Annotated in this window: 46 protein-coding genes, 1 tRNA gene and 1 pseudogene (1 of these 48 only partly in view); 12 read left to right on the forward strand and 36 right to left on the reverse strand. The window is 68.8% G+C overall.

The window, feature by feature from the left end:
• Positions 1–236: 236 nt before the first annotated feature.
• From V5F66_RS19295 to V5F66_RS19310, 4 genes are read right to left on the reverse strand one after another with little or no spacing between them, the layout of a single operon-like run.
• Positions 237–1,889 carry a long-chain-fatty-acid--CoA ligase gene (locus tag V5F66_RS19295; RefSeq protein ID WP_394094517.1) on the reverse strand — a complete coding sequence of 551 codons (1,653 nt, stop codon included), beginning with the start codon at positions 1,887–1,889 and terminating at the stop codon, positions 237–239.
• 56 nt (positions 1,890–1,945) lie between these two features.
• The gene (locus V5F66_RS19300) at positions 1,946–3,703 is read right to left on the reverse strand and encodes an acyl-CoA dehydrogenase C-terminal domain-containing protein (protein ID WP_394094518.1); all 1,758 of its coding nucleotides are present in this window, start codon (positions 3,701–3,703) and stop codon (positions 1,946–1,948) included.
• 33 nt (positions 3,704–3,736) lie between these two features.
• The gene (locus V5F66_RS19305; RefSeq protein ID WP_394094519.1) at positions 3,737–6,034 is read right to left on the reverse strand and encodes a 3-hydroxyacyl-CoA dehydrogenase/enoyl-CoA hydratase family protein; all 2,298 of its coding nucleotides are present in this window, start codon (positions 6,032–6,034) and stop codon (positions 3,737–3,739) included.
• A complete protein-coding gene (locus V5F66_RS19310; protein WP_394094520.1) occupies positions 6,034–7,170 on the reverse strand; it encodes a thiolase family protein in 1,137 nt (378 codons plus the stop codon). The genes V5F66_RS19305 and V5F66_RS19310 overlap by 1 nt, the downstream gene beginning before the upstream one ends.
• 320 nt (positions 7,171–7,490) lie before the next feature.
• Between V5F66_RS19310 and V5F66_RS19315 the strand changes: the two genes are divergently transcribed.
• Together V5F66_RS19315 and V5F66_RS19320 are read left to right on the forward strand one after the other, a co-directional pair.
• Positions 7,491–8,138, forward strand: a complete 648-nt coding sequence (locus V5F66_RS19315; RefSeq protein ID WP_394053495.1) for a TetR/AcrR family transcriptional regulator — start codon at positions 7,491–7,493, stop codon at positions 8,136–8,138.
• A gap of 353 nt (positions 8,139–8,491) precedes the next feature.
• Positions 8,492–8,998: a peptide deformylase gene (locus V5F66_RS19320; RefSeq protein ID WP_394053493.1), complete on the forward strand. Its 507-nt coding sequence runs from the start codon at positions 8,492–8,494 to the stop codon at positions 8,996–8,998.
• A gap of 36 nt (positions 8,999–9,034) precedes the next feature.
• On the opposite strand, the gene V5F66_RS19325 is transcribed toward V5F66_RS19320, so the two are convergent.
• Positions 9,035–9,472 carry a VOC family protein gene (locus tag V5F66_RS19325; RefSeq protein WP_394008991.1) on the reverse strand — a complete coding sequence of 146 codons (438 nt, stop codon included), beginning with the start codon at positions 9,470–9,472 and terminating at the stop codon, positions 9,035–9,037.
• 91 nt (positions 9,473–9,563) lie between these two features.
• Here V5F66_RS19325 and V5F66_RS19330 point away from each other — a divergent pair, with 91 nt between their 5' ends.
• Complete coding sequence (locus tag V5F66_RS19330; RefSeq protein ID WP_012112651.1) at positions 9,564–10,442, forward strand: LysR family transcriptional regulator; 879 nt, start codon at positions 9,564–9,566, stop codon at positions 10,440–10,442.
• 24 nt (positions 10,443–10,466) lie between these two features.
• Here V5F66_RS19330 and mgtA read toward each other — a convergent pair whose 3' ends face one another.
• Complete coding sequence (gene mgtA, locus V5F66_RS19335; protein ID WP_394094578.1) at positions 10,467–12,998, reverse strand: magnesium-translocating P-type ATPase; 2,532 nt, start codon at positions 12,996–12,998, stop codon at positions 10,467–10,469.
• A gap of 389 nt (positions 12,999–13,387) precedes the next feature.
• Between mgtA and V5F66_RS19340 the strand changes: the two genes are divergently transcribed.
• Both V5F66_RS19340 and V5F66_RS19345 read left to right on the forward strand, forming a co-directional pair.
• Positions 13,388–15,475 (forward strand): PAS domain S-box protein, encoded by a 2,088-nt coding sequence (locus V5F66_RS19340; RefSeq protein ID WP_394094521.1) that lies wholly within the window; start codon positions 13,388–13,390, stop codon positions 15,473–15,475.
• Between the two features lie 56 nt (positions 15,476–15,531).
• Positions 15,532–16,005, forward strand: a complete 474-nt coding sequence (locus V5F66_RS19345; RefSeq protein ID WP_394094522.1) for a globin family protein — start codon at positions 15,532–15,534, stop codon at positions 16,003–16,005.
• A 91-nt stretch (positions 16,006–16,096) separates the two neighbouring features.
• On the opposite strand, the gene V5F66_RS19350 is transcribed toward V5F66_RS19345, so the two are convergent.
• The 17 genes from V5F66_RS19350 to V5F66_RS19430 all read right to left on the reverse strand — a co-directional run bounded on the left by V5F66_RS19350 (position 16,097) and on the right by V5F66_RS19430 (position 34,980).
• Complete coding sequence (locus tag V5F66_RS19350) at positions 16,097–16,864, reverse strand: response regulator (RefSeq protein ID WP_394094523.1); 768 nt, start codon at positions 16,862–16,864, stop codon at positions 16,097–16,099.
• Positions 16,865–16,979: 115 nt separating this feature from the next.
• Complete coding sequence (locus V5F66_RS19355; protein WP_394094524.1) at positions 16,980–17,963, reverse strand: SH3 domain-containing protein; 984 nt, start codon at positions 17,961–17,963, stop codon at positions 16,980–16,982.
• Positions 17,960–18,373: a hypothetical protein gene (locus V5F66_RS19360; protein WP_394002040.1), complete on the reverse strand. Its 414-nt coding sequence runs from the start codon at positions 18,371–18,373 to the stop codon at positions 17,960–17,962. The genes V5F66_RS19355 and V5F66_RS19360 overlap by 4 nt, the downstream gene beginning before the upstream one ends.
• Positions 18,374–18,533: 160 nt before the next feature.
• On the reverse strand, positions 18,534–19,367 hold the full coding sequence (locus V5F66_RS19365) for an amino acid kinase family protein (RefSeq protein WP_012112658.1): 834 nt from the start codon (positions 19,365–19,367) through the stop codon (positions 18,534–18,536).
• A 12-nt stretch (positions 19,368–19,379) separates the two neighbouring features.
• A complete protein-coding gene (locus V5F66_RS19370; protein ID WP_012112659.1) occupies positions 19,380–20,192 on the reverse strand; it encodes an amino acid kinase family protein in 813 nt (270 codons plus the stop codon).
• A gap of 331 nt (positions 20,193–20,523) precedes the next feature.
• Positions 20,524–21,084, reverse strand: a complete 561-nt coding sequence (locus V5F66_RS19375) for a GNAT family N-acetyltransferase (protein ID WP_012112660.1) — start codon at positions 21,082–21,084, stop codon at positions 20,524–20,526.
• Positions 21,085–21,117: 33 nt separating this feature from the next.
• Complete coding sequence (locus V5F66_RS19380) at positions 21,118–23,475, reverse strand: Orn/Lys/Arg family decarboxylase (protein ID WP_394053481.1); 2,358 nt, start codon at positions 23,473–23,475, stop codon at positions 21,118–21,120.
• A 131-nt stretch (positions 23,476–23,606) separates the two neighbouring features.
• The gene (locus V5F66_RS19385) at positions 23,607–24,311 is read right to left on the reverse strand and encodes an ABC transporter ATP-binding protein (RefSeq protein ID WP_394053479.1); all 705 of its coding nucleotides are present in this window, start codon (positions 24,309–24,311) and stop codon (positions 23,607–23,609) included.
• Entirely contained in the window at positions 24,304–25,140 is an 837-nt protein-coding gene (locus V5F66_RS19390) for an ABC transporter ATP-binding protein (protein WP_394053477.1), read from the reverse strand. The genes V5F66_RS19385 and V5F66_RS19390 overlap by 8 nt, the downstream gene beginning before the upstream one ends.
• The gene (locus tag V5F66_RS19395) at positions 25,137–26,180 is read right to left on the reverse strand and encodes a branched-chain amino acid ABC transporter permease (RefSeq protein ID WP_394094525.1); all 1,044 of its coding nucleotides are present in this window, start codon (positions 26,178–26,180) and stop codon (positions 25,137–25,139) included. Before V5F66_RS19395 ends, V5F66_RS19390 begins: the two co-directional genes overlap by 4 nt.
• The gene (locus V5F66_RS19400) at positions 26,177–27,049 is read right to left on the reverse strand and encodes a branched-chain amino acid ABC transporter permease (RefSeq protein ID WP_394094526.1); all 873 of its coding nucleotides are present in this window, start codon (positions 27,047–27,049) and stop codon (positions 26,177–26,179) included. Before V5F66_RS19400 ends, V5F66_RS19395 begins: the two co-directional genes overlap by 4 nt.
• Positions 27,050–27,231: 182 nt before the next feature.
• Entirely contained in the window at positions 27,232–28,392 is a 1,161-nt protein-coding gene (locus V5F66_RS19405) for an ABC transporter substrate-binding protein (protein WP_012112666.1), read from the reverse strand.
• A gap of 31 nt (positions 28,393–28,423) precedes the next feature.
• Positions 28,424–29,641: a xanthine dehydrogenase family Fe-S subunit gene (locus tag V5F66_RS19410; RefSeq protein WP_394053473.1), complete on the reverse strand. Its 1,218-nt coding sequence runs from the start codon at positions 29,639–29,641 to the stop codon at positions 28,424–28,426.
• A complete protein-coding gene (locus tag V5F66_RS19415) occupies positions 29,638–30,501 on the reverse strand; it encodes an FAD binding domain-containing protein (protein ID WP_394053471.1) in 864 nt (287 codons plus the stop codon). The genes V5F66_RS19410 and V5F66_RS19415 overlap by 4 nt, the downstream gene beginning before the upstream one ends.
• On the reverse strand, positions 30,498–32,855 hold the full coding sequence (locus V5F66_RS19420; RefSeq protein ID WP_394094527.1) for a xanthine dehydrogenase family protein molybdopterin-binding subunit: 2,358 nt from the start codon (positions 32,853–32,855) through the stop codon (positions 30,498–30,500). Before V5F66_RS19420 ends, V5F66_RS19415 begins: the two co-directional genes overlap by 4 nt.
• Complete coding sequence (locus tag V5F66_RS19425; RefSeq protein WP_394094528.1) at positions 32,852–33,706, reverse strand: alpha/beta hydrolase; 855 nt, start codon at positions 33,704–33,706, stop codon at positions 32,852–32,854. The genes V5F66_RS19420 and V5F66_RS19425 overlap by 4 nt, the downstream gene beginning before the upstream one ends.
• The gene (locus V5F66_RS19430; protein ID WP_394094529.1) at positions 33,703–34,980 is read right to left on the reverse strand and encodes an amidohydrolase/deacetylase family metallohydrolase; all 1,278 of its coding nucleotides are present in this window, start codon (positions 34,978–34,980) and stop codon (positions 33,703–33,705) included. The genes V5F66_RS19425 and V5F66_RS19430 overlap by 4 nt, the downstream gene beginning before the upstream one ends.
• A 139-nt stretch (positions 34,981–35,119) precedes the next feature.
• On the opposite strand from V5F66_RS19430, the gene V5F66_RS19435 reads away from it, so the two are divergent.
• Positions 35,120–35,638, forward strand: coding sequence for a MarR family winged helix-turn-helix transcriptional regulator (locus tag V5F66_RS19435; protein ID WP_394094530.1), 519 nt, complete (start codon positions 35,120–35,122; stop codon positions 35,636–35,638).
• Between the two features lie 74 nt (positions 35,639–35,712).
• Here the strand turns inward: V5F66_RS19435 and V5F66_RS19440 are convergent, their stop codons facing one another.
• On the reverse strand, positions 35,713–36,465 hold the full coding sequence (locus V5F66_RS19440) for a sulfite exporter TauE/SafE family protein (protein WP_012112674.1): 753 nt from the start codon (positions 36,463–36,465) through the stop codon (positions 35,713–35,715).
• A 310-nt stretch (positions 36,466–36,775) separates the two neighbouring features.
• Between V5F66_RS19440 and V5F66_RS19445 the strand changes: the two genes are divergently transcribed.
• On the forward strand, positions 36,776–37,477 hold the full coding sequence (locus V5F66_RS19445) for a M15 family metallopeptidase (protein WP_394008955.1): 702 nt from the start codon (positions 36,776–36,778) through the stop codon (positions 37,475–37,477).
• A gap of 119 nt (positions 37,478–37,596) precedes the next feature.
• Here V5F66_RS19445 and V5F66_RS19450 read toward each other — a convergent pair whose 3' ends face one another.
• The 10 genes and pseudogenes from V5F66_RS19450 to fdnG all read right to left on the reverse strand — a co-directional run bounded on the left by V5F66_RS19450 (position 37,597) and on the right by fdnG (position 49,342).
• Complete coding sequence (locus V5F66_RS19450; protein ID WP_394053464.1) at positions 37,597–37,992, reverse strand: hypothetical protein; 396 nt, start codon at positions 37,990–37,992, stop codon at positions 37,597–37,599.
• A gap of 49 nt (positions 37,993–38,041) precedes the next feature.
• Entirely contained in the window at positions 38,042–38,548 is a 507-nt protein-coding gene (locus tag V5F66_RS19455) for a hypothetical protein (protein WP_394094531.1), read from the reverse strand.
• 29 nt (positions 38,549–38,577) lie between these two features.
• Positions 38,578–38,673 (reverse strand) — tRNA-Sec (locus tag V5F66_RS19460).
• Positions 38,674–38,766: 93 nt separating this feature from the next.
• Positions 38,767–40,671, reverse strand: a pseudogene (gene selB, locus V5F66_RS19465) (selenocysteine-specific translation elongation factor); the annotation flags it as partial.
• Position 40,672: 1 nt separating this feature from the next.
• Positions 40,673–41,401 carry a tetratricopeptide repeat protein gene (locus V5F66_RS19470; protein WP_394094579.1) on the reverse strand — a complete coding sequence of 243 codons (729 nt, stop codon included), beginning with the start codon at positions 41,399–41,401 and terminating at the stop codon, positions 40,673–40,675.
• A 583-nt stretch (positions 41,402–41,984) separates the two neighbouring features.
• Positions 41,985–43,427: an L-seryl-tRNA(Sec) selenium transferase gene (gene selA, locus V5F66_RS19475; protein ID WP_394053460.1), complete on the reverse strand. Its 1,443-nt coding sequence runs from the start codon at positions 43,425–43,427 to the stop codon at positions 41,985–41,987.
• A 9-nt stretch (positions 43,428–43,436) separates the two neighbouring features.
• On the reverse strand, positions 43,437–44,390 hold the full coding sequence (fdhE, locus tag V5F66_RS19480) for a formate dehydrogenase accessory protein FdhE (protein ID WP_394094532.1): 954 nt from the start codon (positions 44,388–44,390) through the stop codon (positions 43,437–43,439).
• A gap of 172 nt (positions 44,391–44,562) precedes the next feature.
• Positions 44,563–45,270, reverse strand: coding sequence for a formate dehydrogenase subunit gamma (locus tag V5F66_RS19485; protein WP_394002006.1), 708 nt, complete (start codon positions 45,268–45,270; stop codon positions 44,563–44,565).
• Positions 45,267–46,238 (reverse strand): formate dehydrogenase subunit beta, encoded by a 972-nt coding sequence (gene fdxH / locus V5F66_RS19490; RefSeq protein ID WP_012112682.1) that lies wholly within the window; start codon positions 46,236–46,238, stop codon positions 45,267–45,269. The genes V5F66_RS19485 and fdxH overlap by 4 nt, the downstream gene beginning before the upstream one ends.
• A 17-nt stretch (positions 46,239–46,255) precedes the next feature.
• A complete protein-coding gene (gene fdnG, locus V5F66_RS19495; RefSeq protein WP_394094533.1) occupies positions 46,256–49,342 on the reverse strand; it encodes a formate dehydrogenase-N subunit alpha in 3,087 nt (1,028 codons plus the stop codon).
• A gap of 394 nt (positions 49,343–49,736) precedes the next feature.
• On the opposite strand from fdnG, the gene V5F66_RS19500 reads away from it, so the two are divergent.
• The 4 genes from V5F66_RS19500 (at position 49,737) to V5F66_RS19515 (ending at position 53,273) form a co-directional block, all read left to right on the forward strand.
• Positions 49,737–50,390 (forward strand): TlpA family protein disulfide reductase, encoded by a 654-nt coding sequence (locus V5F66_RS19500; RefSeq protein WP_394094534.1) that lies wholly within the window; start codon positions 49,737–49,739, stop codon positions 50,388–50,390.
• A 1-nt stretch (position 50,391) separates the two neighbouring features.
• Positions 50,392–51,507 (forward strand): transglutaminase-like domain-containing protein, encoded by a 1,116-nt coding sequence (locus V5F66_RS19505; protein WP_394094535.1) that lies wholly within the window; start codon positions 50,392–50,394, stop codon positions 51,505–51,507.
• Positions 51,508–51,734: 227 nt separating this feature from the next.
• Complete coding sequence (gene selD, locus V5F66_RS19510) at positions 51,735–52,787, forward strand: selenide, water dikinase SelD (RefSeq protein ID WP_012112687.1); 1,053 nt, start codon at positions 51,735–51,737, stop codon at positions 52,785–52,787.
• Between the two features lie 84 nt (positions 52,788–52,871).
• Positions 52,872–53,273, forward strand: a complete 402-nt coding sequence (locus V5F66_RS19515) for a hypothetical protein (RefSeq protein WP_394008942.1) — start codon at positions 52,872–52,874, stop codon at positions 53,271–53,273.
• Here V5F66_RS19515 and V5F66_RS19520 read toward each other — a convergent pair.
• Positions 53,227–54,861 carry a bifunctional aminoglycoside phosphotransferase/ATP-binding protein gene (locus tag V5F66_RS19520; RefSeq protein ID WP_394094536.1) on the reverse strand — a complete coding sequence of 545 codons (1,635 nt, stop codon included), beginning with the start codon at positions 54,859–54,861 and terminating at the stop codon, positions 53,227–53,229. The two genes, V5F66_RS19515 and V5F66_RS19520, sit on opposite strands and share 47 nt — an antisense overlap.
• Positions 54,862–54,941: 80 nt before the next feature.
• A complete protein-coding gene (locus tag V5F66_RS19525; RefSeq protein WP_394094537.1) occupies positions 54,942–56,066 on the reverse strand; it encodes an NAD(P)-dependent alcohol dehydrogenase in 1,125 nt (374 codons plus the stop codon).
• 383 nt (positions 56,067–56,449) lie between these two features.
• Here V5F66_RS19525 and V5F66_RS19530 point away from each other — a divergent pair, with 383 nt between their 5' ends.
• On the forward strand, positions 56,450–56,598 hold the 5' end (the start) of the coding sequence (locus V5F66_RS19530; RefSeq protein WP_394001995.1) for a hypothetical protein. 184 nt of this gene lie beyond the right edge of the window; the window shows 149 of its 333 coding nt (coding positions 1–149); the start codon lies at positions 56,450–56,452; its stop codon lies beyond the right edge, outside the window.

A 56,598-nucleotide genomic window follows, 5' to 3' on the forward strand; every position in this document is an offset into this window, starting at 1 on the left:
ACCAACTACAGACCGAGTGAGGCGCATCGCCACACGCTACGACCGATGCCCCCACACCTTCTTCTCTGCCATCCGCATCGCCGCGACCGTCAGCTTCTGGCTCTGATCAGTGAGTCCTGAGCCTAGAAACGGGGAGCACGTCAGTCGAGCATGCCCCCCTTTGTGAAGATGAACGCGACGGGTGGCGTTCAGCGCCACCTCGGGCCGCAGATGGGGGCAGGAGCGTCGCGGCCCCTTCAGGAGCCGATACCGAGGTCGGGCGAGCGATGCTTGATCTCATCGAGGATGATCTCGCGGATCGCCTTCTTGGAGAGCTTCCCAGTGGCGGTGTGAGGCAGCTCGGGCACGATCAACACGTCATCCGGCATGCACCACTTGGAGATCTTGCCTTCGTAATGGGCGCGCATGTCGGCGCGGGAGAAGGTGGCGCCCGGCTTCAGCACCGCCACCAGCACCGGCCGCTCGCCCCAGCGTGCATCGGGGCGCGCGACGATGGCGGCTTCCTGGATGGCCGGATGAGCCTGGGCGATGTTTTCGAGGTCGATGGAGGAGATCCACTCGCCGCCGGACTTCACCACATCCTTGGTGCGGTCGACGATCTGGATGAAGCCCTCCTGGTCCATGGTCACCACGTCGCCGGTGTCGAACCAGCCGGGGTAGTCCGCATGGGCCGCACTCGTCGGCGTATTGAAATAGGCCTGCGCCACCCAGGGGCCGCGGACCAGCATGGAGCCGAAGCTCCTGCCGTCGTGCGCCACCTCGCTGCCGCCGGACCCGGCCACGCGGAATTCCATGCCGAACAACGGCCGGCCCTGCTTGCACTCGAGGGCGAGGCGCTCTTCCGGCGGCAACGTCCTGTGCTTGGGCTTGAGCGCAGCGGAGAGACCCACCGGACTGGTCTCCGTCATGCCCCATGCCTGGCGCACTTCCACGCCCATGTTGTGGAACCGGCTGATCATGATGGGTGGGATGGCCGACCCGCCGATCACCACCCGCTTCAGTGCCGAGAAGCTGCGGGCGTGGGTGTCCATCCAGTCGAGCAGGCCGAGCCACACGGTGGGCACCCCGGCGGTGAAGGAGACGCCCTCGCCCTCGAACAAAGCGTGCAGGCTGGCGCCGTCGAGGTGGGCGCCGGGCAGCACCAGCTTTGCCCCCACCATGGGCGCGGCGAATGGCAGGCCCCAGGCGTTCACATGGAACATGGGCACGATGGGGCAGACCACGTCGCTGGCGGAGAGCCCCAGCGCGTCGGGCATGGCGATCGCCATGGCGTGCAGCACGCATGAGCGATGGGAGTAGAGCACGCCCTTGGGGTCGCCCGTGGTGCCGGAGGTGTAGCACAGGCCGGAGGCGGTGTTCTCGCTGAAGGCCGGCCAGTCGAACGTATCCGGCTCGCCGGCGATGAGCGTCTCGTAACACTGCAGACCCGGAAGGACCTGGGAGGCGGGCATGTGCGCCTCGTCGGTCATGGCCACCAGAGCCCTGAGCCCTTTCAGCTGGTCCGCCAGTTCTTCCACGATGGGCAGGAAGGTCAGGTCGAAGAACAGCACGCTGTCTTCGGCATGGGCGATGATGTAGGCGATCTGCTCGCGGAACAGGCGCGGATTGATGGTGTGGCACACGAAGCCGGAGCCGGAGACGCCGTAGTAGAGCTCCAGGTGGCGGTAGCCGTTCCAGGCCAGGGTGCCGACGCGGTCACCGGTTTTCAGGCCAAGACGCGTCAGGGCGTTGGCGAGCTTGCGGCTGCGCTTCGACATCTCGCCGTAGGTGTAACGGTGAAGCCCGCCTTCCACCGTCGCCGAAACCACCTCACTGTCGCTGTGGTAGGCCTCCGCATGCCGCAGGATCGAGGACAACAGCAGCGGGACATCCATCATCGTTCCGAGCATCGCTTCCCTCCGTCGTTGATTTTCTATTGGCCGTTGGTCGTGTGGCGTGTGGTGGGTCAAAAGGCGTCGGCGTGGAGTGCCATCAGCGAGGGCGCGCCGTGGGCGAGGGCGGCGTCGAGGCCCAGCGTCTGCGGCAGCATGCGCTCGACGAAGAAGCGCGCGAGAACCGCCTTGCGCTGCGCCACCGGAGTGGCTTCCTCGTCCGTCGCGGCGGCAGCCATGCGGACCCACATCCAGCCGAGGGCGACGAGGGCGAACAGGCGCAGGTAGTCGGTGGCCGCCGCGCCGGCCTCGACGGCGCCGCCATTTGTGGCGAGGCGCGCCGTCGCGCCCTGAAGCCGGGCCAGGGCCTCGACCACCGGCGTCACCAGCGCGGCGCCGGCGGAGGGCAGGGCGGCGTCGAGGTCGGCCTTGATGAGGTCGAAGAAGCGCTGCGGCAGCTTTCCGCCTTCCAGCCCGAGCTTGCGGCCCACGAGGTCCAGCGCCTGCACACCGTTGGTGCCCTCGTAGATCTGGGCGATGCGCGCGTCGCGCACAAATTGCTCCATGCCCCATTCGCGGATGTAGCCGTGCCCGCCCAGCACCTGCTGGGACGCCACCGCCGTCTCGAAGCCGAAATCGGTGAAGGCGGCCTTGACCACCGGGGTCAGGAGCGCCACCAGCGCATCGGCCTCGCGGCGCACCGTGGCGTCGGGATGGCGGTCGGCGATGTCCATCTGGAGCGCCGTCCACACCGCGAGCGCCCGCGCGGCGTCGGCGAAAGCGCGTCCCGTGAGCAGCATCTTGCGCACGTCGGGATGGTTGATGATCGCGACCGGGCCCGGCGTGCCGTCGGCGCCGTGGCCCTGCAGGCGCTCACGGGCGTAGGCCACGGCCTTCTGGTTGGCCGCTTCGGCGATGCCGAGGCCCTGGATGCCGACGAACAGGCGTTCCGCGTTCATCATGGTGAACATGGCGTTGAGCCCGCGACCCGGCTCGCCCACCAGCCAGCCGGTGGCGCCATCATAGTTCATGACGCAGGTGGGCTGGGCGTGAATCCCCATCTTGTGTTCCAGCGCGCCGACATTCACGCCGTTGCGGGCGCCGAGGCTGCCGTCCGCATGGACGAGGAACTTGGGGGCAAGGAAGAGGCTGATGCCCTTCACGCCCTTCGGCGCATCGGGCAGGCGCGCGAGCACCAGATGGATGACGTTGCCGCCGAAGTCCTGGTCGCCCGAGGAAATGAAGATCTTGGTGCCGGTGATGGCATAGCTGCCGTCGCCATTTGGCACGGCGCGGGTATTGAGCAGGCCGAGGTCAGTGCCGGCGGATGCCTCGGTGAGGGCCATGGCGCCGGTCCACTCGCCGGAGATCATCTTCGGCAGGTAGGTAGCCTTCAGTTCCGCGCTGGCATGGTGGCCGATGGCCTCCACCGCGCCGCGGGTGAGGCCGGGGAACAGGCCGAAGGACAGATTGGCCGAGGACAGCATCTCGTCGAGGAGGAGCTGCAGCACCCGGGGCAGGCCCTGCCCGCCATATTCGGGATTCCCGGAGAGCGAGCACCAGCCGGCGTCGGCGAAGGCGCGATACGCATCCGCAACGCCCTTGGGCGTGGTCACGAGGCCGTTCTCAAGGGTGCAGCCCTCCTCGTCGCCGGGACGGTTGAGGGGCTCCAGCACGCCGGCCGCGAACTTGCCGGCCTCCTCCAGCACGCTCACCGCCAGTTCGGCATTCACCTCCTCGAAGCCGGGCAGGCCGGCCATGGTGGCATCGAAGTCGAAAACGCGCGTCAGCAGGAAGCCGATGTCGTCGACGGGCGCGGTATAGGTGGCCATGGGTTTTGCCTCGAAATGGGTTTGCGTCGAAGGTCAGTTGCGCAGGGGCTTTCCGGTCGCGAGCATGTGGCGGATGCGCTCCAGCGTGGCTGGCTCGCCGAGCAGGGCGATGAAGGCGGCGCGCTCCAGCGCCGTCACCGCGTCCTCGCCGACCGGCCGGGCGGGATCGGCATCGGGGCCGCCGGTAAGCACGTTCGCGAGGGCCTCGCCCACCACAAGGTCATGGGCGGTGAGGCGGCCAGCCATGGCCTCGGTGTCGAGCACGTTGCGCAGGGCCGAGGCGCCGGAGGGGCCGGACAGGGTGAGGCTCGGCGGCGCGGGCGGGGCGTAATCCTCCGCCAGCGCAAGGGCTTTCGCCTTGGCATCGGCGAGCAGGCGGTCGCGGTTCATGGTGATGCCATCGGTGGGGCGCAGAAAGCCGAGGCGGCGGGCCTCGAACGCGCTACTGGAGACCTTTGCCGGCGCGATCACGCCGAAGGCGGCGAGCGCCGGTGCCACCGGGCCCTTCGCGCTCGCATGGCCTTCGGCGAAACGTAGCAGCATCTCCTTGCAGCCGCCCCAGCCGGGCACCACGCCGATGCGGGGCTCCACGAGGCCGATGGTCAGTTCCGCATGGGCCTGGATGGCCCGGCAGTGCAGCAGCAGCTCGCAGCCGCCGCCGAAGGCGAGGCCCACGGCCGCGCCCACCACCGGGAAGGGGGCATATTTCACCGCCTTGAACAGCCGGTGGCCGCGATCGATGGATGCGCCGAAGGCGGCAGGCCCATTCGTCTCCACGGTTTCAAGGAACACGCGGATGTCCGCGCCGGCGCTGAACAGCGGCGCATCGGAGCCGATGACGAGGCCCTTGAAGCTCTGCTGGACGCGGGCCAGCGTCGCCTCCAGCGCGTCCAGCACAGCAGCGCCGAAGGTATTCATCTTGCTGCGGATCTCGAAGCAGGCGATGCCGTCGCCCAGATCCCACAGCCGGGCCGTGCCCCAGTCCTCGACAGGCTTGGAGGCAAGCTGGACCGCGGCCAGGGTGATGACCCCATCGGCCTGCGCGACCTTGCGGCGGGTACCGTCTGGCAGCAGGCAGGTGCGCGCGCCGTTCTCGATGGCGTAGAAGCCGCCCGCAGCCGCCGCTTTGGCGAGAAAGTGGGGCACCGGAACGCCGCGTTTCTCAAGGCGCGCAACAAGCCAGCCGGCCCCCAGCTGATCGATCAGCTCAAACGGCCCTTTCGCCCAGCCATAGCCGCCGCGCATGGCCGTATCCACCGCATCCGGTCCGTCGGCGATCTCGGGCGTGACGCGGGCGGCATAGGCCAGCGCCTTTTCCATCACCGCCGAGGCATAACGCCCGGCGGCGCCGTCATGCTGCATCAGCGCGCGGGCGTCGCCTTTGGCGGCGTCGAGGGCGTCGCTCTCCACCTTCTTCTGCGGGCGATATGCGCCGGTGACGAGATCCGTCACCTCCCGGCTCTTGCGATCGGCCGAGAGCTTGACGAAGCCGGCGCCGCTTTTGCGGCCGAGGCGCTTCTCGCCGACCATGCGGGCGACGAGCGCAGGCTCGGCGGGATAGTCCTGCATGGGGTCGGACGGCGGCAGCGCGTCGTGCAGGGAGCGCAGCACCATCGACATGAGGTCGATCCCCACCAGGTCCATGAGCCCGAAAATACCGGTCTTCGGGATACCGAAGGGCTTCGAGATGGCTGCGTCCGCCACTTCCACGTCAAGTCCCAGGGCGATGGCCTCGTTTACCGCGGCGGCCATCCAGTAATTGCCGACGCGGTTGGCTATGAAGCCGGGCGTGTCGCGGCAAACGACCACGCTCTTGCCGAGGACTCGGTCGCCGAAGTCGCGGATCGTTTCCAGCGCCTCGGGCCGGGTCCGGGGCCCCGCCACCAGCTCCAGCAGGGGCATGGTGCGTGGCGGGTTGAAGAAATGGGTGACGAGGAAGTCGGCGGCAAAGCCCTCTGGCAGGCCCTCCACCAGCGCCGACAGCGGGATGGTGGAGGTGTTCGAACTGACAATGGAGCCCGGCTTGCGCACCGCTTCGATGCGGCCATAGAGGCCCTGCTTCACGTCGAGCCGCTCGGCCACCGCCTCGATGATCAGGTCGGCGTCGGACAGCATCGGCATGTCGCCGCTCACCGAGCCGGTGACGACCCGCTCGGCGAAGGCGGCATCCATGAAGCCGCCAGCCTTCAGCTGCTTTGTCACCGCCGCGGCGGCGGTCGCCGCCTCCACGTCCAGCAGCACCACGTCGAGCCCGGCATTGGCGAGGTGGGCGGTGATGCCCGAGCCCATGACGCCGGCGCCGATGACGCCGGCCTTGCGGATCTGGCCCATCACGCCGCCTCCAGCACGAGGGCGATGCCCTGCCCGCCACCGATGCACTGGGTGGCAAGGCCATAGCGTCCGCCGTCGCGCTTCAGGAGCTGCGCCGCCTTGCCCACCAGGCGCGCGCCGGTGGCGCCCAGCGGATGGCCCAGCGCGATGGCGCCACCGTCGCGATTGAGACGGGCGGGATCGATGTCGAGGTCGGCGCAGCAGGCCAGCACCTGGACCGCGAACGCCTCGTTCATCTCGATCACGTCGAGGGCGGCCGCCGTGATGCCGGCGCGGGCGAGGGCCTTGCGGGTGGCCTCCACCGGGCCGATACCCATGATCTCGGGCGCGCAGCCGGACACCGCATAGCCCGCCACCCGCGCCAGCGGCGCGAGATTGTGCCGGCGGGCGAAATCCTCGGAGACGATCAGGGTCGCCGAGGCGCCGTCGGTCAGCGGAGAGGAATTGCCAGCCGTGACCGAGCCCCCCGCCTTGAACACCGCCTTGAGGGTCCCGAGCTTGTCGACGGTGGTGCCGCCGCGCACGCAGCCGTCCTTGTCCACCGTCCCGGCCGGCGTCGCCACCGGTGCGATCTCGGCGGCGAGGCGCCCATCGGCCTGCGCTGTGGCGGCCTTGTCCTGGCTCGCGGCGGCATAGGTGTCCTGGGCCTCGCGGGAGATGGCGTAACGGTCAGCGAGATTTTCGGCGGTGAGGCCCATGTTCAGGAATGCGGCGCGCAGGGCATCGTCCCAGCGCGGATTGGGCATGGGATTGAAGCCCATCATGGGCACCTTGGTCATGCTCTCGATGCCGCCGGCGATGAAGGCCTCGCCGGCTCCCATGGCGATGGCGCCTGTGGCCATCTGCACCGCCTGCATGGAGGAGCCGCACCAGCGGTTTACCGTGGAGCCACCGACGCTCAGCGGCAGGCCGGCGATGAGGCTGGCGCAGCGGGCGATATTGAGGCCCTGCTCCCCCTCCGCGAAGGCGCAGCCGAGGATAACGTCCTCGAGGGTCGCGGGATCGAGGCCCGAGCGGCCGACGACGGTGGAGATGACACCGGCGGCAAGGTCGTCCGGGCGGATGCCCGCGAGGGCGCCTTTGTAGGCCGGGGCGAAGGGGCTGCGCGCGTAATCGACGATGAAAGCGTGGGCCATTCTCGTTCCTTGGCCGGCCCGACGCCGGCACGGGTTCGCTGGAGGCAGTGCAGGACAAGAGGTCGTGTCGGCAGGGGAGGGGGGTGATCCGGTTCGACCGCAGCCGCACCTGATCACACCCCCAAGGCTTGCCCTGATGCTTGCTATGTACCAAACGATTGGTACAACATGCAACCCAGCAGCGGCTACCACACGTCGCGTTGACGTGCTTTCCTCAAAGCGGAGGTCGCACTAAGACAGGACAAAGCGAAATCAGGGGCGCGGACCGGATGCCCCCGGTCGCGACAGGCCGCCAGAATCGGGACCGCAGGACCAGGTGAATGCCACGCAAGACCGCCGCCAGGAAGACCGCCGCCAAAGGCGAGGAGAGGCGGCAGAACAGGTTCGCCAGCGAACTGTTCCAGGGTGAACTCAGTCCCCGCCACCGGGACGTGCTGGAGGCGGCGGCAAGCCTGTTCGCGGAGCGCGGCTACGCGGCCACCTCGGTGCGCGAGATCGGCGAACGGGTCGGATTGCTCGGGGGCTCGCTCTACCACTACATCAAGTCGAAGGAAGCGCTGTTCGTGCGCATCCACGACATCGCGCTCGAAGTGGCGGGTGACCGCATTCGAGCCGCCGTCGAGGTGCAGACCGACCCCTGGGACCGGCTGGAGGCGGCATGCGTGACCATGCTGGAGATCCAGCTCGATCCCCATTCCATCACGATGCCACTCATGAACGACCTTCAGGCGGTCCCCGCCGAGGTGCGCGAGCAGCTTATCGCCCGGCGTGACAGCTTCGAGAAGATCTTCTCGGATCTTGTCGCTGATCTGCCCTTGAGTCCGCTGATCGATCGCAGCGTATACCGGCTTCTTCTGCTAACGCTGCTCAATAATACCAGCTCATGGTATCGTGAGGGACGCCTGTCGCCCAAAGAGATCGCTAGGCAGATCGTTTTTATATTCCATCAACGCGCCGAATATAGATAGGCGAGGACAGGAATCCTGCTGGGTGCTTAATGCCATTCGTAAAATTCACAGACGGTTTGGGTCCCGGCCGACGATGATCGTAGCTTCGATTGTCACAGCCGCGGTATAAACAGGGACATCGCTGTTCTCAGTTTCATCTTCCCGGGTGCGCAGCTCCGAAACTGCAGCCTGAGGCGTCCGTCGAAGACTTGAACGGAAGGACCGGATCTGCCATTCCACCGACCTCTTGCTGGCGGAGGGCGCGGAGGTTCTGCGAAGACGGTCTTCGCCGCCGTCGGCTGGTGGTCGAGGCACTCGGACCGTCAGGGCTTCCACCGACGTGCCGGAGAAGCGGCAGAGCGAGGCGGCGGATCGTGACGGCAAGGCAGATCATCACCTTCCCGGATGCGCGCCTGCGCAGCGTAGCCGCGCCTGTGACGGTCTTCGATGATGCGCTGGCAAATTTGGTCGCCGACCTGCTCGATACCCTGCGTGCGGCGCCGGGGATCGGGATCACGGCACCGCATATCGGCATCGGCCAGCGGGTGGTGGTGCTGGAGCTTTCGGCGGAGGACGGCGTGCGCGCCTATATCAATCCGCAGATCGTATGGGCCTCGGCCGAGGTGATCCGGCATCCGGAAGGCAGCGTGTCCATGCCCGGCGTGACGGAGGAGGTGGAGCGCCCGGCGCGCGTCCGCGTGCGCTACCAGGACCTGAGCGGCGCCGAACACCTCGAGGAGGCCGATGGCCTGCGGGCGGTCTGCCACCAGCACGAGATCGACCAGCTCGACGGCGTGTTCTGGATTCAGAGGCTCTCGCGACTGAAGCGGGAGCGCGTGATCAAGCGCTATGAGAAGGCCCGGGGCGCGACGCGGGGCTGAACCCGCGCCGATCCTTCCGGGCTTCAAGCCTCACATTCACTTGGCGAACAGCTGGCCCAGGTCCTCGAACGCCTTGATCTCGATGGCGTTGCCGCTCGGGTCGCGGAAGAACATGGTGGCCTGCTCGCCGGGCTGGCCCTTGAAGCGGACGTAGGGCTCGATGTCGAAGTGGGTGCCCGCAGCCGTCAGCCGGTCGGCGAGGGCCTGCCAGTCGGCCATCTTCAGCACCACGCCGAAGTGCGGCACGGGCACGTGATGGCCGTCCACCGCGTTGCCGCCGCGGTCCGCCTCGGCCATGCCCGGCACCACATGGGCGACGATCTGGTGGCCGTAGAAATCGAAATCGATCCATTCGTCGGAGCTGCGCCCCTCGGGGCAGCCGAGCTTTTCGCCATAGAAGGCGCGGGCGGCGGCAAGATCGTGGACCGGGAAGGCGAGGTGGAAGGGGCGAAGCGAGGGGGAGGGAAGCGACATGGGGCGATCTCCTGTGCGGCCCCTTGTTACGACAGGGCGATAGGCGATAAAAGCTGCGGGTATCTGACTTCAGTCATCAGGAAAACTGCGGATGGACACTGAGTTCGTCAGGACCGCAATCACCGTCATCGAGGAGCGGTCCATCGCCGCTGCGGCGCGCCGGCTCGGCCTGACTGCCGGGGCCGTGGCGCTCCGGATCAAGACGCTGGAGAGCGAGCTTGGCACGGTGCTGATCGGCCGGGCGGGGCGCAGCATCGCGCCGACTGCTTCGGCGGCGCGGCTGCTGCCTGGGCTGCGAGCCATGGTCGACCAGGCCACCGACCTCCAGAGGCGGGCCACCGCCAGCGGCGGCATCTCCGGCGAACTGCGGCTGGGCACCATCGCCACTGCCAGCACCGGGATTCTGCCGCCGTTGCTGTGCACCCTCACGCAGCGTCATCCCGACCTGGACGTGATGATCGAGCCGGGAACCTCTCTCGACCTGTGCGAGCGGGTGCTGGATGGTTCGCTTGACGCCGCCATCGTGGTCGAACCCCCTGCGCCTTTGCGCAAGGGCGAGCGCTTCAGCCCCTGGGCCGTCGAACCGCTGGTGCTGATCGCACCCCCCGCCTGCGCTGGACGCGACCCCATTGCGCTGCTCTCCAGCGAGGCCTTCATCCGCTACGACCGGCGCAATTGGGGCGGCCGGATCGTCGACCGCTTTCTGCGCACCACCGGGATCGTGGTGCGCGAGAGGATTGAGCTCGATGCCCTGGACGGGATCGTGGCCATGGTCTCCGCCGGCCTCGGCGTGGCTATCATCCCCGACTGGACCGGGCCGCGCCTTGAAGGGGCGAAGGTGGTGAGCCTGCCGCTGCCGCCGCCCCAGCCGTCACGCACCATCGGCCTCTACAGCCGCACCCTGTCGATCCGGCAGGACCTAATCGCCCTGGTCGAGGACAGCCACCGCGCCGGCGCCGGCAGGGTGTGACCGGTTGGGTACAATGGTCGCGTGTCACGGTGCGCCGGGCGAGACCCCGATGCGCTTTCGCCCGCTCAAGGCCAGGGGCTTCAGCAGCTCGGCGCAGACAAGATAGGTGACGACCACGCCGGCGATGCCGAGGATCATGGCGGGCGGCGGCGCCTCGAAGCCGAACCAGGCGCCCATGGGCGTGAAGGGCAGCGCAATCGCCGCCAGCAGCGCCACCAGAGAGGAGATGGCCAGCGCCGGGCTGGGCAGGTCCTGCCACGGCCGGCCATTGGTGCGGATGATGAAGATGACGAGGATCTGCGTCGCCATGGATTCCAGGAACCACGCGGTGCGGAATGCATCGGGCGTGGCGTGGAACACGAACAGCAGGGCGCCGAAGGTCAGGAAATCGAACAGCGAGGAGAGCGGCCCCATCACCCCGGCGAAGCGCAGCAGGCCGTGCATGTCCCAGACCTGCGGCCGCTGTGTCGCCTCCGGGCGCACGTCGTCGAACGGGATGCCGATCTCCGAGAGATCGTAGAGCAGGTTGTTGAGCAGGATCTGCGTCGGCAGCATGGGCAGGAACGGCAAGGCCATGGAGGCCACCGCCATGGACAACATGTTGCCGAAGTTGGAACTCGCACCCATGCGCACGTACTTGAGGATGTTGGCGAAGGTCCGCCGGCCTTCCTGGACGCCATCGGCCACCACTTCGAGGTCCGAGGCGAGCAGGATCATGTCGGCCGCAGCCTGGGCGACGCCCGTCGCCCCCGCCACCGACAGGCCGATGTCCGCCCCCTTCAGGGCCGGGGCGTCGTTGATGCCGTCGCCGAGAAAGCCGACCACCTCGCCGCGGGCCTGTAGGGCCTTGACGATGCGCGACTTCTGGTCGGGGGCGAGGCGCCCGTAGGCGTCCACGGTCTGCACCTGCACGGCAAGTGCGTCGTCGCTCAGTGCGGCGATGTCGGTGCCGGACAGGACCGTCTGCGTGTTCAGCCCGACGAGGCCGGCGAGGCGCTTCACCACGATGGGATCGTCGCCGGACAGGATCTTCAGCCGCACGCCGGCGGCGCCGAGCCGGGCGATGGCGGTGGCCGCCGTGGCCTTGGGCGGATCGGCGAAGGCGCACAGGCCCTCGAACACCAGCTCCCTCTCGTCGTCGGCCTCGATCTCATGGGTGGCACCGGACCATGCCCGCGACGCGATGGCGATGGTCCGCAGCCCCTCCCGGGCCATGGCATGGACGGCTTCGAGGGCAAGCGCGCGCTCGGTCTCGCCCATGGGGGAGCGGACATCGCCGGCCCGCTGCGTCGTGCACAGGGCAAGCACCGCCTCCGGCGCGCCCTTCACGATCAGCAGCGGACCCTCGGGTCCGGCGGCGAGGACCGACCCCAGCCGGCGGGAGAAATCGAAGGCCTGCCGGCCCGACAGCGCCCAGCCTTTTGCGGCATCGACGGAACTTGCCACCAGCGCCGCATCGAGCGCGCCGCGATCGCCACCGAGGTCCGCGGCGACGGCGCCGAGCCGGGCGGCGCGCGGGTCGGCGGCTCCCGCCGCATCGAGGCTGCGGGCCAGCGTGATCTCGGCGGAGGTCAGGGTGCCGGTCTTGTCGGTGCACAGCACCGTCATGGCACCCAGATCGTGGATCGAGGCCAGCCGCTTGACGATGACCTTGCGGGAGGCCATCCGCATGGCACCGCGGGCCAGGGTCACGGTGGTGATCATGGGCAGGAGTTCGGGCGTCAGGCCGACGGCCAGGGCCACGGCGAACATCAGCGAATCGAGCGCGGGGCGTCCGAACGCCACCCGGGTGGCCAGCACGACGAGCACGAGGCCGAGCGTCAGGCGGGCGATCACGAGGCCGAACTGGTGCAGGTCGCGCTCGAACGGCGAGGGCAGCTGCGCCTGCGCCAGGGCCGAGGCGGCGGCACCGAACACGGTGTTGCGACCGGTGCTGACGACGAGCGCGAGCGCCTCTCCGGTCTGCGCCACGGCACCGCGGAACAGGGCGTTGGTGGCCTCGCCCGGGCTTTCACCCGCGCTCGGGCCGGCGCGTTTCTCCACCGGATAGGGCTCGCCGGTGAGGGCGGCCTCGCCGGCGGTGAAGGCACGGCTTTCGAGGATCAGCGCATCGGCGGGGATGATGTCGCCCGCCCGCACCCGCAGGAGGTCGCCGGGGACCACCTGGTCCACCTCGATCTCGCGGAAGACGCCGTCGCGCTTGACCTCGGCCTTGAGCGCCACTGAGCGGCGCAGGATCTCCGCCGTCCGGGCGGCATGGCCTTCCTGTACCGTGTCGAGCCCGATGGAGACCACCAGGATCACCACGATGATCGACCCGCCCACCGCATCGCCGGTCAGCACCGAGACGATGCCGGCGGCAAGCAGGATGAGGGAGAGGGGCTCCAGCAAGCGGCGGAAGATGGCGCGGGCGAGGCTGTCGGCCTTCGCCTCCACGTCGCTGTTCGGCCCGTATTGCGCAAGCCGGCCGGCGGCATCATCGGTGCTTAGGCCGTCGTGCCCGCAGCCCAGCAAGGCGCAGGTCGCTTCGGGGGGCTGGGTCCAGAAGGTGCGCAGGCTGACGGGTCGCTTCTGCCGGGAGGTCTCGGAGACGATGTTCAAGGTGCTCCCCCGATCCCGCGACCATGCGCGGGTCCCGGCATGGTGCCTCATATTCGCATGTCCGGCCGATGTCGGAGCGCGAATCCTTGCGCCGCCGTCCCGGCTTGTGACCCGTCCGCATGGAGATAGCCGAGCTTGGCGCACGGGAGAATGACAAGGCCGTCCGGTGCGATCAATTGCGGGCGACCCCGGAGGGCGCAGCCCGCGCGGGGTGATCGGGTTGAAACCGGGCTGAAACAATGCTGGCTTACTCAACCTTGTCGAAGCGAGCGTGGCACGGCTCCCGGCCCCGTCGCGCAAGTCCAAGCCGGTGGTGCCGCAAGACGGCGGTGCAGGAGGACGCGATGACATCGGCTCTCGACACGCAGGAGATCGTGCCGGACGGCAGCGGCGATGCGAGCCTCGTCCGGCTGTCCGACCTCGGCCTGTTCACGGCGCTGTTCCAGTCCATCCCCGGCCGCGCGGTGCTGCTGGACAGCTCCGGCGTCTGCCGCTTCGCCAACCAGGAGTTCATGGACTTTCTCGGGCGCAGCCGGGACGAGGTGATCGACCGGCCCGTGCAGGACTTCCTCGAGCCCAGCGTGTTCGAGTCCTACGCTCCGCTGATGGAGAGGGTGTTCGGCGGCGAGCAGGTGAGGCGTGTGGCCTGGGTGGATTACGGCCGCCTCGGCAAGCGATACCTGGAGGAGGTGATCTCGCCCTACCGGGTGGACCTCACCGGCCCGGTGGTCGGCTGCTTCGGCGTCGGCCGCGACCTCACCGACATGAAGCACCAGGAGATGGAGATCGTCCGGCGCACGCAGGCGCAGATGGAGGCCGAGGCCTATCACGCCGCCATCGTCGGCACCGCCCTCGACGGCATCGTGGTGGTGGACGAAGAGGGCTCCGTGGTGGATTTCAACCCGGCTGCCGAACAGATCTTCGGCTACCGGAAGGAGGAGGCCCTCGGCCGCTCCATCGCCGAGCTGCTGGTGCCGCCGGAATTGCGCGCCGCCCACGCGGCAGGTATGCGATCCTACCTCGCAACCGGCATCACCCGGCTGATCGGCCGGCGGCTGGAGCTGCCGGCGCTGCTGGCTGACGGCACGCGCATCCCCATCGAGCTGGCCATCACCGACGTGACCCGTGGCGAGCGCCGGCTGTTTGCCGCGCACATGCGCGACCTGCGCGCCGCCAAGCGGGCGGAGGAGGAGATCAAGCGGCAGCGCAACGCGCTCCACCAGAAGGAGAAGCTTGCGGCGCTGGGCTCCCTGCTCGCGGGCGTCGCCCATGAGCTGAACAACCCGCTGTCGGTGGTCACCGGCCAGACCATGCTGCTGCGCGAGCAGGTGCTGAAGGAGGCCAATGTGCGGTCCGGGGGGCTGCCCACCCTGGAAAAGGTGATCCAGCGCTGCGACCGCATCGAGACGGCAACGCACCGTTGCGCGCGGATTGTCCGCAGCTTTCTCGACATGGCGCGCCAGCGCGAGGCGGAGCGCCGGGCCACCAATCTCGCGGACGTGGCGCGTGAGGCCGTGGAACTGCTGGGCTACAACATGCGGGCCTCGGGGGTGAAGGTGTCCCTCGACATCGCGCCCGGTCTGCCACGCCTGATGCTGGACGCCGGGCAGATCCACCAGGTGCTGCTCAACCTGCTGGTCAATGCCCAGCAGGCGCTGGAAGAGAAGGCCGGCGAGCGGCGCGTCGCCGTCTCGGTGGCGGTCGACGCGGACCGCAATGCGGTGCTGATCCGGGTTGCAGACAATGGCCCGGGCATCGCGGAGAACATCCGCTCGCGCATCTTCGATCCGTTCTTCACCACCAAGCCCCAGGGGGTCGGCACCGGGATCGGGCTTGCCGTCTCGCGCGGGCTGATCGAGGCCCATGGCGGCACGCTGGAGCTGGGCACGGGCCCCGATGGTGGCGCCCTGTTCACCATCCAGCTGCCGCTGGAGGAGGTCGCCGCCGAAGCGCCGCCAGCCGGCCCGCAGGAGTATGCGCATGATGCAGCCGGCGCGCATCTCGGATCGGTGCTGATCATCGACGACGAGCCGGACATTGCCGCCCTGCTCGCGGAGATCGCCGAAGGCAGCGGCTATGTGGCCGTGGTGGCGCACAGCGGCCGGGAGGCGCAGGCGCTGCTGGCGCGGACCGTGCCGGGCGGCCGCCCGGCCGATTTCGTCGGCATCTTGTGCGACATCCGCATGCCCGATGGCGATGGCCCCAGCCTCTACAACTGGTTGCTCTCCCACCGGCCCGACCTGTCGACGCGGATCGGGTTCATTTCCGGCGACACGCTGGGGCCCTCGGCCGGGCGCTTCCTGGCCCGCTCGGGCTGCCCGCTCATCGAGAAGCCGTTCACCCCCGCCGATGTGCGCGCCTTCCTCGGGGCTCTCGTCCGCGACGCGGCCCCGTTGCCTGAAACAACTGAAACACGGCGGACCGAGAGCTGACCGCCTGCAGCAACACATGCCGGTCAAAGTACGCCCCGTTCACCGCAAGGACGGCCATGCACGACGACCAGATCGGGCTTCTCGAAACCAGCTTCGCCGAGGTTTCCACGGACCGGGACGCGGCGGCCGCGCTGTTCTACGAGCGGTTGTTTGTGCTTGATCCGGCGCTGAAGCGGCTGTTCGGGGATACGGACATGGCGGGGCAGGGGCAGAAGCTCTTCGCCGCGCTGGATCTTGTCGTCGCCTCGCTGCGGCACCTGGACAAGGTGGTTCCGGTGCTGGAGCAGCTCGCCGTGCGTCATGTCCACTATGGCGTGCGCGACGCCCATTACGCGACGGTGGGCGCGGCCCTGATCGAGACCCTGTCGCTCTATTTCGGTCCCCGCTTCTCCATGGAGCTGCGCCGGGCCTGGTCCGATGCCTACGAGGTCGTCGCCGGCGTGATGATCGCTGCCGCCCATGGCGTCACCGCCGAGGCCGACGTGGCCGGCAATCTCCTTTCGCGCCCCGCCTTCGCGGGCGCGCTCTGAGACGCGGACGGCGGCATCCCCGCGCTGCCGTTCCGTGTGCGATCCTCCGGCCGGAGCCTCCCGTTCACGGAGACCCCGGCCGGAGGTGTCGTCATGTGCCCCGGGGACCGGGCACGAACAGGTAGCCGACGCCCCGCACCGTCTTGATGGCCTGGGGCTTGGCCGGATCGGCTTCGATCTTCTTGCGCAGGCGCGTCACCCGCACGTCGATGCTGCGGTCGAACGGCTCGTTGTCCCGGTCGTGGGCAAGGTCGAGCAGCCGGTCGCGGGTGAGGACGCGGTTGGGGTTCTGCAGGAACACACGCAGCAGGTCGAACTCCATGGCGGTGAGCATATCCCGCGTGCCGTCGCGCCTGACGAGGCAGTGGGCCTCCATGTCCAGGAAGACGACGCCGCACGGCACCAGGTCCGCACCGGCGGGCGCGGCGCCGTTCGCCGGAGGTGGCTCGTGCGTGGGCGGCGGGACCGCGGTGTAGCGGCGCAGCACGGCGCGGATGCGCGCCTTCAGCTCGCGCAGGTCGAAGGGCTTCACCACATAATCGTCGGCGCCGACCTCAAGGCCCGCCACGCGGTCCACGATGTCGTCGGCCGCGGTCAGCATGATGATGGGCGTCGCGGCGGCGGAGCGGATGCGGCGGGCGAGGGTGAGGCCATCCTCTCCCGGCATGTGCACGTCCATGAGGATGAGGTCGGCCGGCTCGGCGGCCAGCAGAGTGTCGAGATCGCGCCCGCTCGCGGCCGAGCGCACGCGAAATCCCTGGCCGCCGAGATATTCGGCCACGGTCTCGCGCAGCGCTTCCTCGTCGTCCACCACGATGATGCGCCAGCCCGTCTCCCCGCCCTTCGATTGCCCCACCATGCTCGCGCGCCGGAAGCGCTCCCCTCACCAGATACCCGCAGGGCGCGCACTCTAGGGCGGACGCTGCCTGAACGGAATGGCCAAGGCGCAGGTTGGGCAGCGGCCCCTTGCCCCGTCAGCTGCAGTTGGTGACCTGGTTGGAGCAGATGCCGCGCCACCAGCCGCGGCGGCCGTCCCGGCTCTCGGTCAGCGCCCAGTTCGCCGAGCAGGCGAACAGGCGCACCAATGTGCCGTCGATGGAGAGCGCGCCGTCCGGCCCGGCCACGTCGGCGCCCGGCGGCTCGCCCGGTGCATCCACATGGGGGGCGGACAACAGACGCCGCACCGGCATCTGCGAATTGGCATAGGCCCCGCCGGCTTCGCTGGCGCGGATCCAGCCGGTGCCGGCATAGGTCCTTGGATAGCGCCTGGGCGGCGGGTCGCCATAAGGCGTGCCGGGCGATGTCGCCTTGGCGATGCGGAACCAGCCGTGGCTGTAGCCGGTGATGTCGAATTCCACCCGCCACCCCTCTTCCGAGCCCTGTCCGGACTCGGGGGTGACGCGGACCGGCGCGAGATGGCCCACCACCTTCGCCTGCGCCGATGGCGCGGCGCGCACCGCGAGGCTGTGGCGGGTGTCGTTGAGCGCCCATCCCTTGATGCGGCACGGTTCCACCTGCGGTTCCGTCTTGCGCCTGGGTGCCAATGCCGCGCGCAGCTCGGCCTGGTAGGGCTCGCTGTCGTCGTCGGCGCTTGCCTCGTCGGGCCGGCGGGGGCGCACGGTGGTCATGGCCACGGCGAGGGTGCCGTTGTCCGACTTGAGATCCACCTCCATCACCTGGAGGGGCGTGAACACGCTGCCGGGGGCGGCGGGCGAATCCGCTCCGGCGGGAAACACGGCAATGGTGGCCTTCCGCGCCTCCTCGTCGAGGCGGATGATGCGCCCCGCCACCAGCATGGCCGGCAGCTTCGCCTTCGCCTCCGCGAGCCAGGTGGCCTCCTGTACCGTGGCCTCCTGCGCCCGCGCCGCGAGCGGTGCCGAAAGCCAGAGGGCGAGGCCGGAGGCGAGGGTGATGCGGAGCAGGGCCGTCCGGCCTTGCGCCTTCCGGATGCCGCTCATTTGGGGGCGACCACCCGCAGCGGGGTGGCATAGGGCTCAACGCGCAGGCTGTCGTTGCCGATGATGCTGATGCGGCGCAGCGGCGCCTGCTCCAGCTCGCCGTCCGGCGCCTTGCGCACGGCATATTGCCAGACCGTGAGCTCGCCGCCGCCCTTGAGCGCGCGCCCGACCGCAGTGACATCGCTGCCGCCGAGGGCTGCGGCATCCTGCGGTCCCACCCCCACCACGATCTCATCGCGCACGGTGATGATCTTGAACAGGCTGACGGCTTGCTCCGCCGCGGCACTTGCGATCCCGCAGGCAAGGGTGCCGGCCACCACGAGGGTGCCGACGAGGCGGCGCGCGGTGCGCGACCAGCTCCGTGTCGTGCCGGTGCGCGTCTTGCCGGTGATAAGTGTGGAAATGGCCATCGGGTGCTCCCAGCTCCGTAAGGGCCGCGTCGGTAGCACCTTTGTGTTTCAGGCGTTTTTCGCGAGCCGGGGCGATTCAGGGCAGGATGCCAGCGGAACCATGGCTCGCAGGCCCCCCTCCCGGAGGAGGGGGGTGAGGGGTCGAAGCCGGTGCGTCGGCTCAGTTGCGGCGGGCGGCGGTGTGGACGATGGTGCCCACACGCTCGCCGCGCAGGGCGGACGTGAGGCGGCCCGGCACCAGGCCGTTCACAACCTGCACCCGTTCGATGTGGCGGGCGGTGGCCATCACGTCGAGCAGCGCGCGGTCGAAGGGCAGCGTGCCCTCGCTGGCGGCAAGGTCGGCGGCGCTGACCTCGGGCAGGAACTTCGCCGAGGCGCCGTCAGGACCGTTCGGATCGGTGGAATAGACGCCGTCCACGTCCTCCACGATGGTGAGGCCCGCCGCGCCCAGCGCATCGGCGAGCAGGAACGCGCCGGTGTCGGCCCGGTGGGTCGGGATGCGCGAGTCCGGGAACTCGTGGTGGTGATAGGGCGGGAAGCCGCTGCCCACCACCGCGCGGGCGGCGGAGAGATGGATCGAGAGCTGGCTCGCGATGGTCGGGTGCTCCACGTAGGAGACGCCTTCGGGCGCCAGCAGCGAGGCGAGGATGTGGCCGTTCTGGCCGGCTTCGCTGGCGGCGAGCGGGGAGAGCGAGCCCACCGGCAGGCCGAGGTCGAGGCCGACGCCATAGAGATGGCGGGCGCGGATGCCGGCGCCGGTGAGGATCAGCAGCCGATGCTCGGGCAGCAGCTTGCGGATCTCGTCCACGATGGGAAGGATCGCCTTCGGGCCGCGATCCATGATGGCGCGGCCGCCGATCTTCACCACCTGCAGCCAGGGCAGCAGGCGGATGGGCTTGACGCCGGCGACGGGGCGGGTGAGCTGGCCGTCGAGGAGGGTCTGGCGCGCGAGCGGCGAGGCGACGTGCTTGATGCCGTTGGAAGTATCAGACATGGCAGTTCTTCTTCAGCTCGCGGTGATGATGGTGCCGACATGCTCGCCGGCGAGCGCGCGGGTCAGGTTGCCGGGGATGAGGCCGTTCACGACCTGCACCTCGCGCACGTGGCGCGCCTTCTTGAGCAGGTCGAGCATGGGGAACTCAAGGATCGAGTCGGCGAGCCCCCGGGCCTTCATCTCGTCCACCGAGATCTTCGGGATGAAGGTGGCGTCCTTGTCGGTCTTCGGGTTGGCGCTGTAGAGGCCGTTCTCGTCCTTCACGAAGATCATCTGCTTGCAGCCGAACTGCTCGGCCAGAAGGAAGCAGCCGGCGTCGGTGCGGTAGGGTGGGATGACGCCCTCGGGGGCGGGGCGCGTCCACAGCGAATAGGGCGGCATGCCGCCGAACACCACGGCGTTGACTTCCGCAAGGTAGAGCGGCACGGCCGAGAGCCCGGCGCCGTCCACCTTGGAGATGCCGTGCTTGGCCAGCAGCTGGCCCAGCATCTCGGCGTTCTGGTCGGCCACCGAGGCGCCGAGCTGGGCGAGCACGCCCGCCGGCAGGTTCAGCTCCGCCGCGATGGAATACAGGTGGCGGGCGCGGGTGCCGGCGCCGGTGCCGATGAGCAGCTTGTGGTTCTTGCGGGCGGCGACGATCTCGTCGATGAGCGGGTAGACGGCGGCGCGGCCGCGGTCGATGACGCTCTGCCCGCCGATCTTGAGCACGGTCGCGTCCGGCAGGATGCGGAAGTCCGCCGAGGTCTCCGCCGCCGCCAGAAGCTGCGCGTCGGTCAGCGATCGCTGCGAGAGGAGCGCTTCGAGCTCCGCCGTCGTATTGGCCATGGAGGTGCCTTTCGTCGTTCTATGTATTGCTTTTGTTTCTAGGGGGTTCGATACGCCCCGCAGCTCGACCCGGCAATATGCGATAATTGCGTACCTTTTTGCCGGTCGGGAAAAAACGACACAGAACGCACAATTAGGGACTTCGGAGCGGGTCCCGACGTCCAGGCCACACGCTTCGAGACCTTCCGGCGCAAAATTGGAGCAATTCGCTTGATAAGCTTGACTGCGTTCGATTGGCGCTGCGCGCGCTTGTCCTTGCGGTAATGCGGCGCACGCTCCGGGTGGCTGCAAAAGCCGGGCGAAAGAGGCGGCCCCCGCTGAGTTTCCCGGTTCAGCGGGTGGAGAGGGGCAGCGGCGGCGGCGGGGTGGTGGAGCCGGGGCCCAGCGAGCGTTGCACCATCACGCTGTCCGACCAGCGGCCGTAGCGATAGGCCACCCCCGGCAGATGGCCCACGCGCACGAATCCGAACTTTTCGTGCAGGGTCAGCGAGGCGGTGTTGTCGGCGTCGATATAGCCGATCATCTGGCGGAATCCGGCCGCCGCGCAGGCATCGATCAGCCCGCGCATGAGGTGGCGGCCGATGCCCTCACCGAGATGCGCGTGGTGCACGTAGATCGAGTGCTTGACGCTGTAGCGATAGGCCGGCCGCTTGCGGAACAGCACCACATAGGCATAGCCCACCACCACCTCGCCGCGGGTTGCGACGAGGTGGGGGAAGCGCCGGCTCTTCAGGTTCTTGCGGCGCTCGCGCAGGTCGTCGGGCTGCGGCGTGTCGCCATCGTCCACGCCTTCCTCGACGCCGCGACGGATATGGTGGCGATAGATCGCCAGCATGGCATCCACGTCCGCTTCCCGCGAGGGGCGGACGACGACAGCTTGCTCCTGCTCCATGGATGGATCCGACACTCCCAAGCTGACCAAAGCCTATTCCGCGACGACGTAAGTATGGAGCCGCACGCGGCCGGATGCATCCGTCTCGCGATACAGGCCCTGGATCTCCACGTCGAAGCCGGGGAACGTGTTGAAGCTGGCTTCGAACATCTTGAGATAGTCGATCATGGGCTTGGCCCGCTCGGTCAGCCGCTCGCCCGGCACGATGGTGGCGATGCCCGGCGGATAGACCACGAAGGGCGTGGTCGCGATGCGGCCGTCGATGGCGTCGATGGGCAGGTAGTCCACGTCGTTGCGCACCAGGCAGCGGGCCGCGTCGTGGGGCGAAAGGGCGATGTCCGGCAGGTGCGCGGCGCGGAACTGCATGGCCTGGAGCGTGCTCACATTGGCGGCGCGGAAGAAGCGGTGCATCTCCCCGCACAGGTCGCGCAGCCGCACGCCCCCATAGCGGGCGGGACGACGGCGGAAAAATTCCGGGATCGCCTCTTCCAGCAGCGCATTCTCGTCATGCAGCTTCTTGAAGGCGACGAGGCCGGAGATGAGCGTGCCCGCCTTCGATGCCTCCACCCCAGGGGTGAGCAGGAACAGCAGGGAATTCAGGTCGTTCTTCTCGGCGACGATGCGGTTCTCGCGCAGATATTGCGCCACCACGGGCGCCGGGATGCCGTGCTCGGCATAGGCGCCGGTGGTGCGGTCGAAGCCGGGGGTCAGAAGGGTCAGCTTGTTGGGGTCGGTCATGGCGAAGCCCGCCGCCATGCCCTCGAAGCCGTGCCAGGCCGCGCCGGGGGTCAGGTGCCAGAAGGCGGGGTTGGTGGCGAGGAGATCGGTGGCGACGCTTTCCCACGGCACCTCATGCACCGCGCCGGGGCTCGACACGTCGGGGATGGCCACCCGGTCCGGCACGAACGGCTCGAAGAACCAGCGGCGCTCGGGGCGAAGCTCCTTCTCCTCGAACTCGCGGCGCACGGCTCGGATCTTCTTCCTGAGCTCGATGCCGAGGCGGATGGTGTCGTCCCACAGCACTTCACCGGACCGGCCCTTCATCATCTGCGCGCCCACGTCGAGGGAGGCGAACAAGGGATAGAAGGGCGAGGTGGAGGCGTGCTGCATGAAGCTCTCGTTGAAGCGCCGGTGCTCCACCCGCCGCTTTTGGCCGGTGATGTGCCGGTCCTTCATGTGGATCTGGGAGGCCTGCGAGAAGCTCGCCAGCTGCTTGTGGGTCGACTGGGTGGCGATGATGCCCGGCGCATCGGGGCCGAGATCGGCAAGGCCCATGGCGAAGCGCCCGGCATAGAGCGGGTGGAACTTCATGAAGCCCGCCCACGCCTCGTCGAACAGGATGTAGTCGGCGAGGTGGCCGATGGCCTTGAGGATCATCTCGGCATTGTGGATGGTGCCGTCATAGGTGCACTGCTCCACCACCGCCACCCGGAACGGGCGCGGTTTCTGCCACGCGTCCGGATCCTTCACCAGGGGATGGGTGCGGATGCGCTCGCGCAGGGCGGTCTCGTCCAGCGCGGCGAAGTCCATGGGGCCGATGAGGCCATGGGCGTTGCGCACGGTGGGCACATAGACCGGGATGCCGCCGGATATCATCAGCGCGCCGTGGTGGGCGGCCTTGTGGTTGTTGCGGTCGAACAGCACCAGGTCGCCGTCGGTGACGAGGGCCGAAAGCGCAACTTTGTTGGAGGTTGAGGTGCCGTTGAGGACGAAATAGGTCTTCTCGGCGCCGAAGATCTTCGCCGCCTCCTTCTGCGCCGCCAGCGCCGGGCCCTCGTGGGTCAGGAGGTCGCCGAGGTCGAGCACGGAATTGTCGAGGTCGTCGCGGAACACCGCCTCGCCCAGATGCTCCATGAACACCCGGCCGATGGGGCTGCGGGAATAGAACACGCCGCCATTGTGCCCGGGGCAGGTCCACAGCTGGTTGCCCTCTTCGGCATAGTCCACCAGCGCGCCGAAGAAGGGGGTCTTCAGCGTCTCGGCATATTGCTTGAGCCGGCTGATGAGGTTCTTGGCGATGAAGGCGGGGGTTTCCTCGGAGAGGAAGACGTAGCCGTCGATGAAGTCCAGCACCTCCACCGGCACATCCTCGAAGCGCTTGCGGCGGATCAGCAGGATGATGGGGAAGTCGAGGCCGCGTCGGCGCATCAGGTTGATGAGGGCGGCGGTCTTGCCCTCCAGCCCCTTCTTGCCCCAGTCCACCAGCATGCAGCCGATGGCGGCATCGGTCTGCACCGCGATCTCGGCGTCTTCGAGGTTGCGGGCCTTCACCACCTCGAAGCCGGAACGCTCGATCTCCGCGACGATCTGGTTGTAGCGGGCGCCCTCCAGATCCTCGGCGTCGAACACCGGGGTCGCGAACAGGAAGTTGAATCGCTTGAAATAGTCCATGTGGGGCACCCGATCTGATCCGGCGGGAGATGTCGACTCCTTCCGTGACAAGCGGGCGACAGAAGTGTGGCCATCCTCCGTCCGCCCCCGCTCCTGCCCCTGCGGGAGACAGGGCGTTCCCCGGCGGGAGATCAGCTGCCGAGATAAGCCGCCCGCACGTGCGGATCGTCGATCAGCTCAGCGCCGGTGCCGGACTTCACGATGCGGCCGGCCTCCAGCAGATAGGCGTAGTCGCACAATTCCAGTGCCGCGAAGGCATTCTGCTCCACCAGCAGCACGGTGGTGCCGGCATCGCGGATGGAACCGATGATGGCGAACATCTGCTCCACGATGTTGGGCGCGAGCCCGAGCGAGGGCTCGTCGAACAGCACCAGCCGGGGGCGCGACATGAGCGCCCGGCCGATGGCCAGCATCTGCTGCTCGCCGCCGGAAAGGGTGCCCGCCATCTGCGCGCGCCGCTCGGCGAGGCGCGGGAAGGTGGCGTAGATGCGGGCGTAGTCGTCCCGGAGGGCGGCATCGCTCGGGCGCAGATAGGCGCCCATGGCGAGGTTGTCGGCGACGCTCATGTGCGGGAACACCCGCCGGCCTTCCGGGCAATGGGCAACGCCGAGGCGCAGCATGCGCTGCGGGCCGGCGCGGGTCACGTCGTCCCCCTCCAGCCGGATTGCGCCGCCGCGTGCCGGAACGAGGCCCGAGATGGAGCGCAGGGTGGTGGATTTGCCCGCCCCGTTGGCGCCCACCAGCGCGACGAGCTGGCCCTGGCCGACGGTGAGCGAGATGCCCTTCAGCGCCGCCACCTGCCCATAGCCGCAGACGAGATCGGAAATCTCAAGCATGGACCGGCTCCTTATGCTCCAGCTTGGCGGCGCTCTTGCCCAGATAGGCCTCGATCACCTTGGGATCGGCGCGGATCGCCGCCGGCGGGCCTTCCGCGATCAGGCGTCCGTAATTGAGGCAGACGATGCGGTCGGAGACTTCCATCACCATGGGCATGTCGTGTTCCACCAGCAGGATGGTGACGCCCTCGTCCCGCACCTTGCGGATGAGCCGCACGAAGCCCTGGGTCTCGGAGGCGTTCATGCCCGACACCGGCTCGTCCAGCAGCAGCATCTTCGGCTCCACCGCCAGCGCCAAAGCGAAGCCTACCAGGCGCTGCTCGCCGTAGGACAGCGATCCCGCCTTCTCGTCGGCGCGGGCGGCAAGGCCCACGAGGTCGAGGATGGCGTCGGCCCGCTCGCGCACCGCGGCTTCCGCGCGCCGGCCGCGCGGGGTGGGAAACAGGCGGTCGAGGAGCGCCACGTCGCCATGGCGGTTGAGGCCGATGAGCACGTTGTCGCGCACCGTGTCGTCGGCAAACACGCTGGTGCGCTGGAAGGTGCGGGCCAGGCCCAGCCGCGCGATCTCGTTGGGCCGGGTCTGGGAGAGGTCCTGCCCGCGAAACAGCACCCGGCCCTGGGTTGGCTTCAGGAAGCCGGTCATGATGTTGAAGGCGGTGGTCTTGCCGGCGCCATTGGGGCCGATGAGGCTCACGATCTCGCCTGCGTGCACGTCGAAATGCAGGTCGGCGATGGCGGTGAGGCCACCGAACCGCATGCCCACATGCTCCACATTGAGGATGGCCATGCCCGCAGGATGGCTCATGGGCGTGCTCTCACGCGTGCTCATGGGTTGGCTCCCGCTTTGGCGCTCTTTGCCGCGATCTTGGCCTCGGCGGCCGCAGGCCCGCGGCGGAGGGCGAGGCTCTCCAGAGCCGGCACGATGCCCCGCGGCATGAGGAACAGGATGGCGATGAGGATGGCGCCGTAGACGATCCATTGCGCTTCCGGCGCCATCACCGGCCGCAGCGCCACCGGCAGCAGGCCGAACAGGATGCCGCCCACCAGCGGGCCGGCCAGCGTGCCCTTGCCGCCCGACACCACCATGATGACCATGGTGACGGTGTAGGAGAACAGGAACACGTCGGGATCGATGATGCGGATGTAATGGGCATAGAGGCTGCCCGCCGCCCCGGCCATGGCGGCGGAGATGGTGGCGGCCACGGTGAGGGTGCGGGTGGCGTTGATGCCGAGGGAGAGCGCGAGGGATTCGTTCTCCTTCAGCCCGCGCATGGCCCGGCCGAAGCGCGAGGCCACCAGCCGGGCGATGACGAGGTAGCTCACCGCCGCCACCGCCAGCACCAGGTAGTAGTTCTGCATCTTGGAGCGCAGCGCCACGTCGCCGAGGCCGGGCACCGGCAGCACCATGTTGGGGATGGCGGTGAGGGCGAGCGGGCCCTGCGTCAGCTCCACCCAGTTCAGCGCCACCAGCCGCACCACCTCGGCGAACGAGATGGTGACGATGACGAAATAGGCTCCCCGCACCCGGAACGACAGCCGGCCGATGAGATAGCCGCACAGTCCCGTAAGGCCGACGGCCAGCACGAAGCCCATCAGCGGCGATCCGCCCTCGTGGGTCACCCGCAGGCCGAACGGCAGGCTCACGTCGAAGCCCAGCGCAGTAAGCGCGCTCACATAGGCGCCGATGCCGAAGAAGGCCACGTGCCCGAGGCTGAGCTGTCCGGTGAAGCCGAGCAGCAGGTTCAGGCTCATGGCGCAGATGGTGAGGATGCCCGTGATGATGAGGGCATTGAGCAGGTAGGGATCCTTCAGCCCGAGCGGAACCAGGGCGAAGACCACGAGGAAGAGGGGGGCGATGAAGCGCGTCATCCGATCCGCTCCGCGCGGGCGAACAGGCCGGTGGGCTTCACCAGCAGCACCGCGATGATGATGAGGAAGCCCATGGCGTCGCGATAGCCCGAGGAGATGTAGCCGGCGCCCAGCTCCTCGGCGAAGGCGAGGATGAAGCCGCCGATGGTCGCCCCGGAGATGGAGCCGAGCCCGCCGAGGATGACGATGGCGAAGGCCTTCACAGCCGCCAGCTCGCCCATCTGCGGGGTCACCACATAGACCGGCCCCAGGAGCGCCCCGGCCGCCGCCGCCAGCGCCGAGCCGATGGCGAAGGTGGCGGTGTAGATGAGGGAGACGTTCACTCCCATCAGCGCCGCAGTGTCGTGGTCCTGGAAGGTGGCGCGCATGGCGCGGCCGAGCTTGGTGCCGTTGATGGTGAAATAGGTGATGGCGATGAGGGCGACCGCCGCCGCCAGCACGAACAGGTTCACGTAGGACAAGGACACCGGCCCGATGACCAGCGGCTGTGCCGGGAACGGGGTCGGCACCGCCTTGGCGACGCCGCCGAAGATCCAAAGCGTGCCCGACTGCATGATGATGCCGGCGCCGATCATCACCAGCATGGTGGTGTCGATGTCGGAGCGGCGCAGCGGCCGCAGCAGCGTGAATTCGATGAAGGCCCCGAGCAGCAGGCCCGCCACCAGCGCCACAGGGAGCGCGACGAAGAAGTTGAGGCCCAGCGCCACCGCCGCCAGATACATGGCGTAGCCGCCAAAGGTGTAGAGCGCGCCGTGGGTGAAGTTCACCACGTTCATGATGCCGAAGATCAAGGTGAGGCCGATGCCCAGCAGCGCATAGGTGCCACCCAGCACTAGCGCGTTCAGGATGTGTTGCAGCAATTGGTCCATCTGGCCTGTCCGTCTGGCATTCGAGGCGGTGCGGCCTTGCGGGCCACGGAAGCGGGAAACCTAGAGAGGGGAACCGGGAGCGGGGTGAGGGAAGGTTTGCGATCAGGGCAGTTGACGGCACCCGATCCCCCACCCCGGCGCCCCCGCGCAAAGGCGGGGGAAGCGCCGGTCGAGGGCGGGCATCAGCCGCCGAGCTGAACCTGCTTCACCTTCCCGTCGGTGATCTCGATCAGGTACACGTTGGGCTTCGACTGGCCGCTCTCCTTGCCGGCCGGGCCGCTCTTGGCGAACTTGATGGGGCCGTTGAGGCCCACCATGTCGACCTTCCAGAAACCCTTCTGGATGGAGGCGGGATCGGTGCCGCCGCCGGCCGCGATGGCAGCCGCCACGGTGCGGATGCCGTCATAGCCGCGGAAGCTCTCGGTGGCGCCGGCAAACTCGAAGCCGCGCTTCTTCCACTCGCCGAGGAAATAGGCGGTGGCCTCGGGGTTCGGGGTCTTCTCCGGCCACCAGGGCAGGAAGGTGGTGAGGTGCATGGTGTTGTCGGCCGCAGGTCCCGCCTGGGCGATGATCTGGTCCGGGTTCTGCGAGCCGCCGGTGGTGATGACGCGCTTCTTCAGGCCGAGGGCGGCCATCTGCTTGAACAGCAGGGTCAGCTGGTCAACGGCGCTGGTCACCATGATGGTGTCGGCATCGGAGGCCTTCAGCTTGGAGAGCTGGGCGCTCATGTCCTGGGCCGACTGGTCCATGGTCTCGGTCAGGCCGACCTCCACGCCGTTGGCCTTCAGCATCTTGGAGAAGTCAGCCGCGGCGCCGCGACCCCAGTCATTGTTGATGACGAGGAAGTCCACCTTCTTCAGCCCGAGCTTCTTGGCGATGGGCTCGAACGCGTCGGCCTCCACCGAGGACGGCGGCGAGATGCGGAAGATGAAGGGATTGCCGGAGGTGGTGATCTTGCCGGAGGAGGAGGTCTCCACCAGCATGGGCACCTGGTATTCCTCCAGCTTCGGCATGGTGGCCAGCGTCAGGCTGGAGCCCCAGGAGCCCATCAGCACCGGCACCTTGTCGGAGGTGATGAGCTTTTCCGCCACCGAGGCAGCCTCGGTGGGGTTGCTCTTGTTGTCCTCGATGACGAGCTCGATCTTCTTGCCAAGCACGCCACCCTTCGCGTTGATCTCGTCGGCGGCGATCTTGGCGCCGTTCACCACATAGGTGCCGGAGGCCGCGAAGGCGCCGGTGAGGGGCTCGTTGACGCCGATCTTGATGGTGTCGGCGGCCATCGCCGTGCCGGCGAGGAGGCTGAAGGCGAGGGCCGCGAGTGTCGTCCTGCGCGAAATCATCATGATGGTCTCCAGTCTCATTGGGCAGTCAGGGTCAGGAAGCGGGGCGGATGCGGCGCCACAGGGCGCCGAGCCGTTGGGAAATCAGGGCTGTCAGCAGCTTGAGCGGGTTGAGGCCGGGGCCTGTCGCCGCCGGCGCCGGCGCGCCGGAAAGGCGGGCCTCAAGATTTGCGGCGAAATCGGCGATGAGCCGGCCCGCCACCTCGCGCACGAGGCCCGGCCGGCCGAACTGGGCGAGCGGGCCCTTCAGCGTGTAGCCCACGCTGAGCGCCACCCGGGCCGAGCCGGGTGTCGTCCCCGGCAGGACGCGATAGCGGATCTCGCCCTCGGTGCGCGAGCGGCCGTCCCCTCCGGCGCCGTGGATGGTGCCGCTGGAGGTGGCCTCGTCGCGGCGGATGCGCGCGGTGCCGCGGAAGGTGGTGCCGATGGGGCCGAGCTTCACCCGCATGCCGCCTTCCACCAGATCGGCGGCCGGCCTGGCGTCGATCACCGCGCCCGGCAGGCAGGCTGCCACGTCCTCGATCCTGCCGAAGAAGGCGAACACGTCGGCGGGTGGGAACGGTACCTCGAAGCCCTGCTCGAAACTGTTGGCGGGGATGAAGTTTTCGCCGACGGTGAGTGGAGCCGCAGCCGGCGCTGCGAGGGCGGCCACGGTCGCCAGTGGAACGGCGATTGCCGTCGCCCCGCCGGCCCGCGCGCCCACCGGCCCGAGCCGCCGTTCGGCCGTAAGCGGGCCGATGCCCTGCGCCCGCCGCGCGGCGATGACCGAGGCCACCGCCTTGACGATGCCGGCATAACCCGTGCAGCGGCACAGGTTGCCCGCAAGACCGAGGCGGATGCGCGCCTCGTCCGCTTCCGGCAGGCGCAGCACCAGGTCGCGGGCCGAGACCAGCATGCCCGGCGTGCAGAAGCCGCATTGCAGGGCGTGCTCACGATTGAAGGCGGCGCGCAGCTCTGCGGTCACCGCGTCATCGTCGAGCCCCTCGATGGTGACCACGTCCGCGCCCTGGCAGGCGGCGGCAAACGAGATGCAGGCGCGGGCCGGCTCGCCGTCCACCAGGATGGTGCAGGCGCCGCAAACCCCATGCTCGCAGCCAATGTGGGTGCCGGTGAGGTTCAGCGTATCCCGCACCAGATCAGCGAGATTGGTGCGCGCTTCCGCCGTCGCAGCGACGGAGCGGCCGTTGAGGGTGAGGGTGATCATGGGCGAGGCGCCAAGGGCTGTGCCTTCCGGCCGGGGCAGGGCGTTCATGCGGCGCTCCGCGTCTCGGTGAAGAGGTTCGCCGCCTGCGCAGCGGCGCGGCGCAGCACCTCCACATGCACGTGGCGGTCGACCGCATCGTCCATGCCGGCGGCGGTGAGGGCGGCGTCGGCGGCGGCTGCGTCGAAGCGGGCGGCAAAACCGGCATCGATGCGGCCGCCAAAGAGGAAGCCGGCATCGGGGAAGACGAGGGGCGGGGCGTCGATGGCGCCCATCAGCGCGCGACAGGTTCCCGCTGCCGGGTCCACCAGCACGGCGCCGATGGCGTGGGCGAACTCGCCCACCTTCCGGCAGTGCTTCACATAGCCGAAGCGCGCGGAGGCGGGCACCTTGGGCACCCGCACGGCGACGAGGATTTCCCCGGCCGCCAGTGCGGTCGAAAGAGCGCCCGTGAAAAACTGCGCCAGGGTGAGGCGCCGGGTGCCGGCAGGGCCGGCGATCTCCACTTCGGCGCCGAGGGCGGACAGGGCATTCACCCAGTCGGCTGCGGGGTCGGCATGGGCAAGGCTTCCGCCCATGGTGCCGCGATTGCGCACCGCGCGATAGGCGATGCCGCCCGCCACCCGGCGCAGGATGTGCGCGCCCACATCCGGCACGCGCCCGTCTTCCACGTCCGCATGGGTGACGAGGGCGCCATAGACCATGTGGCCCGGCTCCTCGCGCACCGTGCGCAAGGCCTCGATGCCGGTGAGGTCCACGATCAGATCGGGCGCGGCGAGGCGCAGGTTCAGCATGGGGCCGAGGGACTGAGAGCCGGCCATGGCCTTCGCCCCGTCGCCGCCGGTGGCGAGGAGAGCCGTGGCACCGGCGATGTCGCGCGGACGTTCCAGGCGGAAGGGCGCGGGCTTCATGCGGCGCTCCTGCCGTTGGCGCGGGCCGCAAGCACGCTCTCGACGATGCGGCGCGGGGTGACGGGCGCGCGCAGCATCTCGCTTCCCAGCGGGCGCAGCGCGTCGTTGATGGCGTTGGCGATGGCCGCCGGCGGCGCGATGGCACCGCCTTCGCCGATGCCCTTCACGCCGAATGTCGTGTAGGGCGAGGGCGTTGCCATATGATCGATGAAGGGCAGGGGCACTTCCGGCGCGCCGGGCAGCAGATAGTCCGCCAGCGTCGATGCGAGCGGCTGGCCGGAGCTGTCGAACGGCATTTCCTCGTAAAGCGCCGTGCCGATGCCCTGCGCGAGGCCGCCGAGGATCTGCCCGTCCACCACCATGGGGTTCACCAGCGTGCCGCCATCTTCCACGATGACGTAGTCGAGGATCTCCACCTCGCCCAGCTCCGGATCCACCGCCACCACCACCGCATGGGCGGCATAGCTGAAGGTGCCACTGTCGCGCTGCGGCTTGTAGCCGGCGGTCACTTCCAGCCCGTGGGGATCCACGTCCGCCGGCAGGTCCTGCGGGCGGCGGTACCAGGTATGGGCGATCTGGCTGATGGTCACATCGCCCGCCGGGCCGACCACGCGCCCGTTTTCGAGACGCACCTGATCCACGGGCGCCTGCAGCATGTGGGCGCCGATGCGCCGGACACGCTCGGCGAGTTCCGTGCAGGCGGTGGCCACCGCCCCGCCCGCCATCACCATCACCCGCGAGCCCCAGCTTCCCGTGGAATAGGGAGTCATGGCGGTGTCGCCGTGCACCAGCCGGGTGCGGGCGACGGGAATGCCGAGGATTTCGTGCGCCACCTGGGCCAGCGTGGTCTCCAGCCCCTGGCCGTGGGAATGGGCGCCGATGCGCAGTTCCAGCCCGCCGTCGGGGGTGAGGCGTGCGCCGGCCTGCTCGTGGCCGGGCACCATGGGAATGCCCCAACCGGAATAGACCGAGGTGCCGTGCGCCGCCTGCTCGCAATAGATGGAGAGGCCGAGGCCGATGCGCCGGCCATCCGCCTCGCCCGCCGTCTGGCGCGCGCGCACCGCCTCCACCTGGATGGCATCGAGGGCACGATGGAGCGCCTGCGGATAATCGCCGCTGTCGAAATGCTTGTTGGTGATGTTGTCGAACGGCATCTGCTCGGGCCGCACCAGGTTCTTCAGCCGCACCACTTCGGGGGCAAGGCCCAGCTCCGCAGCCAGCGCATCCAGCGCCACTTCCAGCGCGAAGCACACGCCGGTGCGCGCCACGCCGCGATAGGGCAGGATCGGGCACTTGTTGGTGGCCACCGACCAGGTGCGGCAGCGGTAGGCGGGAAAGTCGTAGGGGCCGGGCAGGATGCTCGCCACCTGCGCGGCCTCAAGGCACGCGGAGAAGGGATAGGCGGAATAGGCGCCGCTATCCACGCTCGCCTCACAGTCGATGCCGCGCAACGTCCCGTCGCGCTCGGCATAAAGCGTGATCTCGTAGTGGTGTTCGCGGCAATTGGCGTTGGCGGTGAGGTGTTCGCGCCGGTCTTCCAGCCAGCGCACCGGGCGGCGCAGTTTCTGCGCCAGCCAGCCCAGGCAGACCTCCTCCGCCAGCAGGATGGCCTTGTAGCCGAAGCCACCGCCCACATCCGGGGAGATGATGCGGATCTGGCCTTCTTCCATCGAGAGGCATTCGGAGAGGCCTGAGCGCACGATGTGCGGCATCTGGCTGGCGGTGTGCACCACCAGCTGGTCGCTGCGGTGGTCGAAATGGATGATGGCGCCGCGCCCCTCGATGGGGGCCATGCATTGGCGCGCGGTGGAAATGGTGCGCGAGACCTTCACCGGCGCGTCGAAGGCGGCCTCGATATTGATGTTCACGAGGCTTTCGAGGAAGACGTTGTCGCCCCAATGCTCGTGCACGAGGGGGGCGCCGGGCTTGCGCGCCTCCAGCATGTTGTGGAGGGCGGGCAGCTCCTCGAGATCCAGCTCCACGCGGGCGGCCATGTCCTCGGCCTCGGCGCGGGTGTCGGCGACGCATATGGCGATCAATTCGCCCACCTGCCGCACCTTGCCGAGGGCCAACACCGGCTGTTCGGACACCTTGAAGCCCGGCAGGCCGGAGACGGCGCGGATGGGCTTCACCCCGTCGAGATCGGCGGCGGTGAAGACGCGGCCCTTCAGGTCGTCCGGCACGTGGATGGCGCGGATGCGGGCATGGGCCAAAGGGCTGCGGACGAAGGCCACGTCCTGCATGCCGGTCATGCGGATATCGGCGATAAACTGGCCGCGCCCGCGCATCAGCCGGTCGTCTTCCTTGCGGGGAAGACGGGCGCCGACGCCTTCGTGCATCTGGGTCTCACTCATGCGGCGGCTCCCGGCATCAGGTCGAGGGCGGCGCGCACCAGCTGGCCGTCGGGGCGGCGCAATTCGTCGAGGATGGAGAAGTGGTTGGCGCCGGCGATGGGCAGCAGCGCTCCTGGCGCATGGGCCGCCGTCCGCCGGGCGGCAAGCGCACGGGAGTCTTGCACCAGCGCCGGCAGTTCCGCCGTGCCGTAGGCGATGGCCAGCGGCTTTTGCGACGGCGCATGGCGCAGCGGCGACAAGGTCGCGATTTCCGCATCCGACAGGTCGAGCGGACCATTCAGGAAGGTGTCGCGGATCGGCGCCAGCTCATAGACGCCGGACACCGCGAGGCCGGCGGTGACGGCCGGATGGTCCAGCTGCATCACCGCGAGCTGCGCGCCGGCCGACCAGCCGGAGATCACCAGCGGCCCGGTGATGCCATAGGCCGCGCCATCGCGGGCAATCAGATTCAGCGCCGCGCCGATCTCCGCCACGATCTGGCCGAGGCGCGCCTCGGGTGCCAGCGTGTAGCCGGGCATGGCCACCGACCAGCCGTGGGCGAGAGGCCCCTGCGCATAATGAGCGAAGGCCTCGCGGGTGTTGCGCTGCCAATATCCACCATGGATGAAAACGAGGCACGGCGCGCCCGCCCGGCCGGGATAAAGGTCGAGCTTCTGTCGCGCGCCGTCGCCATAGGGGATGTCGAGATGGGCGCGCGCCGTGGCGCGAAATTCCGCCGCCGCGAGGTCGCGCGCCGCCACCCACGCCGCGCTGTCGGGCACCGCGGCGTTGTTATTGTAGGCGGCATCCCGCTCGGCCTGGGACAGGGTATCCCAGATCGCCTGCGGGGCCGGAGCGGCGGCCGCGCTCACGCCGCCACCGCCTGGGGCAGGATGGGGGCCCTGGCATCGAAACGCTTGCCGGCGCGCAGGCAGAAGGCGGGGGTGAGCAGCCGCTCGGCGATCACCTTGGTGTCCTCGTTGTCGCGCAGCAGGAAGCGGCCGCGATGGTCGTCCAGCACCGAGACATCGGCGGCATAGCCCACCTTCAGCGCGCCGATGCGATCGGTGAGGCCGATCATCTTCGCCGGGTTGCTGGTGACCATGGGCACCACGTCGGCGAGCGACAGGCCGAGGGCCATCATGGAGCTCATGGCCTGGGTCAGGCTGAAGCGGGCCTGGCCCTTGAAGGGGTGGTTCTCGTCGTCATAGTGCTCCGCCGGGGTGCCGGCGGGGGGCGGCACATGGGTGTTGTAGCCATGCATGTCCGCACCCAGCGTGTGGGGCACGACGCCGGCGGAAATGGCTTTTTTCGCAAGGCGGTAGGAGAAGTGGCTGCCGTGGCCCACATCCACCTTCAGGCCGCGGTCGAGGGCGGCGCGGATGACGTGGTGGACCTCGCCCTGCTGGTTCACGAAGCCGCCGGGATGGCGGGTGAAGGGGTGGGCCAGCACGTCGCCTTCCTTCAGCAGCGGGATGACGCGCTCCAGGATGGTGTCGGCGTCCTCGCCGTTGGCGCCGCTCTCGGGCAGGCCCCACAGGGTGCCGAAATGCACATAGAGCGGGAGTTCGGCACGGCGGGCGATCTCCGCTGCCATCTCCATCACCCTGATGCCCCAGCGGGCGAAGCCGCCGATTTCCGCATGGCCCTTGATGCCGCGCACCAGGTCGCGGTTGGCGATGGCCGAGCGCACGGTGGCGTCGATATCGACACATTCGGGGCTGTACAGGTTCGGGTAGTAATGGCCCTCGAGCCCGCCCACCAGATAGGCCGAGAGGAAGGCGTAGATCCGGGTATCGGAAGGTTCGGCGATGAACTTCCGGAACCCCGGCAGGGTCATGCAGGAGGGGCCGCCCTGGTCGATGACGGTGGTGACGCCGGAGTCGACCCCCACCATATCCGGGTTCAGGCCGAAGCGGCCGGTGACGTACTGGTAGACGTGGCCATGGGTGTCGATCATGCCCGGCAGCACCAGCTTGCCGGAGACATCGATGACCTCGGCCGCGCCCGACGGCAGGATGGTGGGTTCCACCGCCGCGATGCGACCATCGCGGATCGCCACGTCAAAGGTGCCGTCGATGCCGGAGGCAGGGCAGATGACGTGTCCGCCCTTGAGGAGGATATCGTAGCCCGCGGGGTCAGCCATCTGGATCTCCGTCCATGTCTGCGCGACTGGCGCGCTGCATTGAAAAAGCGAAGTATGCTTCGTATTTTGGTTATGCATGCCGTATGCCAGAGTTTGATCTGGATCAAAAATGCGACCGGCAGGGGTGCCTGAGGGGAATGTGGCTGTGACGAAATCTCAAGCAAACTCAGATGCCTACAAGGCGGGGCCGGAGAGCCACTCGGACGGGGGGTGGCCGCTGTCGGACCGGCCCGGCTTCCTCGCCCGGCGGGTGCACCAGATCCATGTCAGCCTGTTTTCTGAGCTGTGTGCCCCATTTGGTGTGACGCCGGTGCAGTACAGCCTTTTGTCCGCTTTGGCGGGGCGGGAGTCGGCGGACCAGACCACCCTCTCGCGCATCGTCGCGCTGGATCGCACCACCACCACCGGCGCCCTCAAACGCCTTGAGGCGCGTGGCCTGGTGCGCCGCGGAACCTCGGCCACCGACCGCCGCTCCCAGAGCTGCGCGCTGACCCCGGAGGGGCGGCGCCTGCTGGAGGAGATGGAAGCCCTGGCCCGAAAGGCTCACGCCGCCACCGTCGACATGCTCAGCCCAGAGGAGCGGACTCAATTCATTGAGATCATGAAGAAAATCGTTGCAGCGCACGGCGGGCGGCAGACGTCTTTCGATCTGCTCTAATTATGGGCAGGTCCCTGTCCATGGAACAGGCGCCCAAAGGGTGGGCAGTCGCCGGCCGGCCCGCGCTCGGGGCCTCAGAAGGCCGGCAGGCCGTCAAAGACCAGCTTTAGGCCCACCGCCGCAAGGATGAGGTAGATGATGCCGAAGAAGCGGTCGGCCGGCACCCGCCGCACCAGCTGCACGCCGGCAAAGGTGGCGATGATCGCCACCGGCAGCAGAACCGCCGAGGTGGCCAGGTTCGCCCCGGTGATCTGGCCGAGGGCGAGGAAGAACGGCACCTTCACCCAATTGACCACCGAGAAGAAGGCGGCGGTGGTGGCCGCGAACTGCTCGGGCGCGAGGCGGGGCCGGCGCAGCAGGTAGATCATCATGGGCGGGCCGCCGGCATTGGCGATCATGCTGACGAAGCCCGCCACCGCGCTCCACAGGGCCGCCGAGCCCGGCCCGGCTTCGCCCGCCGGGCGCTTGCGCCGCTTCGACACGGCATGGCGGGCGGCCTCGGCGATGGAGAGCAGCCCGATGCCCAGCGCCACCGCCTGGTCGGAAACGGACGCCGCCAAAAGGTAGCCGATGACGATGCCCACCACCGCGGCCGGCAGGGTGCGGCGCAGCTCGGCGACGCTCCAGCGCCGCCAATAGGCATAAAGGCTCACCACGTCCTGCACGATGAGCACCGGCAGAAGGATGGCGGCGGCCTGAATCGGCGACATGGCCAGCGCCAGGATGGGCTGGGCGAGCACCGACAGGCCGGTGAAGCCCCCCTTCGACATGCCCACGAGGATGGTCGCCGGCACCGCCGCCGCATAGAACACCGGATCGACGATCACGCCCGCTCTCCCGCTGAGGCGGGGAGGGATAGACCCCTCCGGCCGTTTCCGCCAGAGCGCGGCGGCCGCAAGCGGTGGGGCTCCGGGCCGACGCTGGCTCAGCCTGAAGGTCTGCTGCTTCGACCGGGCACGGTGGGACCCTCCTCCCGCCCGAAGCCAGATGTTTCCGGCTTTGGTCCTTGGGAACTGAACTTGCGCGCCGGGGGGCGGCCTGGTGCTGTGCACAAGCAGGGACACACCCGCCCTCCCGCCGGTTTTCTTCGGCGCGGGACGCTCATATGATTGCGCACCATCTCCCGCGATCCGCGCCATGCCCTCTTTCCTGATGGACCGACTGGTGAAGCCCGCTGCCCTTGCCTTGAGCATCGCCGGCCTGCCGCTGGCGGCCGATGCCCGCACCGACCGTCCGGCCCTGTTCGTGGACGTGGCCACGCTGGTGCCGGACGCCGTGTTCGACGTGCGTTATTTCAGCTCGGACAATTTCGTCGGCACGCGGGTGGACGGCTACGGCGCCGCGCGCTGCTTCCTCACCCGCCCGGCCGCCGAAGCGCTGGCCGCCGTGGCGGCGGAGGCGAAGGCCGCCGGGCTTGGCCTGCGCCTGTTCGATTGCTACCGCCCCGCCCGCGCGGTGGCGCACTTTGCCCGCTGGGCCAGCGATCTCGCCGACACCCGCACCAAGGCCGCCTTCTATCCCGACGTGGATAAGAAGGACCTGTTCGCCGAAGGCTATATCGCCGCCCGCTCCGGCCACTCGCGCGGCTCGACCCTGGACCTGACCCTGTTCGATCGCGCCACCGGGGCCGATCTCGACATGGGGACCCCCTTCGACCTGTTCAGCCCGCGCTCGTGGCCGGGCTCGGATGCGGTGACGAGGGCGCAGAAGGCCAATCGCGACCGGCTCGCCGGCTTCATGGCGCGGCACGGCTTCCAGCCGTTCGACAAGGAATGGTGGCACTTCACCCTGAAGGCCGAGCCCTTCCCCGACACCTATTTCGATTTCCCCATCGAATAGGCGGGCGGCGCGGCGCTCACGCCAATGGCCCGTGAGCTTTGCTCATGGACCATTGGTCAAGCCCGCGCGGCGCTTGAGCGTAGCCACTCGGCATCGGTCAACGACCGATGCCGATGGTTTTAGTTCGGGGAGATTTCCTCCACCTTCAGCCGGCGGCCCTGGGCGTCGAAGAAATCGCCCTGGTTGATCACCAGCCGGTCGGCCTCGATGCGCCCTTCCAGCGCCCGCAGGCGCCCGCGCGCCTCGCCGTTCTCCAGCGGGCCGTCGGCGTCCGTCTGGGCGAAGAAGGCGGCGCCGTCCCAGGCCTGCCGGGCACCGGCGAACAAAGCGGCCACCTCGGCCCAGCTCACCTCGTCGCCGACGATGTTGAGAAAGGTGGAGGCGAGCGGAAGCACCTGCGGCTCCTCGATGCGCACCAGCACCACCAGCGCGGTGAAGCTGCCGTTCTCGCCATAGGTGGCCGACAGCCAGCGGTCGAAATCGGTGGCCTTGGCCTTCGTCTTGCCGGTCTTCATCTTGGCGGTCTTTATCTTGGCAGTGCTTGTCTTGGGTTTGGCCGCACGCTCAGAAATCCACCAGGGGCGTGTCGCTCAGATAGTGCTCGAACAGGTACCAGAAGGGGCTCTGCCGGGTCTGAAGGTACCAGTCCTCGAAGGCGGCGAGGGCTGTTTCGGGCGCGCCGCCGGCGTCCGCCTCGCTGAGGGCCAGGGCGACGGCGGCGAAGCGGTCGAGCACCTCGGTGCGGGCGTCGCTGTCGGAGGTCCAGCCGAGCCGGGTGCGCAGCAGCGCCTGCCCGGCGGCCACCGCCATCTCGGCATCCTCCGTTGCGTCCACCGCGGCGACAAGCGCTGCCATCAGGTCGGCGCGCCGCCAGGCATGGGCGCGGGCGGCGGCAAGCTGCTCGATGCGCAGGGCGGCTTCGCGGCGGAAGTCGGTCTCGGCCACGTCGGCGGCGTGCTTGGCCGCATCGAGGCGGGCGAGGAACACCATGCGGGCTGGGGAAGGCGGGGCAGGGGAAGGCGGGGCAGGAGCCGCCGCCTCGGGCGCCAGTGGTTCGGGCTCCGGGATCATGGCGTCTTTCCCACGGCTTTTGGCGGATCTGGCGGAAGAGAGTGGGAGTCGAACCCACCAAGGACCGGCTCGCGGCCCCTCCCGGATTTGAAGTCCGGACGCCCCACCAGGGACGCTTCTCTTCCCCGCGCTGGCGGCGCCGGCGAATCGCTTGCCCGCGCATCATTTCCCGAGCCGGCGAACAGGTCCAGCCGGAACGGGTTGACGCGGCGCAGATCGCCCCGGCGCAGGGTGACGCCGTGGCGGTCGAAGAAATCGAGGATCTGGATCGCTACCTTGCGCCCGTTGGAGACCTCGTCGCGGAACTGGGCGGCGGTGAACTCGTCCTTCATGCGCGGGCCGGACAGGCGGGCGAGGATCGTCACCATCTCCGCCACGACCGGGCGAAGGAAGAAATGGTCGTGGGCCACCTCGTCCACCCGCCCGGTGCGGCCGGCAAGCTTCATGAGGCGCCGCACCTCCGGCTCGGCCACGCCCAGCATGCCGGCAAGGTCCCGCACCCGCGGCGGGCGGAAGCGCTCGGTGCCGCCGATGAGCGGGGCGATACGGCTCCACAGGGCCTCGTCGGCGGTGGACAGGCGCACCTCGAAGCCGGCCCGGCGCACCCAGGCGCCCTCGCGCTTCACCGTGTCGCCCAGGCTTTCCAGGGCGGCGAGGAAGGCCGGCGCGGGCAGGCGCGGCACCAGCAGCAGACGCAGCCGCTCGCGGCCCATGCCCGGCAGGTCCGGATTTTCGGCGTGGAAGGCCTCCAGCGCTGCCAGCAGATGTCGGGTGAACCCGGCGAAGCGGTCGGCGGCGACGGCGAGGGTCGCCTCGCCGGCCGCAAGCCGCACGATGCCGACGCGGGCAACGAGCGCCTCGGTCTCCTCGGCGGTGAGGATGTGGTCGCGGGCGAAGGCGGAGAGGTCGGTGAAATAGGGCTCGATGGCCAGCAGGGCCGCAAGCGCCGGGGCGGGATCGCGTTGGGCGAGGGCGTCGAGCTGCGCCAGCCGCTCGGGGGTGCGGCGCTTGCGCTTGGGGCCGCGCAGGTCGAGGAAGCGCCCGCCGCCGATGGTGCGCTGGGCCGAGGTGTCACGGATCACGAAGCGGTCGCCCACTGCCGCCGCGATGGGGGCTTCCAGCACCAGCTGCACCTTGGCCGACGCGCCGGGGGCGATGGGATCTCCCAGCAGCACCAGCCGCGCCCCCACCTCCCGCGCCGCATGGTGCAGGCGCACCGGCAGCCATTGGGCGATGGGGCGCTTCTCGCTCGCCAGAACGGCGAGCTCGGCGTCGATATGGTCGCAAGGCGCGTGCAGCGCCGGGTCGAGCACCACGTCGCCGCGGGCGATGGCGCTTTTGCTGATGTCCTCGCCGGCAAGGTTGAGGCCGCAGCGGTCGCCGGCGACGCCTTCCTCCGCCACCCGGTCCTGCGCCCGGATCGAGCGCACGCGGGCGGCAAGGCCGGACGGGCTGACCACCACCTTATCGCCGACGCGCACGGTTCCGGACAGGACCGTTCCGGTCACCACCGTTCCCGCCCCGGCGAGGGTGAAGCTGCGGTCCACCGCGAGGCGGAAGCGTCCGCCCGCCGCCCGCTGCCCGATCTGCCGCGCCGCTGCCGCAAGGGCATCGCGCAGCGCCGCGATGCCTTCGCCTGTGGGCGCGGACACCGCATGGATGGGGGCGCCGGCAAGGGCGGTGGGGGCGAGGAGGGCGGTGATCTCCGCTTCGACAGCAGCGCGGCGCCCGGCGTCCACAAGGTCGGCCTTGGTGAGGGCGACGATGCCTTGCGAGATGCCGAGGAGGTCGAGGATGGCGAGGTGCTCGCGGGTCTGGGGCATCACCCCATCGTCCGCGGCCACCACCAGCAGGGCGAAATCGATGCCGCTGGCCCCCGACAGCATGGTGTGCACGAACTTCTCGTGCCCCGGCACGTCCACGAAGCCCAGCACCAGAGGGGGGGCTTCCTCGCCATGCGCCTGGGCTTCGCCCACCCCCTCCACGGGCAGGTAGGCGAAGCCGAGGTCAATGGAGATGCCCCGCGCCTTCTCCTCCTTCAGCCGGTCGGTATCGACACCGGTGAGCGCACGGACCAGCGTGGTCTTGCCATGGTCGATATGTCCGGCCGTGCCGATGATCACGTCAGGGCAGCTCCCCCAGTGGAATGGCGGCGCGGCGCTGGGCGGCGGCTTCCTCCTCCGGCGTCAGGCTGGCGCGCACGGCATCGAAGAAGCGCTCCGCCAGCGCGCTCTTGCCGGCGCGGGCCCGCAGCAGCCAGGCGAAGGCGGCGACGCTGTCGCGCGCCACGCCCGCGCCCATGTGGCAGGCCGCGCCGAGCATGGCCTGCCCGTCGGCATCGCCGGCCTCGGCGCCTTTGCGCCACCAGCGGGCGGCTTCCACCGCATCGCGTTCCATGCCGAGGGCATTGTGGGCGATCATGCCGAGCCGCGTCATGGACGAGGCGATGCCCTGGTCCGCGGCGGCCAGCGCCCAGCGCCGGGCCTCCACGGGATCGGAGGGGATGACCTCGCCCTCCAGCAGCATCCAGCTCAGCATGTCCTGGGCCGGGCCGTCGCCGTCCTCGGCGGCGGCGAGGTAGAGCGCGGCGGCCTTGGCATAGTCCTGGGCCACGCCGGCGCCTTTGAAGTAGAGGGTGGCCAGGTTGCGCCGGCCCACCGGGTCGCCGCCCTCGGCGGACAGTTCCAGCCAGCGGCGGGCAAGGTCCAGATCCTTGTCCACGCCCAGCCCGTCGATGAAGCAGGCGCCGATATTGTTCTGCGCCCGGGCGTTGCCGGTGCGGGCCAGGGGCTCCCAGATGGACAGGGCTGTTTCGTATTCCCCGGCGGAGGCGGCGGCGAGGGCGGCCGCCATCTGTGCCTCCGGCGTGCGGGTGTCCTCGGGTTCGGGCTCCGGTTCCGGTTCCGGCTCGGGTTCCGGCAAAGGCTCGACCGGCAGGGGCTCGGCTTCCGCCGCCTTCAGGGGCGGCGAATCAAACGGCGGCTCGTTGGCGAAGGTCTCCGCCACCAGCAGGCGCTCGAACTCCACCTCGTCGAAGGCAGGTTCCGTCCGCGCCGGCGCCTCGGGCTCCCGCGCGGCCGGCGGGGCGGCGGCGGGGGCCTCCCAGTCGGGGACTTGGCGGTGTGGGATTTCCCGGGTCGGGGCCTCGCGGGCCGGTGCCTGCGGCGGCACGGGCGCGACCTCCTGCTCAAGGCGCGGGCGCTCGTCGAGCCGGGGCCGGCGGTGGATCGGGCTCTCCGGCTCGGACGCGGGGCTCGCGGCGCGGCTGCCCGACAGGCCGGAGGCGATGTCGCTCAGGAGGGCGTCGAGGTCGTCCGCCTCCGTCGTCTCGGGGCGCTCCTCGGTGGGGCGCTGGGGGCGTTGCGGGAAGGGGCGCACGCGCGGCGGATCTTCGGCACCTGGCGTCTCGCCCGGACCCCCCTTGCCCTTCAGTCGGTCAAGCCAGCTCATGAGCCCCCTCCAAAGCGGTCACGGACGCGAGAAACGCCGCTTCGTCTTCAAGGCATCTCAAATCGAGCACAAGAGCGTTATCGTCAATCCGTCCGATGACCGGAACCGGAAGTCGGCGCAGCCCATCGGCCAGCCGGTTGAGCGCGCCGCCGCTGCCGTCGCGGCTGGCAATGGCAAGGCCGACGCCCTCCAGTGTCTCCAGCGGCAGGGCGCCGGAGCCGATCTGGCTGCGGCATGCCGTTGCGTCAATTGTGAAGGCGGGTCCAAGGATCGCGGCGAGGATGGGCTTCAGTCGCGCGGCCTGGGCGGCCATGTCCTCCGGCCGGCGAGTGAGGTAGCGCAGGGTGGGCAGGCGCGCGGCGAGGCGGTCCGGGTCGCGGTACAGGCGCAGCGTCGCCTCGACGGCGGCGAGGCGCACCTTGTCCAGCCGCAGCGCCCGCTTCATGGGGTTCTTGTTGATTCGGGCGATGAGGTCGCGCCGGCCCACGATGAAACCGGCCTGCGGGCCGCCCAGCAGCTTGTCGCCGGAGAAGGTGACCACGTCGGCTCCCTCGGCCACCGCCTCCCGCACGGTCGGCTCGTGGACGAGGCCGTAGCGGGCCAGATCCGCCAGCGTGCCGGAGCCCAGATCATTGACGAGGGGCACCCCGCCGGCCTGCGCGATCTCAGCCAGCTCGCGGGGCGAGACCTCCTTGGTGAAGCCCTCGATGCGGTAGTTGGAGGTATGCACCTTCAGGATCACCCCGGTCTCGGGGCGGATGGCGTCGCGATAATCGCGGGCATGGGTGCGGTTGGTGGTGCCCACCTCGTCCAGCTCGGCGCCGGCCCGGCGCATGATCTCCGGCATGCGGAAGGCACCGCCGATCTCGATCAGCTCGCCGCGCGAGACGATGGCCGGCTTGCCCTGCGACAGGGTGTTCAGCACCAGGAGCACGGCGGCGGCATTGTTGTTGACGAGGGTGGCGTCCTCCGCCCCGGTCAGCTCGCAGACGAGGCCGCGCACATGGTCGTCGCGCTCGCCGCGTTTGCCGCCGTCGAGGTCGTATTCCAGCGCGACCGCGCTTCGCATGGCCCGCACCGCCGCTTCCACCGCCTCTTCCGCGAAGATGGCGCGGCCGAGATTGGTGTGCAGCACGGTGCCGGTGAGGTTGAACACCGGACGGAGGCTGGGGGCCGCCGCCGCATCCAGCCGGGCGAGGGCGCTGGCCGCGATCTCCTCGGGCGTCGCCGCACCGCCGGCACCGGCGCGCAGGGCGGCGCGGCGTTCGTCGAGGGCGGTGCGCACGGCCGCGGTGGTCGCCTGCCGGCCGTGGCGCTCGGTGGCGGCGCGGGCCAGCTCAACCTTCAGTACGGCATCGACGGAGGGCAGCACCCGCAGCGGGGCGACCGGGGGTGGGGCGGCGGGGAATGATGCAGGATGTGCGGACATGGCGCCCCCTCAATAGCCCAGCAGGAAGGGGTTGAAGGTGGCGCGCCGGTAGGGCCCCTCCTTCTGCTTGAGGTCGAGGCCGAGGCTGGCCACGTCGTCGGCGACGGGATCGAGATCGGGGTCCTTCGCGAGATAGAGCACCTTGGCGTAGGAATGGCAGGCGTCGCAGGTCTCGGCCTTGATGGCGCCCGGCGCGCTTCCCCGGCCGCCCTCCACCTCCTGATAGGCGATGCCGCCGGTGGAGCCACAGGCGGTGCAGCGCACACGCACGAAGTTCCACCACGTGCCGCACAGGGCGCAGGCGCAGTAGCGCGCGCCGGCGGCCGCCGGCCAATCCACCACCACGCTCGCCACCGGCGGCCCGCCGCAGGCCGGGCAGACCCCGTCGCCCACCGGCACGAGGCGCGAGGCATCGAGCACCGAGGCGAGGCGGGCGAAATGCACCTGGAGCGCCGCCGCCACATAAAGATGCTCGGCCAGCGCCTCCACCGGAATGGAATCGGCCAGCACGTTGCGGATCATCTCGCCGCGTTCCGCCTCCGAGGCTGCCAGCATGTGGGCGAGGGCGGCCTCGGCCGGCTCTGGCTTCTCGATGGCGCGGGCCTGGGACAGCAGCCGGTCGAAGAGGGATTCGAACGCCGGGTCCGAGGTGAAGTGGCTGCGGTCCAGCGGCGGCATCTCGTGGGTCCGGGCGCGCTCCACCGCCTCGGCATCGGGCGGCTCGGGCGCGGGGGCGCGTTCCGCCGCCACGTGCTGGGCGCGGGCGATATGGGCCAGGAACGAGAGGTAGGGGCCGAGCGGATGGCCCTGGGCCAGGCGCGCGAAGCGCTCGGCGCGGCGCGCGAACAGGGTGGCCGGGTCCGGCAGATGGGCGAAGGCCGGCGCAGTGACCCCTTCCAGCACCGAAGGGTCGGGAAAGACGGAGCCCGGAGGGCTCGAGAACGGACCTGACGAACGCGCCATTTAAACCTCACGAACCTCACGGGTCACGTGCAAGGGCGTTTTTGCAAGAAGCGTTTTTGCAAGAGCGTTTGCGAGCGCAGTGGATACCGGTTCGCGTGCAGAAAACGCGTTAAAACACCCTGCCGCCCCGGCCGCGCGACACCGCAGCCGGGCGAACAGTATACGCCTGCCCTCATTCCGCGGGAGTCCCCCGCGTGCCGGTGGGCTGCGACGGCTTGCGGGAGACCAGCTCGCGCAGCCATTTGCGGTGGTGCCGCCACGCCCAGCCGCCGGTCACCTGTCCGCGCGTCATGGCGCTGATGGTGCCCTTCACCCAGATGGCGGCATAGACGTGGACGATCCACACGCAGATGATCGCCACCGCCGCCACCGAATGCACCAGCAGGGCCACGCGCTGCTGCGGGATGCTGGTGAAGGTGGAGAAATAGGCGTTCCAGATCACAACGCCCGAGGCGATCAGCACCACGATCAGGAACGACATGCCCCAGAACACCATCTTCTGGCCAGCATTGTACTTGCCCAGCTCCGGCAGCTTCTCCTCGTGGCCGGCGATGACATCGCGGATGCGGCGCAGCCAGGTGCCGTCCTCGCTCTTCCACAAATTGGCCTTCCAGAAGCGGAAGAACAGGCCGAAGAACGAGAAGAACAGCACCACCCCGATCCAGGGGTGGAGGGTGCGCGTCATCTGCCCCCCGCCGAACAGGCCGGTGAGGAAGAACAGGCTGGGATGAAACAAGGCCAGGCCCGAGAGCGCCAGCAGGATCAGGCTGATGGCCGTGACCCAGTGGTTGATGCGGGCGCCCGCCGTGTAGCGGTCCACCTGCACCGGGTGGCCGGGATGGACCGCGTCGCCGGATTCAACGTCATAAGGCTGGCTCATGAGCGGCCTCCATGGGCGGGTTCGCCGCCGGGAAGCTGGCCTTGCGCGAGCTTCTCGGCGTTGGCCTCGTCTTCCGCCGTCACCTTGTTGGCGCCCGCCACCAGATAGTGCAGGGCGCCGGCGATGGCGGCAAAGCCCATCACCCCCAGGCCCACATATTTGGTGACACCCTTCCACGCCTCGACGATGCGGCTGATGCGCGGATTATCCGGCAGGCCCGCATAGATGGACGGCTGGTCGGCGTGCTGCAGCACGTACATCACGTGGGTGCCGCCGACGCCGGGCGGATCGTAGAGCCCCGCATTCTTGTAGCCGCGGGACTTCAGGTCCTTGATGCGCCCTTCGGCCCATTCCTTCATCTGCGTCTTGGTGCCGAACACGATGGCCTGGGTGGGGCATGCCTTCTGGCAGGCCGGACCCTGGCCCACGGCCACGCGGTCGGAGCACAAGGTGCACTTGTAGGCCTTGTTGTCGACCTTCGAGATGCGGGGAATGTTGAAGGGGCAGCCCTTCACGCAATAGCCGCAGCCGATGCACTTGTCGTGGTCGAAGTCCACGATGCCGTTGGAATACTGCACGATGGCGCCGGGCGCCGGGCAGGCCTTCAGGCAGCCCGGATCGGCGCAATGCATGCAGCCGTCCTTGCGGATGAGCCATTCGAGATTGTCCGTCTCGGGGTTCACCCACTCGGTGAAGCGCATCAGGGTCAGCGAGTTCGGCGTCAAGTCCGGCGGGTTGGTGTAGCTGCCGTTGAAGGTGCCGATCTCCTCGTGGAGCTGGTTCCATTCAAGGCAGGCCGCCTGGCAGGCCTTGCAGCCGATGCACTTGGACACGTCGATGAGCTTGGCCACCGGCTCCTTGAACTCCACAGGCACGCGCAGGTTGGAGGCCGAGCGCCGGACGAGGTCGCTGTCACCGAACTTCGCCGGGGTGGGGGTGACCGGAGGGTTGGGGATCGGAGGAAACATGCTGGTTCTCCTTCTCCTTACGCCACCGGCCCGGTGGAGGGCTCGATGTTGACGAGGAACGCCTTGAACTCCGGCGTCTCGATGTTCGCGTCACCCACGAACGGGGTGAGCACGTTGGCCGGGAAGCCCTTCTTCGCCGCCCCCACGAAGCCCCAGTGGATGGGAATGCCCACCACATGCACCGGCTTGCCGTCCACCATCAGCGGGCGGATGCGCTTGGTGACATAGGCCTTGGCGAAGACGGAGCCGCGCTTCGACCACACCCGGACCCAGCCGGCATTGGCGATGTTTTTCTCCTTTGCCAGTTCCTCGGAGATTTCCACGAAGAATTCGGGCTGGAGCACCGAGTTCACGTGGTTGTTCTTGGTCCAGTAGTGGAAATGCTCGGTCAGGCGGTAGGAGGTCGCCGCGTACGGGAACTCCTTGGACGCCGTGTCGGCGAACTGGGCGAAGTCGTCCTTGAACACGCGCGCCACCGGATTGCCCCGTACTTTGGGGGCGATCAGGTTGGCGACCGGGCTCTCGAACGGCTCGTAGTGCACCGGGAACGGCCCGTCCCGCATCATGCCCCGGGTGAACAGGCGGGAAACGCCTTCGGGGTTCATGATGAAGGGGCCCACATCCTGCGGCTTGGCGGTGGGCGCGATGTCGGGCACGTCGTAGCCCGTCCACTTGGCCCCGTCCCACCAGATCAGCTTGCGGGTGTCGTCCCACGGCTGGCCGTCGATGTTGCAGGAGGCGCGGTTGTAGATGATGCGCCGGTTGGCCGGCCAGGCGAACGCCCACTTGAGGTAGGCGCCGGTATCGTCGGGATCGGAATTGTCCCGGCGGGCCATCATGTTGCCGGCCTCGGTATAGCTGCCGGTATAGATCCAGCAGCCGGCCGCCGTCGAGCCGTCATCACGCAGGAGGCCGAAGCTCGCGAGCTGCTTGCCCGCCTCCAGCACCTTCTTGGTCGGATCGTTGGGATCGAGCACGTCGGAGATGACGTACCCGTTCATCTCCTTGGCCAGCTCCTCGGGCGCGGGATCGTGCGGATCCTTGTAGTTCCAGGTGAGGTTGACGATCGGATCGGGGAAGGCGCCACCTTCCTTCTTGTACATCTCCTTCAGCCGCAGATGGAGCTGCGCCATGATGAAGATGTCCGTCTTCGCCTCGCCGGGAGGCGAGCCGGCCGCCCAGTGCCATTGCAGCCAACGGCCCGAGTTCACCAGCGAGCCGTTGTCCTCGGCGAAGCAGGTGGTGGGCAGCTGGATGACTTCCGTCGAGATCTTCGACGGATCGGCGGGATTGTAGACGCCGTGGTTCTCCCAGAAGCGGGCGGTCTCGGTCTCCAGGGGATCCATGACCACGAGCAGCTTGAGCTTGGCGAGCGCCTCCGCCAGCTTGGCCTTGTTGGGGAAGGCCTGCAGCGGGTTGAAGCCCTGGCAGAAGTAGACGTTCATCTTCCCCTGCTTCATCAGTTCGAACGCACGCAGCACGTCGTAGGACGGCACGTCGAGCTTGGGCAGGTAGTCATAGGCCCAATTGTTGTCCGCCGTCGCCGATTGACCCCACATGGACTTCTGGAACGAGACGAAGAACTTCCTGTAGTTCTGCCAGTAGCTCATCTGGCCCGGACGCAGCGGCTTGAACCCACGCGTCGACATGTAGGCGTTGAGGTCCGGCTCCTTCTCCGTGGGGATCGTGAGATACCCCGGGATCAGGTTGGACATCAGGCCGATGTCGGTGAGCCCCTGGATGTTGGAATGCCCGCGCAGAGCGTTCATGCCGCCGCCGCGCACACCGATGTTGCCGAGGATGAGCTGGAGCATCGCCATGCAGCGGATGTTCTGCGAGCCCTTCGAATGCTGGGTCCAGCCGAGCGCGTACATGGAGGTCATCGTCTTGGTGGGCGACGAGCACTCCGCGATCATGGACGCCACCTTCAGGAACTTGTCCTTGGGGGTGCCCGTGATGCGCTCGACCAACTCCGGCGTGTAGACGGAGACGTGCTGCTTCAGCAGATTCCAGACGCAGCGGGGGTTCTGCAAGGTATCGTCTACGATCGCATAGCCGTCGGCGCCGATCTCGTAGTCCCAGGTGGAGCGGTTGTAGTCCCGCTTCATCTCGTCATAGCCGGTGAACAGGCCGTCCTGGTAGCCGAACCCTTCCTTGACGATATAGCCGGCGTTGGTGAACGCCTTCACATAGTCCCACTGAATCTTGTCGTTCTTGATGCAGTAGTTGATGACGCCCAGAAGGAAGGCGATGTCGGTGCCTTGCCGGATCGGGGCGTAATAATCCGCCACCGCGGCCGAGCGGGTGAAGCGCGGGTCCACGACGACGAGCTTGGCGCCGCGGCTGGCCTTCGCCTCCGTGACCCATTTGAATCCGCACGGGTGCGCTTCAGCGGCATTGCCGCCCATGATCACCACGAGATCGGTATTCTTGATGTCCGTCCAGGAGTTGGTCATTGCTCCACGGCCAAAAGTTGGGGCGAGACTCGCCACCGTCGGGCCGTGTCAGACGCGTGCCTGGTTGTCGAACGCCAGAATTCCGGTCGAGCGCACCACCTTGTAGGTGGCGAACGCGGTTTCGTTGGTGGTGGCGGAGGCGGCGAGGAAGCCGGTGGTGAGCCAGCGGTTCACCGTCACGCCGTCCTGGTTCTTGGCGATGAAGTTCGCGTCGCGATCCGTCTTCATTGCCCGGGCGATCTTGTCGAGCGCCTCATTCCAGGAAATCTTCTCGAACTTGTCGGATCCCGCGCGCCGGATCATCGGCTCCTTGAGGCGCGTCGCGGATTTGACGATGTCGAGCAGGGCCGCGCCCTTGGGGCAGAGCGTCCCGCGATTGGTGGGATGGTCGCTGTCACCCTCGATGTGGGTGATGTCGGCCTTCTCGCCCTTGGCGAGATTACCCTTGGAAAAGATCAGGATGCCGCATGCCACCGAGCAATAGGTGCAAGTGTTGCGCACTTCCGTGGTGTTGACGAGGCGGAACGGCTTGATGGTGGAGGCATAGGCCTCCTCGATGGCGCCGAAGCCCATCGCGCCAAGGGTTGTCGCCGCCACGCCCGCGCCCGCCGTTTTCAAGAACTGGCGGCGCGAAAGCTCCATGTTCATCGAAGGAAACCTCCGACCTTCTGCGCCCCGCACCGGGGACCGTTGAGGGCAGCTCCAGGAGGCTGCCAAATACCGCATTCCACAGCTTGGGACGCTATTTTGGAACTGGAAATATGTCAATTAACGCAGGGACAACTTCCCGTGTCTCCACGAGAATTTCCACTCGCGTTTATGTTGCAATGCAATATAGGCGCAAGTTTTGATTAGAAATTCCGTGCCATTTTGAAATTTCAGTTGCGATGGGCCGGAACCGACGAAGGGCTGAACCGGACTCACGGACTTGAGCGTTGACCCCCCGCGCCCCGTGATCCAGATTGCGCAGGTGAAAATCATGTCCGCTCCCGCGGGTCGGGGCTCACAGCGTGTTTCATCTTTCCCTTCGAAAGATCAGGGCATGGGCGGGTGTGCGCCGGGCGTAGCGCGCGCGGGCGTGAACGCGGCCTGCCGCGCCCTTCTCGCCGCCGTCCTGGCAGGCTCTGTCGCCGCCTTGCCGGCCGGGGCCTCTCCCGATGCGTCCGCGACGGTTCCGCACCAGGCGCCGCAGCCCCTTCGTCCTGTGGACGGCCGGCCCCTCGCCTCCGTGCTGCGGCTGGAGGCCCTCGACGGTGCTGCGTTCGATCTTGCCGAGGCCCACGGCGTCACCGTTGTCCACTTCTTCGCCACCTGGTGCGCGCCGTGCCGCACCGAACTGCCCGCGCTCGCGCGCTTCGCTGCCCGCGCGCCGCAGGTGAAGGTGGTGCTGGTGGATGTGGCCGAGGTGCCGGCGCGGGTGCGCCGCTTCTTCGCCGAACAGGACGCGCCGGGGCCGGTGCTGATGGATCTCGACCGCGCAACGGCGCGCGCCTTCGGGGTCAGCCTGCTGCCCGCCAGCTTCGTCATCGCCGAGGGGCGCATCGCGCTGGCGGCGGAGGGGGAAGTGGCCTGGGACAGCCCCGAAACCGACACGGCCATCGCCGCTTTGAACGGGTCCGGCGGCCGGCCGCAGGTCCGGTCCACCCATACGGTAAGCAACAAGGCAAGCAACACGGAAAGCCAGGAGGAGCACTGACATGACCACGAGACGAGACCTGTTGAAGGTCGGCGCCCTCGCCACTGCCGCTGCGGTCCTGCCCCGCGCCGCCTTCGCCCAGCAGGCCGCCGCCCCCCAGACCTTTGCTCCTGCGGTTGGCCAATGGCGCAGCTACCAGATCGTCACCACGGTGGAGATCCTGAAGCCGGAGGGCCGGGTGCAGGCGTGGCTGCCGGTGGCCTCCTTCTCCAATCCGGACTGGTTCAAGCCAGGCGAGAACAGCTGGACCACCAATGCCCGCTCCGCCCAGCTGGTACGCGATCCCCATTCGGGGGCGGACATGCTGCATCTCGTCTTCGCCGAGGGCGAGAAGGCACCCAAGGTGGAGCTGACCAGCCGCGCCACCAGCCGCGACTGGGCGGTGGATCTCACCCGGCCCGGCAAGCCGGCCCCCCTCGCCGCCGACGAGCGCGCCCGCAACACCGCCGCCACCGATCTCATCCCCACCGACGGCATTGTGAAGGCCACCTCCGACAAGATCGTCGCCGGCAAGAGCGGCGACGTGGAGAAGGTGCGCGCCATCTTCGAGTGGATCGTCGAGAACACCTATCGCAACCCGGCCACGCGCGGCTGCGGCATCGGCGACATCGCGGCGCTGCTCAAGAGCGGCGATCTTGGCGGCAAGTGCGCGGATCTGAACGCCCTGTTCGTGGGCCTGGTGCGGGCGCAGGATATTCCGGCCCGAGATGTCTACGGCCTGCGGGTGGTGCCCTCGCGCTTCGGCTACAAGAGCCTCGGCGCCAATTCGGAGATCGTCACCAAGGCCCAGCATTGCCGCGCCGAGGTGTTCCTCTCCGAGTTCGGCTGGGTGCCCATGGATCCAGCCGATGTGCGCAAGGTGGTGCTGGAGGAGCCGCCGGGCAAGCTTGCCCTTGACGATCCCAAGGTGGCGGCGGCCCGCAAGGCCCTGTTCGGCGCCTGGGAGGGCAACTGGTTCGCCTTCAACACGGCCCATGACGTGGCGCTGCCGGGCTTTGCCGGCCCGCGCCTCGGCTTCCTGATGTATCCGCAGGCGGCGAATGCGGCGGGGCTGCTCGACTGCCTCGACCCGGACAATTTCAAGTACGTCATCCGCGCTTCCGAAATCGCGGTGTGACCAGGCTCGCCGGTCGGGGCGAAGGCCCCCGTCGCCATGCCAGGTCGTGATGGCCTTCGGGACAGCACGGCCATGGGGGCGTGGCGGAAGCGGCGGGGGTACCCGCCGGCGGGATCAGGGACAGGTCCGGTCAGGTGCAGGCCTGACCGGACGGCCATCACTGGAATGAGGGTGCGTTTGTCCGCCGGGATGCGGCGGCGGGCGTGCTTGGAAATGGAAGCCGTACCATGCTCGACGTGCCGTCCGTCCGCCTCACCAGCCTCGCCCATGGCGGCGGCTGCGGCTGCAAGCTGGCCCCCTCGGTGCTGCAGGATCTGCTCGCCGGGCAGGCGCACGGCGGGCCGTTCGAGCGGCTGCTGGTGGGCACCGAGACCGGCGACGATGCGGCGGTGTGGGACCTCGACGGCACGACGGCGATCATTGCCACCACCGACTTCTTCATGCCCATGGTGGACGACCCCGACCATTTCGGCCGCATCGCCGCCACCAATGCCATCTCCGACATCTATGCCATGGGCGGCACCCCGCTGATGGCGCTTGCCATTCTCGGCATGCCGCTGGGCAAGGTGGACACCGCGACCGTGCGCGCCATTCTCGGCGGCGGCGCGGCCATCTGCGCGCAGGCGGGCATTCCGGTGGCGGGCGGGCATTCCATCGACTGCCCGGAGCCGGTCTATGGCCTTGCGGTGATCGGCTCGGCGCCGCGCGGGCGCATCCGCCGCAATTCCACCGCCCGGCCGGGGGATGCACTGATCCTCACCAAGGCGCTGGGGGTGGGGGTCTATTCCGCCGCCTTCAAGAAGGAGGCGCTGGGCAAGGATGCCTATGACGAGATGCTGGCCTCGGTCACGAGGCTCAACCGCATCGGCACGGAACTCGCGAAGGACGAGGCGGTGCACGCCGTCACCGACGTGACCGGCTTCGGCATTCTCGGCCATGGCCTCGAAATGGCGCGCGGCTCCGGCGCCACGCTGCGCCTGTCACGGGCGGCGCTGCCTTTGTTGTCCGAGGCGGAGAGCCTGGTGCAGCAGGGCTTCGTCACCGGGGCCTCCCATCGCAACTGGGCGAGCTACGGCCATGAGGTGGACCTGCCGGAGGGCACCCCCGACTGGCAGCGCCACCTGCTCACCGATCCCCAGACCTCCGGCGGACTGCTGGTGGCCTGCGCCCCCGAGGCGGCGGACCGGCTGCTGGCGGAGATCCACGCCGCCGGTTATGCGTCGGCCGCTCGCATCGGCATGGTGGAAGCCGGGCCGGGCCGGGTGGTGGTGGAGGGCTGAGGCCGCCGCTGGCGCCCCTTGGGGGCGGCCGGCACGGGAACCGTGCGGTTTTTTGGACGTTCTCCCGGCGAAAGGAGAACGGCCATGGCCTCGAACGCATTTCCCACCGCGCTCCGGCGCGCCTCTCCCGTCATCATCCCGCCGGGCACCGTTACCGGCGCGCGCATCTTCGCCACCGGCATCGTGGCCGCGCTGATGTTCCTTCTGGCCTCGGCAGGACCGTCGCCGGCCGCGGCGGAAGGCACCGCAAATCCGGTGACCGGCGTGTGCGAGCACCCGGCCCATGCGGCCGCGACGCCCCCGGCGCGGGGCGCCACGTCCGGCACTGAGCCGGGTGGCGCTGGTTCCACCGGCTGGACCGGCGGCACCGGCGGCTCGTTCATCGGCACCACGCCGCAGGCCTCGACGCCCGCTTCCCCCGACCGTCAGCCGGAGGTGGTCACGGGCGTGGATCCGAAGGTTGAGCCGTCGAAGGCGCCGTGCTGAAGGCCTGCGCGCGAGTCCAGCTGATGTCGCCGAGATTATAAGAGAGCTGCCGGCGCACCACTGCCGCGTCGGCATCGGAGGCATCGCCGGTGCGCGCTTCCACACGGCGGATCAGCTCGCCTTCCGGAGCTTCCAGCCACCAGCCCTGAAAATCCGCCCCGGCTTCGCGCGTGACCTGAGCGATGGCGTCGCGCTCGTCCGGCCGGGCATGGACCGCATCGACGATCACGCTGTGGCCGGTGGCGAGCACCCGGGCCGCCAGAGCGCGCAGCCGGTCGTAGACCTGCCGGGTCGCCTCGGGGGTGTAGGCCTCCGGCGGCAGCTTCTGCGTCTCCGCCACGCCGGCAAGGCGCTTGCGCTCGATGTCGCTGCGCAGAATCACCGCGCCGGGTGCGCGGCCGAGCGCTGGCGCCATTTTCGCCGCCCACGTGCTCTTGCCGCTGCCGGAGAGGCCGCCAACAGCCCATAGGGAGGGGCGGCCGGGCCGCGCCTCGGCCATGGTCGCGCCGTTCAGGAGCGGTGGTGGGCACGTATCGGCGGGGTTGGGTTCAAGAAGGGCGACGGCCTGCGCGAAGGCGGCGCGTATCCGCGTCTCGCCCTCCGCCTTCCGCTCTGCGCCAAGATGCGCGAGCCCGGCGGCTTCCACCTTGGCGCGAATGGCGGACCGCAGGCTGAGGAAGAGGGGCAACGCCGCAAGGCCGTCGATCCCGTCGTCCGCGCTCGCCCACAGATAGCGATTGAGGATGGCGTTGGCCGCGTCGCGAAGCCCCCGCTGCCACAGGTCCATGATGAGGAAGGCGAGGTCGTAGAGCACGTCGCAGGTGGCGATGTCGTCGTTGAACTCGATGGCGTCGAACAGGACCGGCTTGCCGTCCAAGAGCACGATGTTGCGCAGGTGCATGTCGCCGTGGCAGCGGCGCACGAAGCCGGCGGCGCTGCGGGCGTTCAGAAGCAGCGTGATGCCCGCCAGGGCGTCTTCCGAAAGCTGCGCCAGCCGGGCGACCTCATTGGGCGGGAAAAGCTCCGGCCGGGCTGAAAATTCTGTTTTGTTGTCGGCGAGATAGGCGCGCAGGCGACCGGCCGTGTCGAAACCGCGCCGTACCGGCGCGGCGGCATGGGCTTCAAGAACAGCGGTCGCCAGCGCCTTCACGAGATCGGGCGAAAGCGCGCCGCGCTCGGCCACCTTGTCCAGGGTGAGATCGGTGTCGAAGCGGCGCATCTTCACCGCATGCTCCACCGCCTCGCCGTCCCCGCCGAGCGTAAGGCCATGCACCGTCCGCACGATGGGCACCACGCCGAGATAAAGCCCCGGCGCCCCGGCGCCGCTGATGGCCACTTCCGCCTCGCAGGCGGCTTGGCGCTTCTGCGGCGTCGAGAAGTCCATGAAGGGGAAGAACACCGCCCGCTTCACCTTGTAGGCGAACGGCCCGGCAAGGAAGACCGCCGCCCCGTGGGTGTCGATGCGCACCACCTTGTCGGTGAGGCCATGGGTGGCGGGATCTTGCAGAAGGGCGAAGACGGCACTCTGGTCGCCCACCACATGGTCGGGGGCGGCGGGCGGTGCGGGCGTGTCCGTCGGCGCCGTCATGGATCGTCCCGTCTTGGAGAAAGTTCTCGGAGCAAGTCTTGGAGGAAGCCGCCCCGGCGCGGAGCCGGGGCGGCAAAAGATTAAGGCGTGATGGCCACCTTGAGAACGCCGTCGCGCTGGTGCGAGAACAGGTCATAGGCCTTTTCGATGTCGTCCAGCTTGAAGCGGTGGGTGACGAGGGCGCGGGCATCCACCCGGCCCGAGGCCACCACATCCATCAGGCGGCGCATACGCTCCTTGCCGCCGGGGCAGAGCGAGGTGACGATCTTGTTGTCGCCCAGGCCCGCCGCGAAAGCGTCCAGCGGGATCTTGATGTCGGTGGAATACACTCCCAGCGAAGACAGGGTACCGCCGGGCCGCAGCACGCGCAGGGCGGCCTCGAAGGTCTCCTGCCGGCCGAGGGCCTCGATGGCCACGTCCACGCCGCGCCCGTCGGTGAGGCGCAATATCTCCTCCACGGGATCCACCTTGGAGAAGTCCACCACCTCGTCCGCCCCCATGGCGCGGGCGACGTTGAGGCGCTCGCCCACCCGGTCCACGGCGATGATGCGGGTGGCGCCCATGAGCCGGGCGCCCGCTGTGGCGCACAGGCCGATGGGCCCCTGCGCGAACACGGCCACCGTGTCGCCGATGCGCACCTTGCCGCTCTCGGCGCCGGCAAAGCCGGTGGACATGATGTCCGGGCACATGAGCACCTGCTCGTCGCCGAGCGCTTCCGGCACCGGGGCAAGGTTGGTCAAGGCGTCGGGCACCACCAGATACTCGGCCTGGGCGCCGTCGATGGTGTTGCCGAAGCGCCAGCCGCCCATGGGCTTGAAGCCGTGCTTCATGCGCGGGCCGTCCTGCGAGGCGCAGCCGCACAGGCAGGCGTTGGAATAGCCGGACGGGGTGATGGCGCCGGCAATCACGCGCTGGCCCTCGGCGAACCCTTCCACCGCCGAACCCAGCTTCTCGATGATGCCCACCGGCTCGTGGCCGATGGTGAGGCCCTTCTCGACCGGATATTCGCCCTTCAGGATATGGACATCCGTGCCGCAGATGGTGGTGGTGGTGATGCGGATGAGGGCGTCGAGCGGACCCACGTCCGGAATGGGCTTCTCGTCCAGGACGATGCGGTTCTTCTCCACGAAGATGGCCGCCTTCATCTTCGCCCTGCCGGGGCGGTTGCGCTCGACGAAGCCGGGGCGTTCGATGGTGTCGGTCATGGCGTTCCTTCCTGATCCGTCCCCGGTGGGGAAACGTGGGGACGCTTCGGTGCCGCGGTAACTGGTTAGGACGAAGGGGCCGGCGCGGCATTGATGCGGGTCAACCGCCGGGTGGCAGTCTCGGCGCCTTGTCCGGCGCTTTCACGGCGTGGCGACCGGGGATGGCCGGAAAATGCGGGGTTCCAGCTGGTGAAGCGGGATATGGCCGCGCTGGAGAAGGCGGCGGGATAGCGCGCCTGCACCCGAAGGGATCCGGGTCCGCGGGGGGGAAGGTGCGGGCGCCGTGTGCGTCCGGGCATTCGGGTGTAGATTGAGGCCGGCCTAAGGGCCGGTCTTTTCTTTTCAGGGCGCGGATGCGTCGTCATTTTTCAAGCGAGGATTTCATGGTTCAGGAGAATGCGGCCGGCGAGACCGACGCGCCCCAGATTCCGCCCGCCGCTCTGGAGCGCTGGCAGACCTTTGCCGACGACACGCCGCTGCAACTCACCCTCACCAAGGGCGACCTCGACAACCTGCTCTTGGCCCTGCGCAA

Origin of the sequence: Xanthobacter versatilis (assembly GCF_043193975.1) — a bacterium.
GTDB lineage: Bacteria > Pseudomonadota > Alphaproteobacteria > Rhizobiales > Xanthobacteraceae > Xanthobacter > Xanthobacter autotrophicus_E.

Excerpts from the sequence above, each read along its gene's own strand:
- V5F66_RS19310 (WP_394094520.1), bottom strand. The coding sequence starts at position 7,170 with ATGGCCCACGCTTTCATCGTCGATTACGCGCGCAGCCCCTTCGCCCCG.
- V5F66_RS19450 (WP_394053464.1), bottom strand. The coding sequence starts at position 37,992 with ATGAAGACCGGCAAGACGAAGGCCAAGGCCACCGATTTCGACCGCTGG.
- V5F66_RS19345 (WP_394094522.1), top strand. The coding sequence starts at position 15,532 with ATGCACGACGACCAGATCGGGCTTCTCGAAACCAGCTTCGCCGAGGTT.
- V5F66_RS19520 (WP_394094536.1), bottom strand. The coding sequence starts at position 54,861 with ATGACGGCGCCGACGGACACGCCCGCACCGCCCGCCGCCCCCGACCAT.
- V5F66_RS19455 (WP_394094531.1), bottom strand. The coding sequence starts at position 38,548 with ATGATCCCGGAGCCCGAACCACTGGCGCCCGAGGCGGCGGCTCCTGCC.
- V5F66_RS19370 (WP_012112659.1), bottom strand. The coding sequence starts at position 20,192 with ATGGCCAATACGACGGCGGAGCTCGAAGCGCTCCTCTCGCAGCGATCG.
- V5F66_RS19315 (WP_394053495.1), top strand. The coding sequence starts at position 7,491 with ATGCCACGCAAGACCGCCGCCAGGAAGACCGCCGCCAAAGGCGAGGAG.
- V5F66_RS19500 (WP_394094534.1), top strand. The coding sequence starts at position 49,737 with ATGGGCGGGTGTGCGCCGGGCGTAGCGCGCGCGGGCGTGAACGCGGCC.
- V5F66_RS19415 (WP_394053471.1), bottom strand. The coding sequence starts at position 30,501 with ATGAAGCCCGCGCCCTTCCGCCTGGAACGTCCGCGCGACATCGCCGGT.
- V5F66_RS19515 (WP_394008942.1), top strand. The coding sequence starts at position 52,872 with ATGGCCTCGAACGCATTTCCCACCGCGCTCCGGCGCGCCTCTCCCGTC.
- V5F66_RS19380 (WP_394053481.1), bottom strand. The coding sequence starts at position 23,475 with ATGGACTATTTCAAGCGATTCAACTTCCTGTTCGCGACCCCGGTGTTC.
- V5F66_RS19410 (WP_394053473.1), bottom strand. The coding sequence starts at position 29,641 with ATGAACGCCCTGCCCCGGCCGGAAGGCACAGCCCTTGGCGCCTCGCCC.
- V5F66_RS19395 (WP_394094525.1), bottom strand. The coding sequence starts at position 26,180 with ATGACGCGCTTCATCGCCCCCCTCTTCCTCGTGGTCTTCGCCCTGGTT.
- V5F66_RS19360 (WP_394002040.1), bottom strand. The coding sequence starts at position 18,373 with ATGGCCATTTCCACACTTATCACCGGCAAGACGCGCACCGGCACGACA.
- V5F66_RS19420 (WP_394094527.1), bottom strand. The coding sequence starts at position 32,855 with ATGAGTGAGACCCAGATGCACGAAGGCGTCGGCGCCCGTCTTCCCCGC.
- V5F66_RS19355 (WP_394094524.1), bottom strand. The coding sequence starts at position 17,963 with ATGAGCGGCATCCGGAAGGCGCAAGGCCGGACGGCCCTGCTCCGCATC.
- V5F66_RS19505 (WP_394094535.1), top strand. The coding sequence starts at position 50,392 with ATGACCACGAGACGAGACCTGTTGAAGGTCGGCGCCCTCGCCACTGCC.
- V5F66_RS19430 (WP_394094529.1), bottom strand. The coding sequence starts at position 34,980 with ATGGCTGACCCCGCGGGCTACGATATCCTCCTCAAGGGCGGACACGTC.
- V5F66_RS19445 (WP_394008955.1), top strand. The coding sequence starts at position 36,776 with ATGCCCTCTTTCCTGATGGACCGACTGGTGAAGCCCGCTGCCCTTGCC.
- V5F66_RS19470 (WP_394094579.1), bottom strand. The coding sequence starts at position 41,401 with ATGGCGGCCGCCCTCGCCGCCGCCTCCGCCGGGGAATACGAAACAGCC.
- selD (WP_012112687.1), top strand. The coding sequence starts at position 51,735 with ATGCTCGACGTGCCGTCCGTCCGCCTCACCAGCCTCGCCCATGGCGGC.
- V5F66_RS19365 (WP_012112658.1), bottom strand. The coding sequence starts at position 19,367 with ATGTCTGATACTTCCAACGGCATCAAGCACGTCGCCTCGCCGCTCGCG.
- V5F66_RS19405 (WP_012112666.1), bottom strand. The coding sequence starts at position 28,392 with ATGATGATTTCGCGCAGGACGACACTCGCGGCCCTCGCCTTCAGCCTC.
- V5F66_RS19485 (WP_394002006.1), bottom strand. The coding sequence starts at position 45,270 with ATGAGCCAGCCTTATGACGTTGAATCCGGCGACGCGGTCCATCCCGGC.
- fdhE (WP_394094532.1), bottom strand. The coding sequence starts at position 44,390 with ATGGCGCGTTCGTCAGGTCCGTTCTCGAGCCCTCCGGGCTCCGTCTTT.
- fdxH (WP_012112682.1), bottom strand. The coding sequence starts at position 46,238 with ATGTTTCCTCCGATCCCCAACCCTCCGGTCACCCCCACCCCGGCGAAG.
- V5F66_RS19340 (WP_394094521.1), top strand. The coding sequence starts at position 13,388 with ATGACATCGGCTCTCGACACGCAGGAGATCGTGCCGGACGGCAGCGGC.
- V5F66_RS19385 (WP_394053479.1), bottom strand. The coding sequence starts at position 24,311 with ATGCTTGAGATTTCCGATCTCGTCTGCGGCTATGGGCAGGTGGCGGCG.
- V5F66_RS19330 (WP_012112651.1), top strand. The coding sequence starts at position 9,564 with ATGGACACTGAGTTCGTCAGGACCGCAATCACCGTCATCGAGGAGCGG.
- V5F66_RS19390 (WP_394053477.1), bottom strand. The coding sequence starts at position 25,140 with ATGAGCACGCGTGAGAGCACGCCCATGAGCCATCCTGCGGGCATGGCC.
- selA (WP_394053460.1), bottom strand. The coding sequence starts at position 43,427 with ATGTCCGCACATCCTGCATCATTCCCCGCCGCCCCACCCCCGGTCGCC.
- V5F66_RS19525 (WP_394094537.1), bottom strand. The coding sequence starts at position 56,066 with ATGACCGACACCATCGAACGCCCCGGCTTCGTCGAGCGCAACCGCCCC.
- V5F66_RS19295 (WP_394094517.1), bottom strand. The coding sequence starts at position 1,889 with ATGCTCGGAACGATGATGGATGTCCCGCTGCTGTTGTCCTCGATCCTG.
- V5F66_RS19350 (WP_394094523.1), bottom strand. The coding sequence starts at position 16,864 with ATGGTGGGGCAATCGAAGGGCGGGGAGACGGGCTGGCGCATCATCGTG.
- V5F66_RS19375 (WP_012112660.1), bottom strand. The coding sequence starts at position 21,084 with ATGGAGCAGGAGCAAGCTGTCGTCGTCCGCCCCTCGCGGGAAGCGGAC.
- V5F66_RS19305 (WP_394094519.1), bottom strand. The coding sequence starts at position 6,034 with ATGGGCCAGATCCGCAAGGCCGGCGTCATCGGCGCCGGCGTCATGGGC.
- V5F66_RS19325 (WP_394008991.1), bottom strand. The coding sequence starts at position 9,472 with ATGTCGCTTCCCTCCCCCTCGCTTCGCCCCTTCCACCTCGCCTTCCCG.
- V5F66_RS19400 (WP_394094526.1), bottom strand. The coding sequence starts at position 27,049 with ATGGACCAATTGCTGCAACACATCCTGAACGCGCTAGTGCTGGGTGGC.
- V5F66_RS19300 (WP_394094518.1), bottom strand. The coding sequence starts at position 3,703 with ATGGCCACCTATACCGCGCCCGTCGACGACATCGGCTTCCTGCTGACG.